This is a genomic window from Chromobacterium rhizoryzae, assembly GCF_020544465.1.
GTDB lineage: Bacteria > Pseudomonadota > Gammaproteobacteria > Burkholderiales > Chromobacteriaceae > Chromobacterium.
This window is the reverse complement of record NZ_CP066126.1, coordinates 4,764,246-4,818,174: the sequence shown is the minus strand read 5'-3', so window position 1 is coordinate 4,818,174 and position 53,929 is coordinate 4,764,246. Positions and strand designations below refer to the sequence as shown.

The following is a 53,929-nucleotide window of genomic DNA, read 5'->3' as shown; positions in this document are numbered from 1 at the left end:
CGGCCTCGGCGTAGCGGCCGGCGCGTTCGATGGCGGCGTCTATGCCGTCCACCGCGCAGGCGTCGGTGCGGGCGATGATCAGCAGGTTCTCATCCTGGCGCGCGTCCGCCGCCGCCTGAAGCTTGCCGCACATTTCGGCGGCGCTGATCAGGCTCTGGCCGGCGAAATGGCCGCATTTCTTGGGCAGGACCTGGTCTTCCAGCTGGATGGCGTCGGCGCCGGCGCGTTCCAGCACGCGCACGGCGCGGCGCACGTTGAGCGCGTTGCCGAAGCCGGTGTCGGCGTCGACGATGATGGGGATGGACACCGCGTCGCGGATGGCGGCGGTCTGGTCCGCCACTTCCTTCAGGCCGACGAAGCCCAGGTCGGGCAGACCCAGCTGCATATTGGTCAGTCCGGCGCCGGTCAGATAGAGGGCGCCGAAGCCGAGGTCTTCGACGAGGCGCGCGCTGAGGGCGTTGTAGGCGCCGGGCACCAGCAGGCCGGAGCGGCTTGCTATCAGGCTGCGCAGGACGTGTTTGCTGTTTTGCGTCATGTTTGCGGTTCCAGAGGGGCTAGGGGATGGGTTTGATGGTAGCGGCCGCGCCAGTAGACCAGCGGCTGGCGCGCGGGGTCGTGATGGGTTTCCAGCACCTCGCCGATGAAGATCAGGTGGTCGCCTTCTTCGTAATGGCTTTTGCGGCGGCAGGCCAGCCAGGCGGCGGCGCCGTCGATCAGCGGCGCGCCGTGGCGCCGCAGCGTGAACTGGGCGCGCTTGCGCTCGTCGAGATCGGGGCCGGCGAACAGCCGGCACAGGTCCAGTTGTTGCCGGCTCAGCACCTGGATGCCGAAGCGATCGGCGGAGAGAAAGCTGGCGGCGGCGCGCGATTGCCGGCGCAGACACCACAGGATCAGCGGCGGCTCCAGGGACAGCGCGCTGAAGGCGTTGATGGTCAGCCCCAGCGGGCCGCGCTCGGGGTCCAGGACGGAGGCGACGGCGACGCCGGTGGCGAAGCTGCCCAGGGTTTGGCGCAGGGCCTGCTGGTCTTGGCCCATCGTCAGACGGCGATGGCGTAGCCGAAATCGATTTCGCTGGCGGCCTGGCCGCCGCGCATGCCCCAGTTGTCGGCGGCTTCTTCGCGCAGCAGGATCAGCACCGAGGCGGGCGCGATGTTCAGCAGCGCGGCCAGATCCGCGGCCAGCCTGGCGTAGAGCTTTTTCTTGGTTTCCGGCTTGCGGCCGGCGAAGACGGTGATTTCGATGTGCAGGTAGTCCGGATCGCCGCCCGGCGGCAGCAGGTCTTCCGGCGCGTAGCGCTGGTAGCGGGCTTGCAGCTCTTCGTCGCTGACGCCGAACACGGCGCGCAGCGCGTCGTAGACGCAGTGGACGATGGCTTGGCGCTGGGCCGGCGTGCGCGCGGCGGCGTCTTCGATTCTGACTATTGGCATAGGGGGCTCATTTCGATGGCGGTGGCGGCGGCGAAGGAGGCGGATTGCATTTCGGCGAGCCGGCTCAGCGTGCGGTGGGTGTCCGCCGACAGCGTGATTTCGCGCAACATGGTTTCGATCGGGCGTTCCGAGATCAGCAGCAGGCGCTGGCGGCGGTCGTAGAGCACGTCCACCAGCCAGATGAAGCGGCGCAGGCCGTCCGCCTTGTTCAGCTGCGCCTGGACGATGTCGGAGACGACCACGGTGTGCCAGCGTTCCGACATTTCCAGGTAATCCAGATGCGAGCGCGGGCCCAGGCAGAGGGTTTCGAAATCGAACCAGACGCAGTCCGGGCTATGCGCCCGCGCGGGCAGCGGCCGGCCGGACAGGGAGACGGCGGCGGCGGGGCCCACGGTCCGGCCCTGTTCTTGCAGCAGCCGGCGCAGGTGTTGTTCCGTGTCCGCGCCGCAGGGGTGCAGATAGTGTTCGCCGGCGGCGGCTTCGCGGTAGCGGTAGTCGCGCTCGCCGTCCAGGTGCAGCACTTGCATATGGCGCTGGATCAGCGCGATCACCCGCAGCGCGTAACGGTGCAGCTGCGGGTCCGGCAGCAGTTGTTCCGGCGCGTAGTTGGAGGTCAGGATCACCCGCACCCGCTCTTCCAGCAGCACGGTCAGAAAACGCTCCATCAGGATGGCGTCGGCGATGTCGTGCAGATGGAATTCGTCCAGGCAGAACAAGCGGCTTTGCGCGGCCACGCGCCGCGCCAGCGCCGGCAGGTAGTTGGCTTGCTCGCCGCCGGCCTGGGCCAGGCCGCGGTGCAGATCGCGCAGGAACTGGTGGTAATGGATGCGCTGCGCCGGCTCGGCGGACAAGGCGAACAGGCCGTCCATCAGCATGGTCTTGCCGCGGCCGGGCTCGCCCCATAGATAGGCGCCGGTTTGCGGCGCCGGCCGGCGCAGCGGCCAGGCGGGGCCGGGCCGCGCCTGGACGCGCAGCGCGTCCAGCGCGTCGGCGGCGCGGCGCTGGCCGGGGTCCAGCACGACGCCCTGATCGATGAAGCGCCGGCTCAGGGCGGAGGGTTCAGCCATGCGCCGGCTCCGCGGTTTCGGCGAAGCGCAGCAAGGCGTCCAGCAGCGCGCGCTCGCCGGCTTCGTCGCGGCGCAGCAGATGGTCCAGCGCCGCTTGCTGGTCTTCCGGTTTTTTATCCTGCGATAGCTTGAAGCGGCCTTCCTCGCGCAGCACATGGACGCGCAGGCCGAGGATGTGCGGCGCGTTGGCGATCACCCGGGGATCGGCGGCCTCGTACTGGAACGGCGCTTGCGGCGGCTGCAGCCGCTCGCAGGTGTCGCTCAGCGCGCGGCGGGCGGATTCCAGGTCGTCCAGCACTTCGATTTCGACGTCCATATGCACGGCGACGTAGTTCCAGGTGGGCAGCAGCCGGCTGCGGTAGGCTTCCGGCGGGATATAGCTTTGCGGGCCCATGAACACCAGATGCGCGGGAAAGCGGCCGCGGCCCTGGAATTGGGGATTGCGGCGGTCGACGTGGCCGAACAGGCTGCGGTCCGCGACGCGGAACAGCGGGATGTGGCTGGCGTGCAGCCGGCCCTGGTGTTCGCTGCTGATCAGCGCCAGCGGGTAGCGGGCGATCATCCGGTCTATCAGCTCGGGGCGGCTACAGCAGTATTCCTGGTAATGGAAGGCGCATGAACTCACTGGAGGGTGTCCTTTTGCGTAGGCGCTTCGGTCTGCGCGAGCCGGGCGCGCCGGCGGCGGTCGTGGGCGATGGCTGTTTCGGCCATCCACTTTAGCAGCGCGCGGCCGCGCAGCGGTCGCGAGTTGAAGGGCAAGAGGGTCGGGCCGGCGCCTATCAGCTGGCGCGCCAGGGTTCGGCCCAGCATGAAGGACAGCGCCAGGCCGCGGCCGTTGCAGCCGGTCCAGGCCAGGACGCCGTCGCCGACGCGGCGCAGGCTGGGCAGGCCGGACGGGGTGAGGCCGACCTGACCGGCCCATAGCCGCGGCGCGGCGTCGAGCTCCAGCCCGAAGACGGCGCGGACGCGCTGGCGCAAGGCGGCGGCGTATTGCTCCGCTTCGGCGTCGGCGCGCAGCGCGAACAAGCCGGTCAGCAATTGGCCTTCCGGCATTTTGCGGAAAAACCACATGTCGCGGCGGTTGTCGGAGAAGGGGATGTCGGCGGGCAGCACCCGCGCCTGTTGTTCCGGGCTCAGTTCGAACTGTCCGAGCGCCAGCGTCAGCGGCACGCTGTGGCGGGCGACTTCGGCGACGCCGTCGCGGCTGTAGGCGTTGCCCGCCATCAGCACGCGGCCGGCGCGCAGGCTGCCGCGCGGGGTGCGGATCACGTGCATGCCGTCGCGGCTTTTCAGTTCCACCAGCTTGGCCGGGCAGCGCTCCAGCAGCACCACGCCGCGCCGGCGGCAGCGTTCGGCCAGGCCGCGCGCCAGCGCCAGCGGGTCGATCTGGCCGCCGTCTTCGAACAGCAGGCCGCCGTGGTAGCCGGCGGCGGCGCTCAGCGCCCGGGCTTGTTCCGCGTCCAGCGCGCGGGCGCGCACGCCCAGCCTGCGCCAGGCCAGGGCGGCGGCCGACGCGGAGCCGGGGGCGGCGAACAACTGCATCCAGCCTTTGCGCACCGGGCTGGCTTCGGGCAACGCCAGCAGTTCGGCCGCGGCCTCGCTCAGGCCGGCCAGATAGCCGTCGGCCTGCGGCCCCAGCCAGGCGCGCAGTTCCGGCGGGCCGCAGCGCGCGGGCACCGGCACCACGAAGCCGGAGTTGCGGCCGGTGGCGCCGCCGCCGACGGCGTCGGCCTCCAGCACCACCACCGAGCAGCCGGCCTCGGCGGCGGCCAGCGCCGCCGACAGCCCGGTGAGGCCGGCGCCTATCACCGCCAGTTCGCAACTGACCGGCAGCGCGTCGGCCTTGGCCGCCAGCAGCCGCGGCGCGCGCGCCTGCCAGCCGCTGGCGGCGCTCAGCAAGGCCTCAAGCGCGGGCGCCGTCATGCCGCGATCCTTGTTCCAGTCGCGCCGTCAGCGATTGCACGATGGCCTGCGAGCGCAGCGCCAGCAGGCTGAAGGAGCCGGCGTCGCCCATGCCGTGGGAGGATTCGCACAGGCCGTTCAGGTAGAGCGGCGCGCCGCGGTCGGCCTCGCCCTGCAGGCGCACGCGGTAGTCCAGCGCGATGTCCACGGTGTCGCGCTCGGCGCACAGCTGCGGCGCCAGCGTTTCCAATACGCGCGGCCAGGGTTCGCGCTTGGGGCCGCGCCCCAGGTCCAGGAAGCCGGTGGCCAAGATCACCAGGTCCACGGTTTCGCTGACGACTTCTCCGCCCAGGAAGTGGCGCAGCCGCAGGGTGACGCCGTCGGCGCCGGGTTCGCAGGCCTCGGTGTCCATGCAGGTGAGCAGGGCCAGGCTGTCCTTGTCCTGCAGCCGGTTGGCGTATTGCTTGACGTAGAGCTGGTTGAGCACGTCGATGTCGGCGGCCGAATAATTGGTGAACACCAGTTCCTGGCGCAGTCGGGTCTTGTGTTCCGGGCTGGCGGCGAAGAAGGCGTCGACGAAGGCGGGGAAATACACCTCGTCGGAGAAGGGGCTGGTGTCTTTCTGACGGTAGCCGAAGTTGCGGGTGACGCCGACCACCCGCGTCAGCGCCGGCTCGGCGCTGGCGTGCAGCAGGATTTCCACTGCGCTCTGGCTGCCGCCTATCACCGCCACCCGGCCGCCGCCCTTGGCTTTCAATCGTTCCAGCGCCGGCAGGTAGTGGTTGAGGTGGACCACGCGCGGGTCCGGCGCGCGCTGGAACGGTTCCGGGATGTTGGGGGTGCGGCCCGGCGCCAGCACCACGCTGAGCGCCAGGTATTCGCGGCCGTCGGCGCAGAGCACGCGGTAATGGCTGAGCGCGCCGTCGCTGTCGCTGACCGGCAGGATGTCGATGACTTCGCGCTGGTATTCCACCAGGTGCTGGAAGCAGCCGGCGGCCCAGCTGACGTATTGCGCGTACTCCAGCCGCAGCGGGTAGTGCAGCGGCAGGTTCAGGTGCTCGTAGAGCCGGTTGTGCTCGTGCAGGAAGTTGGTGAAGGTGTAGCGGCTGCGCGGGTTGCGCGGGGTGACCAGGTCGCGCAGCGGGTGGTTCTGGATGTCCGAGCCTTCCAGCAGCATGCCGGGCTGCCAGGCGGCGGAGGGCCGCCGCTCGAGGAAGCGCACGGACAGCTGCGGCGCCAGTTCTTCCAGCGCGATGGCCAGCGCGATGTTGGCGGGGCCGAAGCCGATGCCGATGATGTCGTGTACGGTGTGCGTCATGCTGTCGCTCCAGGGTTCAGAATGCCATTGCGGCCGGGGCGTGCGCGGCGGCCGGGGCGGCGGGCCACAGGCTGGCCAGCGCGGTTTCAAAACGGCGGACGATGTCCTCCGCGTCGTCGGCGCTGATGATCAGCGGCGGCAGCAGCCGCATCACCGCGCCGTGGCGGCCGCCGCTCTCCAGGATCAGGCCGTGTTCCAGACAGGCGCGTTTCAGCGCCTTGGCCAGCAGGCCGTTGGCCGGCGGGTGGCCCAGCGCGTCCGGCGCGCCGTTGGGGTCTATCAGTTCCACGCCCAGCATCAGGCCGCGGCCGCGCACCTCGCCGATGCAGGAGAAGCGCGTTTGCAGCGCCTGCAAGCGCCGACGCAGCAGCTGGCCCACTTCCCGCACCTGCTCCAGCACGCCGGGCCGGCGCAGGTATTCCAGCGTGGCCGCGCCGCTGACCAGGGCGATCTGGTTGCCGCGGAAGGTGCCGGCGTGAGCGCCGGGCGCCCAGTGGTCGTATTTCTGGTGGTAGGCCACCAAGGCCAGCGGGTAGCCGCCGCCCACCGCCTTGGACAGGATGACGGCGTCCGGCACGATGCCGGCCCACTCATGGGCGAACATATCGCCGCTGCGGCCGAAGCCGGTCTGCACCTCGTCCATCACCAGCGGCACATCGTGGCGCGCGGTGATCTCGCGCAGGCCGCGCAGCCATTCCGCGCTGGCCGGAATGCAGCCGCCTTCGCCCTGGATGGGTTCCACCAGCAGCATGGCCGGCTTGCCTACGCCGCTTTCCGGGTCGGACAGCAGGTTTTCCAGATAGGCCAGCGACAGGCGCTCGGTGTCGGCGGCGTCGGCACCGAAGGGGCTGCGGTAGGCGTAGGGAAACGGCAGGAACTGGATTTCCGCCGGGTAGCCGCTGACCGCCTGTTTCGGCCCCAGATTGCCCATCATGCCCAGCGCGCCCATGGTCATGCCGTGGTAGGCGCCCTGGAAGGCCAGCACCGGGCGGCGGCCGGTGGCGGTCTTGAACAATTTGAGCGCGGCTTCCACCGCGTCGGAGCCGGACGGGCCGCAGAACTGCACCTTGGCGTGTTCGGCGAAGGCGGCCGGCAGGGCCTGGTATAGCTGTTCCACGAAGGCGAGCTTGGCCGGGGTGGCGATGTCCAGCGCCTGCTGCAGCTGGCCGGACTGCAGAAAATCGGCCACCCGCTGTTGGACGAAGGGGTGGTTGTGGCCCAGCGGCAGCGCGCCGGCGCAGGCCAGGCAGTCCAGGTATTCGCGGCCCTCGCTGTCGTAAACTCGGGCCAGTTCGCCGCGGCTGATTACGCGGTCTATGCCGCGCGCGTAGGTGCGGGCGTTGGATTCGCGCTCGGCCAGTTGCAGGCGGCGGGGTTCAAAGGCGTCCATCGTTTGCTCCCTGTCAGTTCAGCAAGGCCGCGGCGCGCGGCTCGGCGTGGTCCTGCGCGCCGGCGCGCTGACCCAGTTCCTTGATCCAGCGCCGGTATTCGATGCCCAAGCGGTCGCTGCGCACATGCATTTCCTGCTGGAGGTCCAGCGGCAGCCGCGCCGGGCGCTGCGATTCCACGATCAGCCGGTCCTGCTCGAACACCATGTCCTGGCGATAGAGGATTTTTTCCTCGCTCAAGTCGGCGCCGAAGTTGATGGCGACGATCAGCCAGATCACGCACTCGGCCTCGTCCACCGGGGTGGCGTTGAGGAAGGTGCAGAAGCGCTCGGTGTCGCCGGTCTTCTTGACGAAGTAGGCGGTGGTGGGGTTGAACACCGAGTAGGTGTAGCGCGCGGTGACCGGGATGCCGCGGTGGTCGCCGTAGGGCTGGAACACCGAGATTTCCGAGGTGCGCAGCCCGTGTTCGTCCTTGAACACCTGGTAGTCCGGCAAGGGTTCCGGCGCGTCCGGGTCGCCGTTGAGATTGGCGTGGACGAAGGGGAAGTGCGAGGCGTCGAGGAAGTTTTCCACCGAGCGCAAGGCGTTGCCCATATAGCGATAGGGGCCGGCGAAGACCTTGCGGAAGCTGTCGTCCTCCCATTCCGGGAACACCGGCAGTGGCCGTTGCGGCGCGTCCAGGCTGGCCCAGATCAGGCCGTAGCGTTCGGCCGCGTGGTGGCGGAAGATCAGCCGCGCCGACGAGGGCGTGGCCTGGTCCGGGTGGGCGGGCACCCGCGTGCATTGGCCGCCGGCGTCAAAGCGCCAGCCGTGGTACGGGCATTCGATCTCGCCCTTTTTGACGCAGCCCAGCGACAGCTTGGCGCCGCGGTGGCCGCAATAATCTTTCCAGGCGTGGATCTGGCCGGCGCCGTCGCGCCACAGCACCAGTTCCTCGCCCAGCAGCCGCACCGCCTTGGGGCGTTCTGCGCTGACTTCGTCGGCGCGCGCCACCACGTGCCATTGGTTCTTCAAGGCCTGGTAGTCCAGACCGGCGCGGTCCCATTTGCCTGCGTACAGCATGCTTGCCTCCTTTCCGGTCCGGTTCACGCGCGGTCGCGGCAAGCGCCGTCGAACTGCCAGCCCGGACGCGCCCAGCCGTCCGGCGTGTAGTCGGCCATGCAGTCGTCCACCAGCGCACGGCATTGCTCCAGCACGCCGCTGCTTTCACAGTGGCGCAGCATGTCCAGCCGCACCTGCTCGTTGTTGCCGGCGTAGTTGTGCTCGTACAGCTCGTGGCGGCCGCCGAACTCGCTGCCCAGCGCGTCCCACAGCAGCTTGATCAGCTTGAGCCGGTCCACCGCCTCTTGATCGGTGCCCTGGAAGTAGCAGCCGATCAGGTCCTTGAGTTCCGGATTGGCCAGGTCCAGCCAGCTGGACACCTGCATGATGGGCGAGCCGCCGAGTATGGTGTTGAACACAGGTTTGAGCTGGGACATCATCTGGGTGCCGAAATAGCGCACCGTGGCGGCGGCTTCCAGCCGCGGCACCACCGAGCCGTCGCGGCGCGGTTCCGGGTTGTGACACAGCGATTCGGTCAGCGACCACATCAGATTGCGCAGCGCCACGATGTCGGCCAGCCGGGCGCGCACGCCGCGGAAGCCGTCGCTGCCGTTGGATTCCAGCACCTTGGCCAGCAGGCCGCAGATGAAATCCATCTTCACCGCCAGCCGGGTGCCGGATTGCAGCGGATAGCGGTTGAGGAAGCCGGAGGCGGAATAGAAGCTGCGCGCGCGCTCGATGTCGCGGTAGATCAGCACGTTTTCCCAGGGCACGAACACGCCGTCGAAGATCAGCACCGAGTCGTTTTCGTCGAAGCGGCTGGACAGCGGGTTGTCGAAGGGGCTGAGCGCCGCGGCCTCGTAAGAGCGGCGGCAGATGATCTTGAGATTGGGCGCGTTCATCGGCAGGATGAAGCACAGCGCGAAGTCCTCCTCGCCGCCGGCCTGGTATTGGGCGGCGCTGTTCTGGGCGACGAAGGTGGCGTTGGAGATGGCCGCGCTGGTGGCCACCATCTTGGCGCCGCGCACGATGATGCCGGCGTCGGTTTCCCTCTCCACGTGCAGGTAAAGATCGCGCATCTCCGAGGCGGCGCGGGCGCGGCCCGCCGGCGGGTTCACCAGCACGTGGTTGAGGAACAGCACTTTGCGCGCGCTCTGGCGATACCAGTTCAGCGCGTTGTCGTGGAAGGGCGCGTACAGATGGGGGTCGGATTTCAGCGTGGCGGTGAAGCCGGCCTTGTAGTCCGGGGTGCGGCCCATGAAGCCGTAAGTCAGCCGCGACCAGTGGGCGATGGCGTCGCGGGCCTTGAGCAAGTCCTCACAGGAGCGGCTGGGCATGAAATAGCGGTGGGTGCGATAGCCTTCCGGATCGATGTCGGTCATCAGCTCCTGGCTGTCCGGATGGTGCAGCGCCTCGTACAGCCGCGACATCGAGTAAGCGCTGTTGCGGAAAGCCGGGTGCCGGCTGACGTCCGCCACTTTCTGGCCGTAGATGTAGACTTCGCGGCCATCGTTGAGACTGGCCAGGTACTCCTCCGGCGTCATCATTTCGTTCAATGCAGCATGATTCACTTGGCACTCCTCATCGTCATTTAAGAGCAGCAAACACATTCCCGGACTGCGGGCGACACGACGCCCTCCCGTCAGGGATGAGAGAATCGACGCCATGGGCGCGGCCGCGCGTGGTTGCGGCCGGCGGATGGCTACGGCGGGTATTGAGTAGTGGGGCCGCTCAGTGGCTGAAGTAACGGCCCAGCAGGACGATGCCGGAAAACAGGACGACGGTATTGATCACCCGGATGAATTGTTCGCGGGTCAGCCGCAGGGTGATGTGTCGGCCGGCGAACACCCCGCACAACATGGCCGGCGCCAGGATCAGCGCCAGCAGCAGCAGGGAGGCGTCCATATAAACGCCGGCCAGCGCGAACAGCACCACCCGGGTCAGGGTGCTCAGGCCGATCAGCGTGGTCTGGGTGATGCGCAGATGTTCTTTCTGCTCGATGCGGCCGGACAGATAAATGGCGTAGATGAAGCCGCCGCTGCCGAACAGCGCGCTGAACACGCCGCCCACCAGGCCGAAGGGCACCGCCGCGCGGGGCTGGAATTGCCGCTTGGGGCTGAGGCCGCTGAGCGAATACAGCGAGTAGGCCACCACGAACACGCCCAAGGCCAGCAGCAGCGCGTCAGGCCGGGTTTTCAGCAGGATGGCGGCGCCGATCAGGCTGCCGGCCACCATCAGCGGGATCAGCCGCTTCAGTTCGCCCAGGTCCGCCTTGCTGCCGTCGCGCAGGATGTTGCTGAAGGCGGCGAACATATCCATCAGCGCCAGCAGCGGCACGATCTTGGCCACCGGGATGAAAATGGCCAGCACCGGGCTGGCGACCAGGGCGGTGCCGAAACCGGCCACGCCGAAAATCACGTACGCAATGGTGACCGCCGCAAAGATGGCGCTCAGGTCCTGCCATGGCAAATCCAGCAACATAGGGGTTCTCCTGGCCTGCCGGCCACGCTTGGAATACTTTCCCGGGCGTTGGCCTGACGGCTCCTGCTATTTCTCCGACGGCTATTTTGTATGGGATCAGCCGTTCTCAAGTGTTTGCATCCTACTGATTTGTCATGATGTATGTCAAATGGGAAAGTTTGTCCTTGTAGTATTTGAATTGCATTTAATGATTAATATATTTGTAGAAAAAGTTTTACGCGCGACTACCGCGCCGGCCGGCGAGCCGGGCTCGCCGCGGCGGGACGAGTCCGCTATCATCCGCGGCAGATTGAAGGCGAGGAAGCCATATGAGCGATGAACTGCACATCACCGATCTGGTGGAGGGCACGGGCAAGGAGGTGGTCAAGGGCGCCTTGATCACCACGCAGTACACCGGCTGGCTGGAGGACGGTACCGAGTTCGATTCGTCCTACGCGAAGGGGCGGCCGTTCCAGTGCGTGATCGGCACCGGCCGCGTGATCAAGGGCTGGGATCAGGGCTTGATGGGCATGAAGGCGGGCGGCAAGCGCCGGCTGTACGTGCCGGCGCATCTGGCCTACGGCGAGCGCCAGATCGGCGCCCGCATCCAGCCCAATTCCAATCTCTTGTTCGAGATCGAGCTGCTGGAAGTGCTGACCCGCGACGATTGAGGCGGCGCGGCGGACAACAGACCGGCGCTGGGACCGGGTGTTGTTCGCCATTGCTCTTTAAGAGTCTGTTTTCAACGCCGTATCGCCGACGCGCAGCAGATCGTAAACAGCTTCTTAGTCCAGCAGCTTCCAGGCAATGCTCTCGCCGGCGCGCAGCGGCACCAGCGCGTCGCCGTCGTAGGGCAGCGTGTCCGGCACGGTCCACGCCTGCTTGGCCAGGGTCACGCGCTCCTCGTTGACCGGCAGGCGGTAGAAGGCCGGGCCGTTGAGGCTGGCGAAGGCTTCCAGCTGGTCCAGCGCGCCGGCGGCCTCGAAGGCCTCGGCGTACAGCTCGATGGCGGCGTTGGCGGTGTACATGCCGGCGCAGCCGCAGCTGCTCTCCTTGGCGTGGCGCGCGTGCGGCGCGCTGTCGGTGCCAAGGAAGAATTTGGCGGAGCCGCTGGTGGCGGCCTTGAGCAGCGCCTGGCGGTGCAGCTCGCGCTTGAGCACCGGCAGGCAGTAATGATGCGGGCGGATGCCGCCGACGAACAGCGCGTTGCGGTTCATCAGCAGGTGGTGGGCGGTGATGGTGGCGGCGACGTTGTCCGGCGCGGCGGCCACGTATTCGGCGGCGTCGCGGGTGGTGATGTGCTCGAACACCACGCGCAGCGCGGGCAGCTTGGCCAGCAGCGGTTGGAACACTTGCTCGATGAACACCGCTTCGCGGTCGAACACGTCGATGGCCGGATCGGTGACTTCGCCGTGCACCAGCAGCGGCAGCCCGGCCTCGGCCATGGCCTCCAGCGCCGGCATCGCCTTGTTGACGTCGGACACGCCGAAATCGGAATTGGTGGTGGCGCCGGCCGGGTAGAGCTTGACCGCGTGGACGAAACCGCTGGCCTTGGCCTTGCGGATTTCCGCCGGCGAGGTGTTGTCGGTCAGGTAGAGCGTCATCAGCGGCTCGAAGCGGCTGCCGGCCGGGCGCGCGGCCAGGATGCGCTCTCGGTAGGCGGCGGCGGCGTCCACGGTGGTCACCGGCGGCTTGAGATTGGGCATGATGATGGCGCGGCCCATCTGGCGACAGGTGTCGGGCAATACGGCGGCCAGCGCCGCGCCGTCGCGCACGTGCAGATGCCAGTCATCGGGGCGGATCAGGGTCAGGGTTTGCGTCATGGTCTTGCCTGCGGGTAGCGGTGAAAAAGGCGGCGGCCAAAAAGAACCTGTTTACATGCTGCTGCGCGGCGGCGATACGGCGTTGAAAGTCTCTTCAGAATGCTCATGTACGCTATGTGCATTCCGCTTCTTCAGCCGCTTTCGCCTGGTCTCGTCTTTGCTGGCGAGCGGGTAAACAGGCTCCGAGCCATCGAAATTATTTCCGTTTCAGCACCATGCGGAATTTGCCTTCCGCCGTGGTGTCCGAGGTCAACAGCGCATTGCCGGTCTGACGGCAGAAGGCTTCGAAGTCCTTGGGCGCGCCGGGATCGGTGGCGATCACCTCCAGCACCGCGCCGCTGTCCATTTCCGCCAGCGCCTTCTTGGCGCGCAGGATGGGCAGCGGGCAGTTGAGGCCGGAGAGGTCTATGGTCTTGTCGAAATTCATGGTCCGGCTTCCTCAGCCTTATCAGTTACAATGGAGGGAAGCCCGGCCGCTTGGAACCCGTTCAAGGCCGCATCGCCGACGCGAGGCGGACATCGAGCGGAATACAGGCCTGGTCGGAACTGTCCGCGGCTGCTCCCTAAACCCTAAGTTTACGCGAGTCGCCAAGCCATCCTCAAATCGGTCTTCATCATGTGCGTGATCGCTTTTGCCTACAAGACCCCCGGACTGGGCCAGCTGGTGTTGCTGGCCAACCGGGACGAATACTATGCGCGTCCGACTGAGCCGCTGGATTGGTGGCCGCAATATCAGAATACGCTGGGCGGCCGCGACGCCGAGTCCGGCGGCGGCTGGCTGATGGTGGACGGCCGCGGCCGCATCGCCGCGGTGACCAATATCCGCGACGGCCATCCGGTCAAGGCGGAGCGCTCGCGCGGCGAACTGGTGGAGCGCTTCGTCGCCGGCGACGAGGACCCGTTCGCCTTCGCGGACTGGCTGCGCGCCGAGCAAGGCCGCTATGCGCCGTTTAACCTGTTGTTCGGCTATACCTCGGACCTGTTTCATTTCCACAGCCGCGGCGGCCAGATCGCCCGGGTGACGCCGGGCATTCACACCTTGTCCAACGCCACGCTGGACACGCCGTGGTTCAAGAGCGAGCGGCTGGCGGAGTATTTGCGCGAGTTTCAGCGCGTGCCCACCGAGGATCAGGCTTTCATCGCCCTGTCCGACGGCACGCCGGCGCCGCCGGGACAGTTGCCGAACACCCGCATCGGTTCCGCGCTGGAGCGGGTGCTGTCGCCCATCTTCATCAAGGGCCGCGACTATGGCACCCGCGCGTCCATGCTGCTGACGGTGTCGGCGCGCGGCGATATGCAGTTTTCGGAATTGAGTTGGGGCCTGGCCGGCAGGGAAACCGGCCGCCGCCGTTTCACCTTGCGTCCGGGCCAGCCAAGCGCGGCCCCGGCGCGTTGACGAGGAGTAGTGATTTGAAGACCTTTGCCGCCATCATCGTGCTGGCCCTCTGCGCCGCGCAGCCGGCGCTGGCCGACAACAAGATCAAGAAGAATATAGATTTTGCGCCGGAGGTGCCGTGGCAGGAGGGCGATTACCAGTTGCCGCCGTATCCGGCGCAGCCGGACTGGATCGCGGTCAGCACCGACAATCTGCAGGTCAATCAGTATTTCGTCGACGCCAAGACCCTGAGCGCGGGCGAGGACGGCGTGGTGCGGATGATCGTGCGGGTGAAAAGCCCGGCCGGCGGCGAGAATCTGAGTTTCGAGGGTCTGTTGTGCAATGAGGGCAGCTACCGCGCTTACGCTTTTGGCAACAGCATCGATAAAAACTGGATCCGTTCCAACAAGGCGGTGTGGCGCAAGATAGAGCGCGACGACAAGCTGCGCCGTTCGCTGCGCGATCTGGCCTGCCCGGACAAGCGCGCGCCGCGCGACGCCGAGGAGGCGATCAAGCGCTTGCGCCAGGGCTGAGCTTTTTAGATCGGAGCGAACGGGTTCAATAGTTTGACGCCGGTGCCGGCAAAATCGCCGCTATTGCGGGTCACGATCGTCAGGTCGTGGATCAGCGCGATGGCGGCGATTTGCTTGTCGACGGCGTTCTGGGGATGAGGGGACATCAACTTGCCCCATACCTGGGCGCAATCGGCATCGAAGTTCAGAATGCGTTGGGAAAATTCCTGGGTGATGGTGTCCAGCCATTGTTCCAGCAGGCCGGCCTGCTTGAGGTCGCCGCGGTGCTTGAGATTCTCGATGCCGCGGCGAATTTCCCCCACGCTGATGGCGGACAGATAGAGGCTGTCCGTGTCCGCCGATCGCCAGAAGGCGAGCACGCCTGCATTGGCTTTGCCGCCTTTGCGAGCTTCGCTGACGATATTGGTGTCCACCAGATACACGGCCTATTCCCGGCTGCGTTCGAAGTCGGCGTCTTCGCCCACGTCGGGCATATTGGCCAGGACTTCGGCAAAGCTGCGGCGTTTGGGTTGAGCGAGCAAGGCGCTGCGCAGAATGCGGCGATGCTCGGCTTCGGCGCTGACGCCGTGGGCCGCCGCGCGACGTTTGAGCTCCGCGGCGACTTCATCGTCGATATTGCGCACGATCAGATTGGCCATGGTCTGCCTCCCCGTACTTGATAGCAATGATTGCATTATGCCCGGCTAGAGGGGGATTGCAAGGAGGGCGCGGCTTATTCGCCTTGTCTCGCTTTTGCTCGTGAGACTTTTAGAGCAAGGCCCGCGCCGGACTCCGGCGCGGGCCTTGTCGCGTCAGGCGCGCAGCGCGCGCCGTTTTTCCCGCCAGGCCGCGTGGCGTTGCGCCAGCGCGTCGAAGTACAGATAGAGCACCGGGGTGATGTAGAGCGTGACCACCTGGGAGAACACTAGGCCGCCCACCACCGCCAGGCCCAGCGGCTGGCGCAGCTCGGCGCCGGCGCCCAGACCCAGCGCGATGGGCAGCGCGCCCATCAGCGCCGCCAGCGTGGTCATCATGATGGGCCGGAAACGCAGCAGGCAGGCGGCGTGGATGGCCTGTTCCGGCGACATGCCCTGTTTGCGCTGCGCCTCCAGCGCGAAATCGATCATCATGATGGCGTTCTTTTTGACGATGCCGATCAGCATCAGGATGCCGATGCTGGCGATCACGGTCAGTTCCTGGCCGAACAGCATCAGCGTGCCCAGCGCGCCGATGGCGGCGGAGGGCAGGCCGGACAGAATTGTCAGCGGGTGGATATAGCTTTCGTACAGCACCCCCAGCAGCACGTAGATCACCGCCACCGCGATGCCCAGCAACAGGATCTGGCTGCCCTGGGTTTCCTCGAAGGCGGCGGCGTCGCCGCTATAGCTGGTGGCGATGGAGGGCGGCAGCGAGATGCGGTCCTTGAGCTGGCGCAGGTGTTGATCGGCCTGGCTCAGCGGGATGCCGGGCGCCAGGTTGAAGGACAGCGTCACCGCCTGCAACTGGCCCTGGTGGTTGACCGAGATCGGGCCGACGGTGCGCTCCACCGAGGCGATGCTGGACAGCGGCACCAGCTGGCCGTCGGCGGCGCGCACGCGTAGCCGCGAGAAGTCGAACTCGTTGACCTTGAACGGGTCGTCCGCCTGCAGGATGACCTGATAGTTGTCGCTGGCGGTGTAGATGGTGGAAATCTGCCGTTCGCCGAAGGCGCTGTACAGCGCGCTGCGTATGCTCTGGATGTCCACGCCCAGCAGATTGGCCTTGTCGCGGTCTATGTTCAGCTTGGCTTGCAGCCCCTTGAGCTGGGAATCGCTGGTGACGTCGCGGAAGATGGGATCGGCCTGCATCTGCTGCAAGAGCTTGTCGGACCAGGTGTTCAGGCTTTCCGCCTGAATGCCTTGCAAGGTGTACTGGTAGCGGCTCTTGCTCTGGCGTCCGCCCAGGCGCAGGTTCTGCGTCGGGTTCAGATAGACGCTGAGCCCCGGCACCGCGCGCAGGTCGCGGCGCAGGCTTTCCATGGTCGGGTCCAGCTTGGCGCGCTCGCCGCGCGGTTTGAGCTGGATGAACATGCGGCCGGTGTTGCCGCCGGACAGCGAGGAGGTGGCGAAGGCGACGTTGGGATTGGCCTGGGTGATGGCCGCGGCGCGTTGCTGCAGCTTGAGCATGGCCTCGTAGGAGATGTCCTGCGCCGCCTCGGTGCTGGCCATGATCTGGCCGGTGTCCTCGGTGGGGAAGAAGCCCTTGGGAATGCCGTTGAACATCAGCGCGGTCAGGACGAAGGTGGACAGCGCGCCGGCCAGGGTCAGGCGGCGATGATTGAGCGCCAGGTCCAGCGTGCGGCGATAGCCGGCCAGCACCGCGTCGAAGCCGTTTTCCAGCGCGGCGGCCAGCCGGCCGCGCCGGGCCTGGTGTCCGATCGAGTCGGCGCTGAGAAAGCGCGAGGACAGCAGCGGGATCAGGGTCAGCGACACCGCCGCCGACACCAGCACCGCCAGCGACACCACCACGGCGAACTCATGGAACAGCAGGCCGATCACGCCCTGCATGAAGAAGATGGGAATGAAGATGGCCACCAGCGACAAGGAGATCGACACGATGGTGAAGGCGATCTCGCGCGAGCCCCTCAGCGCCGCCTCCATTGGCGACAGTCCTTCCTCGATGTAGCGGACGATGTTTTCCAGCATCACGATGGCGTCGTCCACCACCAGGCCCACCGCCAGCGTGATGCCCAGCAGCGAGATATTGTCCAGGCTGTAGCCCAGCCAGTACATCAGGCCTATGGTGCCGATCAGCGAGATCGGCAGCGACAGCGCCGGGATCACCGTGGCCGCCATGCGCTGCAGGAACATGAAGATCACCATGATCACCAGCGCGATGGTGAGCAGCAGGGTCAGCTTGACGTCGTGGATGGCTTCGCGGATGGACTGCGAGCGGTCGTTCAGCAGGTTCAGCCGCACCGAGCCGGGCAACTGCGCCTGCAATTGCGGCAGTTCCTTGCGGATGGCGTCCACCACCGCCACGGTGTTGGCGTCGCTCTGCCGCATCACCGCCAGCACGATGGAGCGCTCGCTGTTGACCCAGCTGCCGCTTTTGAGGTTTTCCACGCTGTCTTCCACCGCGGCCACGTCGGACAGCCTCACCGGCAGGCCGTTGCGGCTGGCGATCACCAAGTTGGCGAACTGGGCGGCGTTTTGCAGCTGGCGGTTGGCTTCCACCGTCATCAGCTGCGATTTGCCCTCCAGCGTGCCCACCGGGGTGTTGACGTTGGCGGCGCGGATGCTGGCGGCCACGTCGTCCAGTGTCAGATTGCGCGAGGCCAGCTTGCCCGGGTCGGCCTTGATCCGCACCGCGTAGCGCTTCTGGCCGAAGATATTGACCTGGGCCACGCCCTTGAGGGTGGAGATATTGGGCGATATCCAGTTTTCGGCGTAGTCGTTGAGGTCGGACAGTGACATCGCCGGCGAATTGAGCGCTAGCAGCAGCACCGGCGAATCCGCCGGGTTGACCTTGCGGTAGGACGGCGTCGAGGTCATTTCCGTCGGCAGAGAACGCTGCGCGCGCAGCAGCGCCGCCTGCACGTCCACCGCCGCCAGATCGATATTGCGGTCGTTGTCGAACTCCAGCGTGATCGAGGTGCTGCCCAGGGTGCTGGACGAACTGATCACCGCGATGCCGGGAATGGTGGAAAACTGCTTTTCCAGCGGCGCGGCCACCGAGGAGGCCATGCTGTCCGGGCTGGCGCCGGGCAGGCTGGCGGAAACGTTGATGGTGGGGGTGTCGAAGCTGGGCAGCGCGGCGATGGGCAGTTTCTGATAGGCGATCAGACCGGCCACCACCAGGGACAGGCACAGCAGCACCGTCATCACCGGACGGCGGATGCAGAGCTCGGAGATTTGCATCACTGGCCTCCGCCGGCCGGGCCGGCCGCGGCCGCGCGCACCTTGTCGCCTGGGCGCAGGTTGAGGCCGCCGTTGGACACCACGGCCTCGCCTACGCTCAGCCCTTTGACGACGGCTTTTTCCTTATGGATGGCCAGCAGTTCCACCGGCACGCGCTTGACGCTGCCGTCGGCCTGCACCGCGTAGCTGAATTTGCCTTCCGGCCCGGTCAGCAGCGCCGCCACCGGAATGGTGGTGGCCTGCCGGTAGCGGCCAGCGTTAAGCGAGACGGTGACGAATTGGCCCGGCCACAGCTTGCCGTCCGGATTGGAAAACTCGGCTTTCAGCGTCAACGTGCCGTTGGCGCTGTCCACCGCGCTGTCGATGAAAACCAGTTTGCCGTCCACGCTGTCGCCGCTGTCCGGCAGCGTGGCGCGCACAAGCAGCTTGCCGGCGGCCTCGGCGGCGCGCACCGCGCCCAGTTCGCGCTCGGGCAGGGTGAAGGTGGCGTTGATCGGATGAATGCGGGTGATGGTCAGCATCGCCGCGGCCATGCCCGGCTGCACCAGGGTGCCCGGATAGACGCCGATCACGCCGATGCGTCCGCCGATGGAGGCGCGCAGCGTTTTGTAGTCCAGCGCCACGCGGGCCGCCTCCACCTGGGCGCGGTCCGCGGCCACGGTGGCGCTGAGCGCGTCGGCCTTGGACTGGTTGGCGTCCACCACGCTTTGCGAGACGAAGTTTTTCGCCAGCAGGTCGCGGCTGCGCGCCAGGTCGCGTTCGGCGTTTTTCAGCTGGGCCTGGTCGCTGAGCGTCTGCGCCTGAGCCTTTTTCAGCTGCGCGGTTTCCGCCGCCGCGTCCAGCGTGAACAGCAATTGGCCCGGGCTTACGCTCTGGCCTTCCTTGACGTGGACCTTGGCCACCACGCCGGACACCTGCGGCTTGACCTCCACCTTTTCAATGGCGGTGACATTGCCGGTGGCGCTCAGTTCCATCGGCAGATCCTCCGCCGCCACTTTGGCGATGCCAACGGCAATCGGCGGGCGCGCCGCGGTTTTGGACGCGGCGGCGCTCGTCCTGGAGCCATACCAGCCGGCCAGGCCGGCCGCAGCCAGAGCAAGCGCGGCAGCGCTTGCAACGACTCGTTTCTTCATCTTTTCTTCTCGCTCTTGGGGCGGGCGCCTAGCCCGCCGTGTGGATGCCAGGCGTCGTCCCATCGATACCTGCTGGCGCATGCCGGCGTCGCCGCTTGCCGCGGACATCCGTCCGGCGGCGGGCCGCGTTTCCAGGGCGTCCCTCCGCCGCTGGTCGCGCGGCCCGGAAAACCGGGCCGGATTCTGTCCGCATATTGGAATGATAGGGCCGAATAAGGCTTGCGGATCAGGAAGATGCGTTGGCGGCGCGGCCTGGGCTCATGAGCGTGGGGCCGGGGGGCGGGGCTGGCGCGCGGCATGCGTCGGATCGAGCTTACTCAAGCCCTTCCGTTTTCGCCAAGCGCAAAAGCGTTAATGATTTTGGGAAAAGCCGGCAAATTAAAAATAAGCTTTTTGTAATATTTGAACGGGGTAATTGTATAGGCTTATTTTCAATGTCATGAGCAATGCGTATGAGAGGCATTAATTTTTAGAATGAGAAACGAAATAATGGTGGAAAAACAATGTGAAATCAGCAAGCTGTGACAGCTAATGCGGGCAAGGATAGTCAATTTGCGACAAAAACGTTAAATCGCCCGCCGTCGCGCCGTGCTTAGCACTTGAAGTATTCAAAATCCTCAGCGCATAATGGCCGCCAACCACTCTGGATACAATCGAGTGAAGATTCTGATCGCCCCGCGATAGTCGACGGGAGCGGCAATACTTAGGAGAGTAGGCGAGATGGCTGATAAAAAATCGCTACAGACAATCACGGCCGCCGTGGCGCTGGCCCTGACTTCCGGCGCGGCCCTGGCCGCCATTGTGCCGCCGGGCACCAAGCTGGCCGCCAAGCAGGAACTGGTGCGCTCCAACGGCTCCGAACCGGAATCGCTGGATCCCATGGTGGTGGAGGGCGTGCCCGCCAACATCATCACCCACGACTTGTTCGAAGGCCTGACCGCCACCGACAACGAAGGCAGGCTGCAGCCCGGCGTGGCCGAGTCCTGGAAACAGACCGCGCCCACCACCTGGGTGTTCAAGCTGCGCAAGAACGCCAAATGGTCCGACGGCAGCGGCGTCACCGCCGACGACTTCGTCTACGGCATCCGCCGCCTGGTGGACCCCAAGCTGGCCGCTCCCTACGCCGGCACCTTCGGCATCTTCTTCCTGAACGGCGAGGCCATCGTGGCCGGCAAGAAGCCGGTGACCGCCATCGGCGTCAAGGCGCTGGACAAATACACCGTGCAAGTGGACACCGCCTTCCCGGTGTCCTACCTGCCGGAACTGATGTCCAACGCCCAGCTGGGCCCGGCGCCCAAGGCGGTGATCGACAAGTTCGGCAAGGACTGGGTCAAGCCGGGCAAGATGGTCAGCAACGGCCCCTTCGTGCTGAAAGACTGGCAAGTCAACAGCAAGGTGGTGATCGAGAAGAACGCGCAGTACTGGAACGCCAAGAGCGTGCAGCTGACCCGCGTCAGCTTCCTGCCCATCGAAGACCAGAACGCCGACCAGAAGCTGTACCAGTCCGGTCAGACCGACATGACTTACGAGATCCCGCCGGGCAGCTTCGACAAGCTCAAGAGCGCCATGCCCAAGGATCTGAAAACCTCCACCATCCTGGGTCTGCGCTATTACAGCCTGAACAACAAGGATCCGCTGCTGAAGGACGTGCGCGTGCGCAAGGCGCTGTCCATGGTGGTGGACCGCGACCTGATGGCTAAGAAAATCACCGGCGACGGCCAGCTGCCGTCCTATAGCGTGATGGTCAAAGGCGTGCACGGCGGCCTGCCGACCAGCTACGACTGGGCGCAATGGCCGATGGCCAAGCGCGTGGACGAGGCCAAGAAGCTGCTGGCCCAGGCCGGCGTCAAGCCGGGCACCACGCTCAAGCTGTCCTACAACACCAGCGACTACCACAAGAAGATGGCCATCTTTGTGGCCTCCGAGTGGAAGAGCAAGCTGGGCTTCAACACCTCCATGGAAAACATGGAGTTCAAGGTCTTCCTGAAGAAACGCCACGACGGCGACTACCAGGTGGCGCGCAACGGCTGGCTGGCCGACTATAACGACGCCACCACCTTCCTGGCGCTGGTCCAGTGCGGCAATACCCAGAACGACAACTTCAACTGCAACAAGAAAGCGGAAGAGTTGATCAAGCAGGGCAATGAAAGCACCGATCAAGCCAAGCGCACCCAATTGCTGACTCAGGCCACCAAGCTGGCGATGGACGACTACCCGATGATCCCGGTGCTGCAGTACACGCTGCCGCGCCTGGTGAAACCGTATGTGGGCGGCTACTCGCTGAAGAACCCGGTGGATCGCTACCGCAGCAAGGAACTCTACATCATCCAGCATTGATCGCCGGCCTCGCGCCGACGCCTGAACGCCTCCCGTCCCGCAGGGGACCGGAGGCGCGTGGGCGGACGCGCGTTCGGCCCTGATCTGGAAACGGGGGCAACCCCGGTGTGTTGAGCGGGCGGCCGTCGCTGACGGCGCCGCCCGCCCGTGACTGTCGGTGTCAATCGCCGTTGGTCCGTCCGCAGCCCGCGCATTGCGCCGGCGCGGCGGGCGCGGCGAGTCGGAGTAATTTGCAATGTGGTCCTACACCTTACGACGCGTGCTGTTGACGATCCCCACCGTGTTGGCCGTCATCACCGTCTGTTATCTGCTGCTGCACATGACCCCTGGCGGCCCCTTTGACGGGGAGCGCAAAGTTTCCGAGGCGGTATTGGCCAATCTGCAGGCCAAATACCATCTCGACCTGCCCCTGTGGCAGCAATACCTGTATTACCTGAAGAGCCTGCTGCAAGGCGATCTGGGCGCCTCCTTCCGTTATTCGGACTGGAGCGTCAACGATCTGGTGGCCAAGGCGCTGCCGGTGTCGGCGGCGATAGGCGGCAGCGCCATCCTGATTTCGCTGGTGATAGGCGTGGCGCTGGGCATCGTCGCCGCGTTGCGTCAGAACAGCGCGGTGGATTACCTGGTGATGCTGATCAGCAATATGGGCAGCGCTTTCCCGTCCTTCATCATCGGCCCGGTGCTGGTGCTGATCTTCGCCGTCACCCTGCAATGGCTGCCGTCCGGCGGCTGGAACGATTTCGATCCGCGCTTCATGATCCTGCCGGTGGCGCTGCTGACCTTCATCAACGTGGCCACCATCGGCCGGGTGATGCGCGGCAGCCTGATCGAGGTGCTGGGCAGCAACTTCATCCGCACCGCGCGCGCCAAGGGCCTGCCGATGCGCACCATCATCGTCCGCCACGCCTTGAAGCCGGCCTTGATGCCGGTGGTGACGCTGCTGGGGCCGCTGACCATCTCCTCCATCACCTCCGCCGTGGTCACCGAGTCCATCTTCTCCCTGCCCGGCCTGGGCAAGCTCATCGTCAACGGCGCGGCCAACCGCGACTACACGCTGGTGCTGGGCCTGGTGGTGCTGGTGACGGTGATTGCCGTGCTGCTCAATCTGCTGGTCGATCTGGCTTACGCCTTCCTCGATCCCAAGATTCGCTATTGACGCGCGTGACCGCGAAGGATTTCCCATGTTGAGAAGCAAACAGAAGCAAGCGGCGATCGCGCTGGAGACCCGTCTGGACGACGCCGCCGTAGAGGGACGCAGCCCGTGGCGCGACGCCCGCATCCGCTTTTTCCGCAACCGCGCGGCCGTGGTCAGCCTGATCATCCTGTCGTTGATCGTGCTGGCCTGTATTTTCGGGCCGATGTTCCTGCCCCATACCTATGACGACACCGACTGGGACGCCATCAGTCTGGCGCCCACCTGGCAGGGTATGCACTGGTTCGGCACCGACGACCTGGGCCGCGACCTGCTGGTGCGCACCCTGATCGGCGGCCGCATCTCGCTGATGGTGGGCGCGCTGGCCACCGTCGCCGCGGTGATCATCGGCGTGCTCTGGGGGGCCAGCGCCGGCTTCCTCGGCGGCAAGATAGACAATCTGATGATGCGCATCGTGGACATGATGTACGCGGTGCCCTATCTGCTGATCGCCATCCTGATGGTGACCCTGCTGGGCCGCGAGTTCTATCTGGTGGTGCTGACCATCACCATCCTGGGCTGGATGGACATGGCGCGCGTGGTGCGCGGCCAGACGCTGTCGATCAAGTCCAAGGAGTACGTGGAGGCCGCGCGCGCCATCGGCGTGTCCACCTCCACCATCATCGCCCGCCACATCGTGCCCAATCTGCTGGGCATCGTGGTGATCTACACTACGGTAACGGTGCCGGGCGTGATTCTGACCGAATCCGTGTTGTCCTTCCTGGGCCTGGGCGTGCAAGAGCCGATGACCAGCTGGGGGGTGTTGATCGGCGACGGCACCAAGACCATGGAAACCCAGCCATGGCAGCTGTTGTTCCCCGCCGGCATGTTGTCGCTGACCTTGTACTGCGCCAACTATATCGGCGACGGCCTGCGCGACGCGCTGGACCCGAAAGATCGATGAGCCCGAGGTAGAACCACTATGAGCATTTTGAAAGTCAGTAATCTCGGGGTCCAGTTCCAGACCAACGACGGCATGGTCAACGCCGTCAACGGCGTCAGCTTCGAACTGGACAAGGGGCAGACCCTGGGCATCGTCGGCGAGTCCGGCTCCGGCAAGAGCCAGACCGTGCTGTCCATCATGGGCCTGCTGGCCCGCAACGGCTCCACCAGCGGCGAAGTGCTGTTCCACGGCAAAGACCTGCTGAAGATGGGCGCGCCGGAACTGAACGCCATCCGCGGCGACCGCGTGTCCATGATCTTCCAGGATCCGATGACCTCGCTGAACCCCTACCTGACGGTGGAGCGGCAGATGACCGAGGTGCTGGAGCTGCACAAGGGCATGAGCCGGCGCGCGGCCAAGAAGCGCGCGATCGAGCTGTTGGAAGCGGTGCGCATTCCGGAAGCGGCGCGCCGCGTGGACATGTATCCGCATGAATTCTCCGGCGGCATGCGCCAGCGCGTGATGATCGCGATGGCGCTGCTGTGCGAACCGGAGGTCTTGATCGCCGACGAACCCACCACCGCGCTGGACGTGACGGTGCAGGCGCAGATCCTGACCCTGTTGAAAGACCTGCAGCGGGACTTCGGCACCTCCATCATCATGATCACCCACGACTTGGGCGTGGTGGCCGGCCTGTGCGAAAAAGTGATGGTGATGTACGGCGGCCGGGTGATGGAATACGGCGACGCCGACAGCATCTTCTACCACCCCAGCCATCCTTACACCATCGGCCTGCTGGGAGCGCTGCCGCGGCTGGACCACGACGGCAGCGAGCTGGTCAGCATTCCCGGCAATCCGCCCAATATGGCGCACATGCCCAAGGGCTGCCCGTTCTCCGAACGTTGCCAGCACAGCACCGAGCGCTGCGCCGACGAACTGCCGCTGCTGCAGGCCAGCAGCCACAATCCGCAGGTGATCCGCGCCTGTCACAAGCCGGCCGTCGAGCTGGCGCAAGCAGCCCAGGAGGTGGCCCATGTCTGAACAAGCCAAACAGGCCATTCTTTCGGTGCGCGACGTCAAAGTGCACTTCCAGGTCAAGGGCAACGACAGTTGGCCGTGGAGCCCCAAGAAAACCTTGAAAGCGGTGGACGGCGTCAGCTTTGACCTCTACGCCGGGGAAACCCTGGGCGTGGTGGGCGAATCCGGCTGCGGCAAGTCCACGCTCAGCCGGGCCATCCTGAATCTGATTCCCGCCACCGACGGCGAAATCGTCTGGATGGGCAAGGATTTGCGCAAGGGCAGCGACAAGGACTGGCTGGCGGTGCGCAAGGACATCCAGATGATCTTCCAGGATCCTCTGGCCTCGCTCAATCCGCGGATGACGGTGGCCCACATCATCGGCGAGCCGCTGCGCGTGCACAAGCCGGAGCTGGGTCCGGAGGAAGTGATGCGCCGGGTCAAGGCGATGATGGCCAAGGTGGGTCTGCGCGAGCAGATGATCAACCGCTATCCGCACGAGTTCTCCGGCGGCCAGTGCCAGCGCATCGGCATTGCCCGCGCGCTGATCCTGGAGCCCAAGCTCATCATCTGCGACGAGCCGGTGTCGGCGCTGGACGTGTCCATCCAGGCGCAGATCATCAACCTGCTCAAGGAGTTGCAGCGTGAGATGGGGCTGGCGCTGATCTTCATCGCCCACGATCTGGCCGTGGTCAAGCACATCTCCGACCGCATCCTGGTGATGTATCTGGGCCGCGAAATGGAGCTGGCGGAAAAGTCCGCCTTGTACGACGCGCCTTCGCACCCGTACACCCGCGCCTTGCTGTCGGCGATTCCCATCCCGGACCCGAAGCTGGAAAAGAACAAGGTGATCCAGATCCTGCAAGGCGACCTGCCCAGCCCGATCAATCCGCCGTCCGGCTGCGTGTTCCGCACCCGTTGCCCGCAGGCGGAGACGCGCTGCGCTCAGCAGGCCACGCCGCTGCGCCGCGTCAGCGAGCAGAGTCAGTCTTCCTGCCTGCTGGCCTGAGCCGGACCCTGTCCCGCGCCAAACCGCCCCTAGGGGCGGTTTTTTCATGTCCGGGCCCGGCCTTCGCTATAGTGGCGGAGTGGTATCAAGTAAAAATCCAAACATGAAAACCACGCTCAAAATCGCCACCGGCCTGTTGGCCGCGCTGGCCTTGGGGTACTCGGCGCTGTTGTGGGCCGATTCCGACGCTTTGTGGAATATCGTCAGCCGGCAATGCCTGCCCAATCAGCAGGCGAGCGGCCAGCCGGCGCCCTGCGCCGCGGTGGAGCCGGGCAGCGGCGAGGCCGGCGGCTACGCGGTGCTGAAAGACCGCAACGGCTGGCTGCAATACCTGCTGATTCCCACCGTCCGCGTCAGCGGCATCGAAAGCCCGGAGCTGCTGAGCGAGCGCGCGCCGGATTACTGGGGGGCGGCCTGGCGCGCGCGCGGCTTTCTGGAGCAGCGCTACGGCCGGCCGATTCCGCGCGAACTGCTGTCGTTGACCATCAATTCCCAGTACGGACGCACCCAGAATCAGTTGCACATCCACATCTCCTGCACCGACGCCACCGTGCGCCAGCAGCTGGAGGACCTGAAGGACAGCCTGAGCGAGGAGTGGCGCGAGCTGCCGGTGGAGCTGCAGGGCCACGCCTATTGGGCGCGCGCGGTGGCGGCCAAGGCCGATGGCGGCCCGGAGGTGGACCCGTTCAAGGCGCTGGCGGCCGGACAGCCGGAGGCCGGCCTGGACATGGGCCGCTACGGCCTGGCGCTGGTGGCGACGCGGCTGGCCGACGGCCGCGACGGTTTCATTCTGCTGAGCAGCCGCGCGAGTCTGATCGGCGCCAACCGCGCCTCGGTCGAGGAATTGCAAGATCATGCGTGTCCGGCGCTGCGGGGCGTGTCCGCCAATGGTTCGGATGCGTTGCGTCGCCGCGACAACCATTCGCAGCCCGCTTCGCCGCCGGTCTAGAGCGGTTCCGGAAAAACCTTTGCGTTGGCAAGGGCTTGCCGGCGATAAGGTCTGAGGGGGCGTGAATCGGCAATGGGTGGGAGTTATGCCAATCGCTTTTCAAGAGAAGGCAAAGCGGATAGCATCCGTCTGCTTTATTTGTAAATTGAATTTGTAAATTAAATGAGACTGACACAATGAAAAAATTCGCTCTGACCGTTCTGGCTGCTGCTTGCCTTTCCGCCCCGGTGCACGCTTTCGATCTGGGCTCCATGATCAGCGCCGGCTCCGACCTGGTGAAGTCCGCCACCCTCAGCGACGCCGACGTCAAAGCCATGGCCGCCGAATCCAGCGTTGTGATGGACAAGAAAAACAAGGTGGCTCCGGCCTCCAACGCCTATTCCAAGCGCCTGGCCAAGATGGTTAAGGGCCTGGACAGCGAAGACGGCACCAAGCTGAACTTCAAGGTTTATCTGACCAAGGAAGTCAACGCCTTCGCGATGGCCGACGGCACCGTACGCGTGTACAGCGGCCTGATGGACAAGATGAACGACGACGAAGTGCGCTTCGTCATCGGTCATGAAATCGGCCATGTGAAACTGGGCCACACCAAGAAAGCCATGCAACTGGCCTACGCCACTTCCGCGGCGCGCAAGGGCGCGGCCGGCAGCGGCAACAGCGTCGCCAGCAGCTTGTCCGAATCCGAGCTCGGCGGCTTCGCCGAAGCCGTGGTGAACGCGCAGTTCTCCCAGTCTCAGGAAAGCGACGCCGACGGCTACTCGGTGGGCTTCCTCAAGCGTCACAACTACAACGTTCAAGGCGGTCCGGCCGCGCTGCGCAAGCTGGCCGATCTGTACGGCAACGACAGCAGCCTGCTGTCCAGCCACCCGGCGCCGGGCGACCGCGCGGTGAAACTGGAAAAACAGATCCAGAGCATGTAAGCGGCATCCGCCCGCACATGAAAAAGCACCGCCTAGGCGGTGCTTTTTTCATGGCCGCGTCAGCCGCTGTTCAAAACGCGCCGCGCGTCGTGAGCCGTCGCACGGTGAGTGCGACTTGTTGCGTGTGCATCCTGCGCTTTCTCAGCCGCATATGGCCGGTAAAAATGGCTAAAAAAGACATTTTTTTAGATTGGGGCTATTATTGCCTTATCGTCATTATTTTCCCGGTGGGCTGCGATGATTACGGAATTGCCCAGCTTGGACGCCTTGCCGCGTCAAAACGCCTCTCAGGTCAAAAATAAATGGGGGGAGGTCGTGCGCCTGGTTCATCAACAGGGCAGCGTGGCTGTCACCAACCATTCGACCGTGGAGATGGTGTTGCTGGACGCCGCCACCTACCGGCGGCTGGAGGATGCCATTCAGGCGCTGAAGCAGCGCGAGCAAGCGGCGTTGGACGCGCTGAATCAGCGCTTCGATGCTCGGCTGGCCCAATTGCAACAAGCGGGCACGGCACAAAACGTCGATAGTCTGTTCAAGGCCCAGGGCAAGTTAGGCTCGCGGCCCAAGGCCGGCGACGCGTTTTGATCGCCGCCGCCGCGCGTCCCTTCATCCTAGCGCTTGCCGGCGTGAACGGCGCAGGCAAGAGCTCGGTGGGCGGCAGCCTGCTGGCCGAGCACGGCTTGTCCTGGTACAACCCGGACAGTTATGCGCGCGAACTGGTCAGACAACTGGGTTTGGACCTGGACAAGGCCAATGGGCAGGCGTGGGAATACGGCCGCTCCCGGCTGGAGGCCGCCATCCGCGAGGGCCGCAACTTTGCGTTCGAAACCACGCTGGGAGGCCGGACGATGGCGGACATGCTCGCCGCAGCGGCGGGCAGTCACAATGTCATGATGTTGTTTTGCGGCCTGGACTCGCTGGAACGACACATTGCGCGGGTAGGCTTGCGTGCCGCCCATGGGGGCCACGACATCCCGGAGCACAAGATTCACGAGCGCTGGGTCAGCTCGCGTCTTAATCTGATCCGCTTATTGCCGAGACTGGCCCGGCTGCAAGTATTCGACAATAGCGCTGAAGCGGCGCCGGGGCAGGAGATTCCTGACCCGGTGTTGGTGTTGGAAACCGTCAATGGCCGGATGGTGTCGCCAGGGGTGGACGATCTTGCCGCCTTGGCCGCCACTCCCGTCTGGGCCAGGCCCATCGTGCAAGCGGCCATCGAATTGCCGTTGTCTTGAGCTCTCTGCCCGGGTTTACGCCGCGTTAGCCGCGCTTGATCTTGGGCGGCTTGGCCAGCTGCTTCAGCGCTTGCGCCACCGCCACCAGGCCGAAGCTGGCGGTCACCGTCATCGCCGCGCCGAAGCCGGCGCAGGACAGGCCCTGCGGGCCGCGCGGCTCCGCGGCGTCGCAAGCCTGCTGCTCCGTGTCCGGATAGATCAGTTGTTCGGTGGAGAACACGCAGGGAACGTGCAGCTTCTTGCCGGCTTCGCGGCTGAACTGGTGATGACGGCGCAGGTTGTAGCGCAGCTTGGACAGCAGCGGGTCGTAAGTGACCTCGCCCAGGTCCGCGACCCGGATCAGCGTGGGATCGGTCTGGCCGCCGGCGCCGCCGGACACGATGAAGGGCTGGCGGCGGCGCGCGCACCAGGCCGCCATCGCGGTCTTGATGCGCAGGCTGTCTATGCAGTCGATGATGAAGTCGTAGTCCCGGCCCAGCAGCTGTTCCAGATTGTCTTCGGTGACGAAGTCTTCGATCTCGATCACCTCGCAGGCCGGATTGATCGCGCGCACGCGTTCGGCCAGCGCGCTGACCTTAGCCATGCCGTAATTGGGGTCCAGCGCCGGCAACTGGCGGTTGGTGTTGGACTCGGCCACATTGTCCAGGTCTATCAGGGTCAGCTTGCCGACGGCGCTGCGCGCCAGCGCTTCCACCGCCCAGGAGCCGACGCCGCCGACGCCGACCACGCAAACGTGGGCGGCCTGAAAGCGGGCCAGCGCCTCCGGCCCGTAGAGACGGGCGATGCCGCCGAAGCGGCGTTCCAGATCTGCGTTGTGGGTGTCCATGGCTGCAATCGTCAACAATCAAATCGGCGAAGGATACTGCAAGCCCCGCTTGCTGACCAGTGCGGCGGCCGTGGGCGCGAGGCTTGCCCGCGGTCAAAAAAACTACAGTTAAGTGGCTGATTGCTGGGAACCTTTCGCCGGCGGAGCTATCCTTCTCTTCAGGTCTGTCATGAAGGGCTTCCTGCTCTTCCTCTGGCTGGCCGGCCTTTGTCACAGCAAGGGAGATTCCCATGAAGCAGCAAAGATTCGATATTGATCTGGACAAGCATTACAACGCCACCGTCGTGGTCGCCTGCGAGGAATGCGGCCATGAAATCCGCCATCATCTCAAGTCCCTGCATCCCGACAGCGTGTTGCGCTGCCATTGCGGCGCCCATATGGCCATGAGCCCGCTGACCGTTCAACAGGCCGAGCGCCGCGTAAGCGAGATCAAGCAATCTTATCGAATCCATTAAGCCACTGCTGACAATCTGAGAGTATCCCCGCCGGCCGTTTCGGGCCGGACTCGCCGGGCATAACCCGGCCTCCCGCAGCAGCGACACGGCGACCGCAAGGTCGCCGTTTGTATTGGCCGGCAGGCTAAGCGGCCTATGATCCGCCTGTGGACAACTGCGCGTCGTAGTCGCGGAAACCGTCCTCCACCGCCGGCAGGATGTCGACGAATTCGAAATAGGGCTCGGTGAGGAGCGGGCTGTCGCGCAGCGCGTCGATCAGATAATAGAAATCCTTGATCGATTCGGTTTCGAACAGCGCGATATCGCTGCAACGGGCGGTGAAGGCCTCGGCGTCGAACCAGCGCATGCGCACCGCCGGATAGCGCGCGTAGATCGGCTTCAGGGTTTCCGCTTCGAACCGGCGGCGTTCCGGCCGGCTCAGGCGCAGCCAGTTGGGGTGGACGCGCAGCAGCGCGAAGAAGGCGTAGCTTTGGCTCATGGTTCCGCTTTCATTGAGGATGGGCGACGCTTTCAATGTATCCGCCCTTGTCAGCGGGTAAAACTCGTGTTTTGCTAAGCGTTTGCCGCCGTCTTTTTGCTGTCGGCCCCATGACCGCGGCGCAAGCCTTCCTCCCTTACGGACCGCCGCATGCCCATGATTCCGCAAGCCCGCAAACAGCCCAGCCAAGCCCGCTCCCGCCACGTGGTGGCCGCCATTCTGGAGGCGGCGGCTCGCATTCTGGAGCGCGACGGCTACGCCGGACTGAGCACCAACAAGGTGGCGGAGCTGGCCGGCGTCGGCATCGGCTCCTTGTACCAGTACTTCCCCAACAAGCAGGCGCTGGTGGCTGCCTTGCACCGCCGCCACGGCGAGGAAACCCTGGCCACGGTGCGGGAGGCCTTGCGGCTGAGCGCCGGCCAGCCGTGGCCTGCGCAGCTGGAGAGCCTGGTGTCCGCCTGCCTACGTCTGCATCTGGCCGCGCCCGGGCTGCATCGGGTATTGGAACGGGAGTGGCCGCAGTTCGACCCGCCGCCGGCGGACAATCCCTTGGACGCGGCGCTGCTGGACTGCGTGGCCGAGTGGCTGGCCGCCCGCGGCCTGCCCGCCGAGCGCGCGCCGCGCCTGCTGCGGATGGCGGACAGCCTGATTCACGGCTTGGCGTTGGAAGACGCGCCGGACGAGGCGGAACTGACGCGCTGCGTCGCGGCGGCTTTGGCCGCCTATCTGACCTTGCCGCGGCAAGACCCCGAGATTTCCCCTTAAGAGAAGGAGTTGACCATGCAATGGATTGATGTGCGCAGCGATACCGTGACCCAGCCGACGCCGGCGATGCGCGAGGCGATGTTCAACGCCGAGGTGGGCGACGACGTCTACGGCGACGATCCCACGGTGCAAGCGCTGGAACAGTTGGCCGCGGAGAAGCTGGGCAAGGAGGCGGCGCTGTTCGTGCCCACCGGCAATTTCGGCAACCAACTGGCCATCTTCACCCACTGCCAGCGCGGCGACGAGGTGATTCTGGAAGAGAGCTGCCACATCGTCTGGCACGAAACCGGCGGCGCGGCGGTGATAGGCGGCGTGCAACTGCGCGCCATCGCCGGCGTGGACGGGGTGATGGCGCCGGAGGCGATAGAGCAGCGCATCCGCGTCGGCGAGGACATCCACTGGCCGCGCACCGGCTTGATCTGTCTGGAAAACGCGCACTGCAACGGCCGCGTGATTCCCTTGGCGGCGATGGCCGCCAGCGCGGAAGTGGCGCGCCGCCACCAGGTGCCGGTGCATCTGGACGGCGCGCGCATCTTCAACGCCGCCGCCCATCTGGGCTGCGAGGCGCGCGAGATCGCCCAATACGCCGACACGGTGATGTTCTGTCTGTCCAAGGGCCTGGCCGCGCCGGTGGGCTCCATTCTGGCCGGCAGCGCCGATTTCATCGCCCGCGCGCGCCGCAACCGCAAGCTGCTGGGTGGCGGCATGCGCCAGGCCGGGGTGATCGCCGCGCCCGGCATCGTGGCGCTGAACGAGATGGTGGACCGGCTCAAGGACGACCACGCCAACGCCCGCTACCTGGCCGAGCGGCTGGCGGCGCTGCCCTGCGTCGAGGTGAGGCTGGAGGACGTGCACATCAATATGGTGTGGTTCCGTTTCACCGCCGACATCGACGTGGCCGAACTGATGGCCGCGCTGCGCCAGGCCGGGGTCAAGGCCAATCCGCCCGAAGGCGGCCTGATGCGCATCGTCACCCATTGGCAGGTGAGACGCGAGGACCTGGACCGGCTGGTGGAGACGCTGCAACGGGTGCTGTCCGACTGAACCGAGGCCCGGCGGCTATAAATAAGCAGCTGCGGCGTGGAAAAAGGAGGCGGAATGAAACAATGGCTGGGCGCCTGCTGCGCCGCGCTGGCCTGCGGCGGGGCCCCGGCGGGGGCTCTGGATGAAGTGCGCTTGTTCAGCAGCGGCGATCCGCCCTATGTGGAACTGGGGCCGGACGGCCGGATCAGCGGCGGGCTGGCGGTGGCGCCGGTCCTGGCGATCCTGGGCAAGCTCGGCCTGCCGCCGTCGCGGATTGAAACGGTGCCGTGGGCGCGCGCCTACGAGGAGGCCAAGACCCGGCCGGGCGCGGCGATTTTTCCCATCGCCAAGACCCGGGAGCGGCTTAAACATCTGGACTTCGCCGTCAAGCTGCTGGATTCCGACGTGTATTTTTATCAGCTGGCGTCGCGACGCGACATCCAGGCGCCGACGCTGGCGGCGGCCAAGCGCTACTCGGTGTGCGTGGTGCTGGGGGATTACCGGCAGGAGTACTTGAAGGAAGAAGGTTTTCCAAGATTGGACCCGACCTCGGACTCCAGCATCAACGTCAAAAAGCTGGTGTCCGGCCGCTGCGATCTGCTGCCCGCCACCGAGATAGGCATGCGCAGCAAGCTCAAGTCCCTGGGGCTGGACGCGTCGCTGGTGCGACGCGGCATGAAGCTGGCGCAGCTGGACAGCGCGCTGTACGCCGCCTTCAACCGCGGTACCGCGCCGGCGGTGATCGCCCGTTTCAAGGCCGCCGCGCGGAGCGCGGATTAGGTCTTGGCAGGCGGCAGCGGCAAGGCCGCCAAGGCCAGCGCGGCGTCTACGGCATGGCGCTGGGCTTGCGGCGCCAGCGTTTGCTCCCGGCCGTTGCCGCGCAGGATGGAGAGGCCTTCGATCAAGGCGACGATGAGCGCCGCGCGCTCCCTGACGACACTGTCGGGCGCGTCCGTCTGAGCCTCGCGGCGCAGCAGCGCGCAAACCCGGTCGGTATAGCCGGCGTAGAAGGTCTTGAGCGCCGCATCGGCGGCCTCGTTGCGGCTGGACAGCGCCCACAGCTCCCAGAGCAAGGCGCAGCCGCCGTGTTGAAGCTGGGTCGCCAGCACAAAGTCCAGCGCGCCGGCCAGGCTGGCGGGCGCGTCCAGCATCAGTTCATCCCAGTCTTCCAGGTAACGAACCATGACGCCTTCCATCACCGCGTCGATATTCTTGAAGTAGTACTGGACATGGCTGATGCCCACCCCGGCTTCCGCCGCGATGGCGCGCATGCGGAAGCCCTGCCCGCCGTCGCGGGTCAGCACCCGCATGGCCGCGCGCAGAATCGCTTCCCGTCTTTCCTCTCCTTTGGCCGACATCTTTCCTCCTTCGTGATCGTCCGGCATGGCTGAAGCGCCAGTTTAATTGTTCAAACGACCAAGTTCATGTTTTAATATTGGTCAATTGACCAAAACTGAGGTGGGGCATGACTTCTTCCCGCGTTGTTCTTGTCGGCGGCAGCGGCGTGGTGGGCGCGCAAGTGGCGTCCTTGCTGGCGCGGCGCAGGCCGGATCTCAAGCTCGTCATCGCCGGCCGTCGTCTAGACGCGGCCCAGGCGGTGGCGCAGCGATATGGCGCCGAGGCGATGGCGATGGACGTGGACGCGCCGGCGCTGCCGGACGCTCTCAAGGGCGCGCTCATCGTGGGCTTGGTCAACGATGCGCATGACCGGCTGTTGCGCCTGGCCCTGGCCCAAGGTCACGCCTACCTTGACGTGACCCGCTGGACGGAGCGGCTGAAGCAGGCCTTGCTGACGACGGCCGCTTACGGGCCTCCCCGCGCGCCGGTGGTCTTGTCATCGGCCTGGATGGCCGGCGTGGCCAGCCTTGTGGCGCGAGACGCGGCGAGGGCCGTCGCCGAGGTCGAGCGCGTCGGCATCGACATCCTGTTCGCGATGGCGGATCAGGCGGGGCCGAATTCGACCGCATACATGGACCGCCTATCCGAACCGTTCCACACCATGGAAGGGGGGAAGTGGGTCAAGCGCGGCGGTTTTCTCGATGGCCGCGTCGCGGACTTCGGCGCCGCCGGCCGTCACAGGGTTTACCGTTTCGATACCCCGGATCAAGCGAATCTGCCCGCCATCGTCGGCGCCGCGCAGGTGGATGCGCGCATCGGCTTCGACGACGGCAAAGCCACCGCCTTGCTGCATGTGCTGGTGCGCAGCGGCGTATGGCGGCTGCTGTCGCGGCCGATGTTCAACAGCGCGCGGCAGGCGCTGCTCTACAACCCCGGGCCGGGCGCGGCTCACCGCATCCGCATTGCCGTCGAGGGCAAGGACGCCGCCGGCAGGCCGTGCGGAAAAACCGTGCAACTGGCGGACCCTTTGGGACAAGCGCATCTGACGGCCTTGGGCGCCGTTTTGCAGATCGAGCATTTATTGGGGGCGGACGCGCCGCCCGCCGGCGTCTATCTGGGGGAAGCGTTGCTGGACCCCGAGCACGCCTGTCGCCAGCTGCGGGGGGAGGGGGTGGAGATCAGCGCGGTCTGAACTTCGGGCGCAGCGGGCATGGCGCATTTGGCGTTGGCGGCGCGGGGTGCTAACCTCGCGGCCATTGATCCGCAATTGTGATGACGCCGATGTCCGACTATAACGCCCTCGATCCCCACGCCTGGCTGGAAAACCTGGACGATCCCGCCGCCGCCGAATGGGTGGCCGAGCAGAACGCGCGCGCCCAGGCGCGGCTGGACGCCGACCCGCGTTTCGCCGGCCTCCGCGACGAAATCCTCGCCCACCTGCGCGATACCCGCCAGATCCCGTTCTGCGCCGAGCATGAGGGCTGGCTGTACAACTTCCACCAGGACGAAGCCCATCCGCGCGGCATTTACCGCCGCAGCACGCTGGCGGCCTACCGCGCCGCCGAGCAGGACTGGCAGACCGTGCTGGACATCGACGCGCTGGCCGACGAGGCCGGCGAGGACTGGTATCTGGACGGGGTGTCCCACTGCACGCTGGCGCCGCTGCAAGCCATGGTGCACCTGACCGCCGGCGGCGGCGACGCCGGCATCGCGCGCGAATACGACCTGGCCGCCGGCGCGTGGCGGCCGGACGGTTTCAGTTTTCCGGAAGGCAAGAGCCATGTGGCCTGGCGCGATCCGGACAGCGCCTGGGCCTGCCCCGGCTGGCCGGGCGCGCCGCTGACCCGTTCCGGCTATCCGCGCGAAGTGTGGCTGGTGGAGCGCGGCGAGGAAGGGCGGCATGCCTGGAGCCAGGTGTTCTCCGCCGGCGAAGACGCGATGATGGTGGCCGCCTGGCGTTTCCTCGACGCCGACGGCGCGACGCTGGACCTGATCGAGTGCTCGGACAGCTTCTACAGCAAGACCTACCATCTGATCGACGAAGCGCTGGAAACCCACGCGCTGCCCTTGCCGCCCAAGGCGGAGCTGGAGGCGTATCTGCACGGCGATCTGATCGTCAAGCTGGCCGAGGACTGGGACGCCGCCGGGACCCGCTATCCGGCCGGCGCCTTGCTGGCGGTGGCGCTGGAGCCGCTGCGGCAGGGACGGATAGACGCGCAATTGCTGGTGGCGCCGCAGCCTCGGCTGGCGGTGGAGTCGGTGGAGACTACGCGCGCCAGCGTGGTGGTCAATCTGCTGGACCAGGTCAAGAGCCGGCTGCTGGCCTTCGACAAGATCGACGGCGTCTGGCGCGAGCGCGCGCTGCCCACGCCCAGCGGCGGGGTGATCGAGTTCGCCGACCAGCCCTGGGACAGCGATATCCTGTGCTACAGCTTCAGCGATTTCCTGACCCCCACCGGCCTGTACCGGCTGGACGTGGCCAGCGGCCAGCAGGAATGCCTGCGTCGTCAGCCGGAGGCTTTCGATCCGGCCGACTTCGTCGCCGAGCAATGGCAGGCGCGCGCGCCGGACGGCGAAAGCATTCCCTATTTCGTGGTGCGCCGCCGCGACGCGCCGCTGGACGGCGCCACGCCCACCTTGCTGTACGGCTACGGCGGCTTCGAAGTGCCGATGATGCCTTACTACGTGGAGAACTTCGGCCCGCACTGGCTGCAACGCGGCGGCGCCTTCGCGCTGGCCTGCATCCGCGGCGGCGGCGAGTTCGGCCCCGGCTGGCACCAGGCGGCGCAGGGCGTGAACCGCCAAGTGGGCTTCGACGACTTCATCGCGGTGGCGGAAGACATGGTGGCGCGCGGCCTGACCGCGCCGGCCAAGCTGGGCATAGAGGGCGGCAGCAACGGCGGCCTGTTGGTGGGCGCCTGCATGACGCAGCGGCCGGAATTATTCGGCGCGGTGGTGTGTGAAGTGCCGCTGTTGGACATGCTGCGCTACACCGAGCTGCTGGCCGGCGCCAGCTGGATAGACGAATACGGCGATCCGGAGGATCCGGCGCAGCGGCCGGCGCTGGAGGCGTATTCGCCCTACCACCGGCTACGCGACGATCTGGCCTATCCGCTGGCCCTGTTCACCACCAGCGCCAAGGACGACCGCGTGCATCCGGCGCATGCGCGCAAGATGGTGGCGCGGATGCGGGAGCTGGGCCACGACGCGCTGCTATTGGAAACCGAGGCCGGCGGCCATAGCGGCAACGCCGGCCAGGAGCAGACCGCGCAGGAGTTGGCGCGGGTGCTGGTCTATCTGTATCAGCGGCTGATGGATTGAGCGGAGGCGGGCGCTGCTGCCGCCGCCAGCGCCGGCAATTCCTCCAGGAAGGCCGCGCGCGAGCGCACGCCGGCGGTGCCCGGCTCTTTCTTGTCGTCCTGGATCAGGCGCACGAAGACCAGCGAGCGTTCGCCCTTATTGGCCCAGCCCACGTACCAGCCGTAGGGATGTTCCTCGTCGAACTCGCCGTCCGCCTTGCGCGGATAAGCCATGCCGGTCTTGCCGTGCGCCTGCCAGCCGTCCGCCGCCGCGCTGGTTTCCACGATCTTCATCGTCAGTTCCTGCGCGCGTTTGGACACCGGCAGTTCAAGATTGACCAGCTTGCGCAGGAAGGCCAGTTGCTCCAGCGGCGACACCTGCAGCGAGGAGGCGATCCAGGCGCGTTCCAGTCCATTGTGCTTGCCCGGGTCGCCGCTGAAGTCGGCGTTGCCGTAGCCGAAGGCGTCGGCGTAGCGTCCTAGCTTCTCCTCGCCCAGCGACTGGGCGATCTGCTGCGAATACCACACCACCGAATACTTCAGCCAGCGCACCGGATCGGTGGGCTGTTTCCAGTTGTCGCCGCCCCAGTCCACATAGCCGTCCCGGTAGGGCAAGGCCGGCTGGTGTTCGCTCTTGAGGAAGCCGGAATCGAAGCCCATCACGCTGAGCGGAATCTTGAACGTGGAGGCCGGGGTGTAGCGTTGTTCGCAGCTGCCTTGTCGCAGCAGGATGTCGCCGCTCTTGGCGTCGGCCAGCAGCGTGCATAGCGTGGCGGCGTGGACGGGCAGACTGAATAGGCCGGCGCAGAGCAGCGCGGCGCCGGCGAGGCGTGGTGTGTTCATGATGTTTCCCTTGATGGATTCAGCGCGGCATCCCTTGGACCGCGCGGTCTGAAGTCAGATGGGGGGGCGGATTCCAAAGTTCCACGCGCGGGCCGCTCAGGAGGCCGCTTGCCGCTTCAGCCAATCGCTGGGCGGCAGCCCCAGCCTCTGGGCAAACACCCGGCTGAGCGCGGCGGGGCTGGCGTAGCCCACTTGCGCGGCGATGCGTTTGATCGGCTGGCCCTGGCGCAGCTGATGACGGACGACGGCCAGCCGCCAGTCGGTCAGATAATCCAGCGGGGCGAGGCCGACTTGTTGCCGGAAGCGGGCGGCGAAACGCGCGCGCGACATGCCGGCCTGTTCCGCCAGTAGTTCCACGGTCCAGCCGTGCTCCGGCCGCGCGTGGATGGCGTTGACGGCGCGCGCCAATTTGGGGTCGGACATGGCGGCGAAGATGCCGCTGTGGATCTGGCCGCCGTCTATCACCACGCGTATCGCCTGGATCAGGAAATACTCCATCAAACGATCCAGCGCCGCCTGGCGGGCGAAGCGTTCGGAGAAGGCCTCGTCGAACAGCAGCCGCAGCGTGGGCAGCAGGCTGGGCGTATCGTCCAGATACAGCACCAGGCATTCCGGCAGCGCCAGCGCCAGCGGCCCGCCGGTCTGGAAGCCCAGGTCCAGCTTGGCGCAGACCAAGTCGGCGCCGCGCTCGCCCTCCGGCAGCAGGATGTGGGCGCTGGGGCGGGGAAACAGCAAGGCGCAGGGGCGGTCGGTGTCCAGCACCAGGACGTCGCGCAAGGTGCAGCGCAGGCGGCCGCCCTTGAGCAGATGCAGATGACCGGCCATTGCGCCAGGGTCGAAGTCCGCCAGATGGCATAGATTGCCATGATGGAATACGCGCGCGGAGAAGGCGCTTTGCTGCAGCAAGGGCGTCAACAAGTCCATTTCGATACGATCTGCAAAGTTTTCGAGACGATAGGCTTCTGATTGTATTGCAAGATGACTTCTGTGCAGTCCCCATCGTCGTTCAACTCGAGAGTCAGGAGCCCATCATGCCCCGCATCCCCACCGTAGACCGCCATCAAGCCAGCCCGGAACAGAGCGCCACCCTGGACGCCGTCAAGGCTAAGCTGGGCAAGGTGCCCAATCTGTTCGCCACCTTCGCCCAGTCTCCGGCGGTGTTGAACGCTTATCTGGGCTTCTCCGAAGCCCTGGCCAAGGGCAAGCTCAGCGCGCGCCAGCGCGAAGTGATCGCCTTGGCCGCCGCTCAGGCCAACGCCTGCCAGTACTGCCTGTCCGCCCATACCCTGATGAGCAAGGGCGCGGGCCTGAGCGAGGCCGACATCCAGGCGGCGCGGGCCGGCCAGGCCGCCGACGCGCAGACCGCCGCGATCGCCAGGCTGACCGGGCAAATCGTCAGCCAGCGCGGCGTGTTGTCCGATCAGGACCTGGCCGCGGCGCGCGCCGCCGGCGTCGACGACGGCCTGCTGGTGGAGGTGATCGCCGCGGTGGCGCTGAACACGCTGACCAATTACGCCAATCTGATCGCCGGCACCGAGATCGATTTCCCGGTGGTGGACTTGTAGGCGGCGCTTGCCGTTGATTGAGCGCGGCCGAGGCTTGACCGGCGTACTGGGGTATGCCGGCGGCCTCGGCCGTTTTCGTGCGGGTTTTGTCCTGCTCAGCAATGCAGCCGGGCGTGGCGCTGACGCAGCGCCTGCGGCGCGAAGGTCGACGCCGCCGGTTCCGGCGCGCGGCAGCACTGTTCGGCGCAATCGCTGATGCGCTCCAACTGCCGCTGCAGCGCGGCGGCGTCGCAATCGGCCAGCGGCTGGCGGTTCCACAGCACCCAGTCCTGGCTGTGCTCGGATTGGCCGATCACCGGCTTGAGCGGATCGTCGCTGAACAGATTCTGCCGCAGCGGCGGCGCGTCCGTTTGCGCCTGTTGCGGCGACAGGCAGCAGAACATCAGCAACTGGCGCGCCGGCTGTTCGCTCAGGTGCACCGCGTGTTCGCCCACTTGCAAGGTGAACAGACTGTCGTCCATCCGTTCCGGCGGCTGCAGGGACAGAGACTGGCAAAGCTGGGCGACGGCGTGTTGGAAAGGCGTGGACATGGTTTTTCTTTTTTGGATGAGGGAAGGGAAGCCGGCCGCGCGCGGCGGCCGGCGGCATGGTGCTTACTGTCCGGCGTTCAGCTTGGCGCGCAGCTCCTGCATCAGCGCGGCTTGCGGGCTCGCCGGGGCGGATGGCTCATCCAGCCAGCCTTGCAGCAGCGCTCCGCCAATCGCGGGCATGGTCTTGGCCAGTTGGAGCTCGGTCATCTGCCACAGCGGCGCGGAAACCTCGATGGAGGTTTTGCTGAACGCGCTGCCGGTGCCGGCGTCGGCATGGCGATGGCTCAAGGCCAGGGTGCGCATCGCCGCGCTTCCGCACTGCTTGAGCGGCCCTTCCGGCAATTGCGACAACATCTCGCGGTGCAGGCGGGTGACGTCTGCGCCGCTGGCGTGCAGCGCGTGCAGGTCTTGATCGCTGGGCAGCGGCAATTGTTTCAGGGTGTCCTTGATTAGCGCGGCAATCTCGATGTGGCTGAGCGAGTCCGGCGCCATCTCTCCATTCGCCATCTGTTGTTTCACGTTCTGCAATTTCTCGTGCGATGCCGGCACGCGGAAGGCGCCGTCCATATTGCGCTTATCCGCCAGGCTGGCCTGGAACGTGTCGCACAGGCGGCAGAAATTGGCGGCGAACGACGCGGTGAGAGGAGACACGGGCGCTTGCGGCGCGCTGGCCGCAGCCGGCTTGGCCTGGCCCGTCAGCTTGCGCACCCAGTCCGGGATCGCGCCGAAGAAGCGGGCGACCCGGCCGCTCAGCGGCTGGAAGAAACGACGCACGTCGGACAGACATTCGCTCAAGACCGCATGGGCTTTGCTGCGGCTTTCGGCGCTGTCGTCTATGCGCACCGGCTTGCCCTTGAGGCTGCCGGTCTGGGCGACGGGGGTCTCCGGGGCCTGGGCAGGGGTGTGCGAGGGGCTGGCGTTGGGCCGGACGGAGGGAAAGCCGAGAGGCAATAGCATGGTGGCGCTCCAGTGGCGTTGAAATGGGCACTATTACACCGCGCCGTTGCGACAGCGGCTTTCAGGAAGCGCTCAGAACCTGTTTACGATCTGCTGCGCGTCGGCGGGATGGATAGAAATGGGCGTTGAGACCAAGCTCAAAATGCTCATGCACCACGTGCACATTCCGCTTTTTTGCCCGTTTTCGCCTTGTCTCGCTCTTGCTCGCGAGACTTTAGAACAGGCGTTCAGCCCGGTTGTTGGCCCGGCGCTTCCGCCGGCGGTTCGCCTATCAGGTAACGCGGTCCGTCGCCCAGGCTGGCCGCGCAGTCGCCGGGGTTGTACAGCGCGCACTGGCTCAGAGACAGGCAGCCGCAGCCTATGCAGTTGCCCAGCCGGTCGCGCAGCCGGGTCAGCTCGTCTATGCGCTGCTGCAAACGCGGCAGCCAGTCCGCGGACAAGGCCTCCCAGTCGCGCGGGGTCGGCGTGCGCTGGCTGGGCAGCGCGGCCAGCGAACCGCGGATGTCGTCCAGGCTGATGCCGACGATCTGGGCCGCGCGGATGAAGGCGACGCGGCGCAGCGCGTCGCGCGGGTAGCGGCGTTGGCCGCCGGCGGAGCGGGCGCTGTGCAGCAGGCCCTGGGTTTCGTAGTAGCGCAGGGCGCTGGCGGCGACGCCGGAACGGCTCGCCAGCTCGCCTATGCTGAGCCAGGGAGAGGGTTTGGCCATGGGGGCGACGGGCATGCGCGGACTCGCTTGACTTAAAGTTGACTTTAACTTTTATCGTAAGTGCATGGATTTTTCAAGGAGGACGCCATGAACGCGCCAAGCCGTCACACTGAACTGCATGCCTTGTTGGACGCCAACCATGAGTTTTCGCTGATGCACAGCGACACCACCAACCATTGCCCGATGGCGCTGACCGCGCTGGCGGAAATGGGAGCGGAGCCGCATCAGCTGCGGGCATTCTTCGACTTCTGGGAGAGCGAGCGCGCCGAGCCGGCGGAGCCGGTGGAATACGATATCGGCTGGGGCCGCTGGGACGCGGCCTTGGGGCGGCTGGACGCCTTCCCGGCGCTGCTCCGGGTGATGGAGGAGCGGGTGGCGGTGCGCGGGGTGGAGGACACCGCGCGGCAAGTGTTGGCCAGCCTGCCGTTCTCGCCGGGCGGGGGCGCCTTCCATCCGCTGATCCGGCTGGCCTTCGCCCTGCGCGCCGGCCACGCCGGCGAAGCGGCGGCGGGGCTGGCCTATTATCTGAGCGGCTATCTGCGCCTGCCCGCCGGCCTGGACGCGCAAGCGCCGGCGGCTTCGGCGGAGGACGGGCTGGCGCGGCTGTCGCGGGCGCTGGCCGGCTGGAACAGCCCGGATTACTGGATACACGATCGCTTCGACGCAGTGCTGGCCGATCCGCGTTTTGCCGCCGCCTTGCCCGGCGCGCCGCAAACGGCGGACTGGCTGGACGCGCTGGCGCGGGCGGCGCTGCGGGTGTACTGGCAGACCGACAATTTCACCGCGCTGCACATGGTGACGGCGACGCTGGCGCTGCGCGACGTGCTGGAGCATCTGCCCGGCTTGCCGGCGGAGGATTGGTACCCGGCTTTGTGGCAGACCTTCTGCGTCGCCTATGTGTCCATCGGTGCGCCGGCGCTGGAGGCGGAGGAACTGCCGGACGCGCAGCCGGCCTGGCCCTTATTGCTGCAACGCGTGCTGAACGTGCGCAACGAGCATGTGATCAAGCTGGTGTACGCCTGCCATCGCGAGTTCCAGCGCAGCGGCGACGCCTTCTACCACGCGGCGGCGGCGCGGGCCTTGTGGGACGCGGTGTGAATCACCAGTCCTCCATCTCCTTGGGCACGCCGCCTGACATGATGGCGTCCTGCATCCATTGCTGCATCATGCCGGCAACGCCGATATTGCCCACCAGCGAGGTCATCAGCGCTGTGTGCAGCGGCGAGGCGGCGTCGATCTGTTCCAGCGTGCGCTGGATCATGTCGTTTTTCTGCTTCAAGGTGGTGAAGGCCAGTTCGCCGGTGGCCGGGTCTTTGAATTCGCCCAGCAACTTGCCGACGGCGTCGGCGTAGCGCTGTTTGTCTTCTTGCGAGTCGGACGCTGGCGGCGACAGCTGGCGCAGCGCCGCGAGGAAGGCCACCGCCAACGGGTCGGACTGGAAGTCCGGCCATTTGTGCGGCGGCGGCTCCACTGGCTTGGCGTCGTCGGTCGCCGGGGTTTCCGTCGGCGGCGCGGCGCCGTCGGCGTTTTGCGCCGCGGCCAGCAGCCGTTGCTGCAGCGGGACGATGTCGTCGCCGGCCGCGGCGGCGCGGCCGATGGAGGAAGGGGTCAGCGAGGGGATCATTCCGGGCTCCTGTCTGCGGCGGTCAAGGCCGCCAAGTCTTGTTCCAGTTGCGCGATCAAGCCGCGCAGCGCCTGCTCCGACAAACGGCGGCAGTCCTGAGGCAAGGGCTCCAGGCATTGCAGCAACTGGCGGCTGGCCGGCTCCACGTATTGTTCCGGCGAGAATTCCGCCGCCTGGTCCGCGCAGCGCATCATGAAGCGCGTGTCGGCGTGATAGTCGATCTGGATGGCGCCGGGCCAGTTTTCCGTCAGCAGCGTCATCAACTGCGGCTGCAGCGCGCGGGCGCGCTTGGGCAGCTGCAGATAGAGGGTGGCGTCCGGCTGATCCAGGCCGCGCAGCCATTCGTCCAGCAGCAGCAGCAGGGTGTCCGGATGGTCCACGGCGGCGCTCAGCATGGCGCGGGCCTCTTGCTCCAGCCGCTCCCGCCAGTTCCAGGCCATGGCCTGGCCGGCGGCCAGATGGGCGGCCGCGTGTTCCAGCGCGGCGAGCATGCCTTGCTGATAGCCGTCCTGGCAGGCTTGCCGGCGCAGGGCTTCGGCCTGGCGCTCGGCGTCGCGCAGCACGCGCTGCGCCTGTTGTCGCGCCTCGCGTTCCAGCTGATCGGCGCGTTCGGCTCGGCGCAGCTGGCCGCGGCGCACCAGCACGCCTTCAGCGGCGGTCGGAGGGCGGGATGTGGGGATGTCTCTGGGCATGTTGTAGGGCCAAGGTCAGAATCAGGGCGTCGGCGGGCGGCTGCGGCGGCGCGGCGTCGGCCTCCGGCGGGAACTGCAGCGGCAAGCGTTGCGCCAAGGGGCGCGGCAGACGCTCGCGCCAGGCCTGCAGGCGGCCGTAGCCGGTCAGCAGCAGCGCGCCGTGGCTGAGCGCCGGCCGCTGCGCGGCGGCGGCGTCCGGCGGCAGCGCCACGGCGGCGAAGTCCTGCGCCCAGTCCGGCAGCCGCAGCAGGCCCGCCTGCCAGCCCAGGCCGGCGCGCAGCGCGTGGCAACCCAGCAAATAGGCGGTTTGCGGCAAGCGCCGCCAGTGGCGCAGCCATTGCCGCGCCAGCGGGTCCAACTGGGCGTCGGCGCAGTCGCTGTCCAGCCGATAGGCGGAGATCAGCAGCTCATTGGCCGCCGCGCGCGCGGCGGCGGAGGCGGTCAGCGCCGGCGGCAGAACCAAGCGCCGCGGGTGCAGATAGGCCAGCGGGTCGTACAGCAGCGCTTGCAGCGCCGGCGAGCGGGCCGCGGGCCGGCTACTCATGTCCGGCCTGCGGCTCGGCGGCCGGCGGCTCGGCGACGGGTTTGGGCGCGCGGCGCTGCCACAGCCAGGCCGCCGCCGCGCCCAGGAGGGCGATCAGCGCCACGCCGGCCATCAGCCAGCTCAGGCCGGAGCCGCGCTCTTCCGCCGGCGCGGTGGGCGCCTGCTGCTGCGCCTCGCTGCGCCGCGACAGCACCACCGAGATATTGTCGTAATCGATGTCGGCGAAACTGTTCTTCAGGAAACGCTTGATATCGTTGACCATTTGCTCTGGGTCCACGTCGCGGTCGTACACCGCCAGCGCGGACAGGTGGATGGGTTTGGCGGCGCGGCCGCCTTCGCCGGAGTCCAGGTCGTAGCTGACGTGCACGCGCGCGGACAGCACGCCGTCCATGGTTTGCAGCGACTGCTCCAGCCGCTGCTCGATGGCGGAGTACAGCCGCGCCTTTTCCGCGCGCGGAGAGGACACCAGCGAATCCGCCGGGAACATCTGCGCCACTTCCACCCGTGGCCGCGACGGCAGGTTGTAGGCCTTCAGCCAGTCCACGGCGGCGGCGAAGTCCGGCTGCGCCACGGCGATGCTGAAGCCGGTCTTGCCGCGGTCGGTCTTGTCGGCCTCGATATTGTGGCGCTGCAAGACGGCGATCACTTCATTGGCCTGCTGCTGATCCAGGCCTTTGAGCAAGTCCTTCTGCTGGCAGCCGGTCAGCAGCAAGGCCAGCAATACGGCTTTGAAACCATGGCGGATCATGAGCGCAGCAGGCTTTCTACCGCGCCCACGGTCTTGCGGGTGAGGGTGCTGATCATGGACACCTCCAGGTTGTAATTGGAGGTGCGCTGCTGCAGCTCCATCAGCACGGCCGGATTGCTCAACAGGCCCGGCTGTTCCAGCCGTTGCAGAATGGCGTCCTTCTCCATGCCTACGCCGACGGCGTTTTGCGAGAAGGCCTGGATCAGGCGATCGTCCAGCGACACGAGATTGTGCTCGGAGCGGGTGATGTCGCTGACCTGGGCGGTCAGCGAATCCAGAGAGAGGGCGGCGATGGGGGTCATGGGCGGACTCCTGAAGCGCCGGCGCGTGGCCGGCGTCGGGGTTTAGCGGAAGTTCTGGATGATGGCCGCGTCGATGTCCTTGAACACTTTGACGGTGTTGGACTGCGCATTGCGGTACAGGTTGTACTCGGACAGCTTGCTTTGGTAGTCGGCCAGCAACTGGGGGTTGGACGGGTTGCCGTTCAGCTTATCCAGCGCCGTGGTCAGCTCGCCCTGGAGCTTGCTGGTGCCGGTGTCGAACTCCTTGGACATGTCGCTGAGGGTCCAGTCCGGATTGGTGATATCGATTGCCATGGTGGTTTGCCTTTGGGTTTACAGAGGTTTGGGGAAGTACCAGTGGCCGGTCGCCATCTTGACGTAACCCTGGTTGCCGTACTTGAAGGACTTGCCCTTGAGCCAGTCGTCCTTCAATTCAATGGCGAATTGCACGTAGCGGCCGCCCCACTGGCGGTAGTAGTCGTCGACGAAGCGGCGCGCGCGCAATAGTTCGCCGTCGTCCAGCGCGCCCTGGATCACGAAGGTGACGCCGTTGGGCTGCTCGCTGCGGGTGAAGGGCAGCGCCTGGCGCGACAGGCCGGTTTCGGCCTGGCTCGCGGCAGCGGCGTCGTCCACCGGCACGATGTCCACCGCGTCGGCGTAGGGCATCTGCTCGGCCAGCCGCTGCGACAGCGCTTGGCTGGCCGGCCCGCCCAGCGCGGCGCGCTGTTGGCTGACCCACAGCTGCGGCCGGCGAGGGTTGTCCAGCTGCAAGCGGTAATAGGGCAGGTGGGGGTAGTTATCCGCCAGCCAGCGGCCCATGCGTTCGTTTTCCTGCTGAGGGCTGAGCACCTGCGCCGGGCGGTTGTAGTCGCCGCGCGCCAGCACTTGCCGCGCCCAGGCGCTGTCGCGCTCATTGGCGGCGGAGACGTAGAACACGCCGTCGCGGCCGGGCAGCACCTGGAAGCGCTGGCTGTCGCGTCCCAGCAGCGCGTTCAATTCCGAGGCCTGGCGTTGCGGGGTGTTCCACAGCCAGTAGCCGCCGCCGGCCAGCAATAGCGCGGCGATCACCGCCAGCGCCACCGCGGCGGCGGCGTGGCGGCGCGCCGGTTTTTGTTCCGGCGGCGGCGCGTCCTGGCCGTGGCCCAGCACTTCCGGCGACCAGGACAGGTGCTCCGGCCGCAAGGCCAGTTCCAGCGCGCCGATGCGCAGCGGGCGGTTGAATTCGGCCGGACGCTCGTCCACGCCGGCGTCGCGCAGTTCGCGCAGCGTCACCCGGTCGGGTTCGGCGCGGTCGATCAGCACTTCGAAATTGACCCCGCCTTGCTCCAGAGGAATGAACAGGGCGTCTGCCGGCAATTCCGGCAATTGGCCGGCCTCGGTCAGGGCGGCGGCGGGGCCGACCAGGAACAGGGTCTTGCCTGGCTGCAGCAGGAATTCGCAGCCGCGCAGCGGGCTGTTGAGCAGGCGGACCACGATGGGCGCCGGCGCGGAGAGAGTGATGTCTTCAGCTGCCATGGTGTCTGTCGGTGAGTGCGCAAGGTTCTGCGATGTTGGCATCCACTTTACGGACATGCGGGGACGGATTCCTGATGGAAAACCGATGAAATCTCGGGAGGGGAATCAGATTCGGGGAGGAGGGAAAAAGCATGGCGGCGTGCCGCGGAAGCGGCGGCCGCCATGTAAAGGGGGATCGGGAGAGTTGCGGAATTACCGCAGCTGAGCGCCGGCGGCCCGCGCCGCCATTTTTTGCTGTCGCTCTTTCAATTCGTTGATGAGCTCCGCTCCCGCCGGCGAGGCGGCGGAGGGCTTGGAACCCGGCTCCTTGCGCAGTTTCTGGCTTTGTTCGTCACGCAGTTGCTGGATATCGGCCACGCTGGCCGCCGCGACCTTGTTCCAGGCGCGCGCCGGGCCGGCCGCCGGGGCCGCCGCGTTGACGGGCGGCGGCGGCGGTGGGGGAGGCGGAGGCGGCGGCGGTGGAATCTGACCGGGCTGCGTCGGCTGCGGCGCGGCGGCCAGGACCGGGGCTGCTGGCGGGGCTGCCGCGGCCGGCGCGGCTTGTACGACGGCGGCCGGCGCTTGAGGCGCCTTGGCCGGGGCGCGCTTGCCGGCGGTGTCCGCCAGTTTCTGCTCGAAATCCTTGAGCGCCTCGGGCGTCATGCGTTGGCGCAGCAATGCCATCGGGTCGCGTTTGGGCGTCGGCGCGGCGTCGGCGCGGGCCGGGCCGACGTCCGCCAGGGGCGCGGGCTGCTGCAGTTTGGCCATGGGTCGAGCCGACGTTTCCGCGCGGGCCTGGGGCGCGGCTTGCTGGAAAGCTTGCCGCAGCAGGCCTATCGAGCGGCCGGGCTGCGCCGTGCGCGGCGCGGGCTGGGGCGCGGCGCCCTGGCTGACGCCGCGCAACTGGGCGGTCCAGGCCGAGGAGGGACTGGGCTTGGGGGCGGTGGGCGGCGGCGTCGCGGACAGCGCGCGCGGGGCGGGAGAAAGCGAGCGAATCATGAGAGCTCCTTGCTTGGGGGTGGGGCGGCTTGGCGCAGCTTCTGGTAGCGCCGCCACACTTGCTCGGCGTAACGCATGCGCAAGGCGCGGCGGCTGGGCGCGGTGCCGGCGTTGTAAGCGCCCACCGCTTCCCAGGAATAACCGTAACGTTTCATCATCTCGGCCAGGATGGAGGCGCCGACGACCACGGACAGACAGGCGTCGCCCATCAGCTGCGGTTCGGTGACGCCCAGCTGGCGCAGCCGCGGCAGATGGGTGCTGTTGATCTGCATCAGGCCCAGGTCCCGGCTGCCGTCGCGGTTGCGGCCCACCGCGTCCGGCTTGAGCCCGGACTCCTGCTGGGCGATGGCGTAGAGCAAGTCCGGCGCGATATTGAACATGCGGCCGGCGCGATCCCAGCAGTCCGCCCGCGCCGCGCCGGCGCACAAGAAGAGGGCGGACAACAGACAGACGCGGATCACGCGGCCTCCGGCTGGCAGGGCTGAGCGTGTTCCGCCAGCTCGCTCAGTCGCGGATCGTGGCGCCAGGCCTTGATCCACAGATAGCCTTCAGCCTGCAATTGGCGCCAATGCTGGACCGCGGCCTCCGGGCCCTGCGCGGCCAGGATCAGCGGCAGCAGGCTGGAGCGCACCTGGCGGCTGTCCACCTTGGCGAGGAAGGCGCGCAACGCCGGCAGCGCCGCGTCGCCGCGACGGCAGTAGTCCACGTAGCTGTGATTGAGGGCGAGCAGGCCGGCTTCCTCGCCGGAGTCGCGCACCGCCTGCACCAGTTCGTCGGCTTGCGCGTGCTGGCCTTGCAGCCCCAGCAGCAGCGCCAGCACGCTTTGCAGCACCGGGTGGTTCTGGCCGTATTGGCAGAGCTGGCGCTTGCCCAGCGACACCGCGTCGTCGATGCGGTGTTCGTAATAGGTCAGCCACAGCTTCAGAATGCTGGCGGAGATGCGCGAGGGGTCGCGTTCCAGGCAGGCGTCCAGCGCCTGCTGCGCCTGGGCCAGCTTGCCGGACAGGAATAAATGCCAGGCGTGGTAGTAATGGATGTCGACGGCATCCGGCGCCAGCAGCCGCGCCTGTTCGAACAGCGCCTCGGCCACCGCCTGCTCCGAGCGCATGCTGCTGAGCAAGGCCAGCAGTCCCAGCGCCTGCGGGTTGGCCGCGTCCAGTTCCACCGCCTTGTTCACCGCCTGTTGCGCCTGGATCAGCGCCTGGGCCTGATCGAACAGGCCCAGCTGGGCCAGGGTCAGATAGCACTCGGCCAGGCTGCAGTAAGGCAGCGCGTGGCTGGGGCCGGCGTTGACGCACTGGCGCAGCAGCATCAGCGCGCGACGCAGGCTGGACGGGGTGTGCTGCTGCAGTTCGTGGCGGCCGTTCAGATAGGTGATGGCCATGTCCAGCGAGCCCAGCTCGTTGTTCTGGCCCTGGTTCCAGCGCAGGCCGGGAATGCGTTGCGGCAACAGGCTGGCCAGCCGGGTTTGCAGCGCGGTGATCGGCTGTTCCGGGCTCAGCTCTATGCTTTCATGGTGGATCAGCTGATGGCCGGCGGCGCGCACCAATTCCACCCGCAGCTTCCAGACGCCGCCTTGCTGCAGGGTCTGGCCGGCCAGGTAGTAGTCCGGGCGCAGCTGATCGATCATCGCCACGATGTCGGTGACGTCGCGGCAGTTCTGGGTGATGGTGGCCGGCAGCACGATCAGGCCGAACGGCGAGTAGCGCGACAGGCATTGCACCAGAGCGTTGTGCAGGCTGACCGCGTCCAGCTGCGGATGGGTGCGGAAGGGCAGCACAGCCACCGAGCATTGCGCCGCCAGCGGCGTGGGTTTGGACACCATGGCCACCGGGCGGCTGAAGCGATAGCCCTTGCCGTACACCGTGTCGATATAACGGCAATCCTTGGTTTCCAGCAGGATGCGCCGCAGCGCGTAGATACAGCGGGTCAGCGACTCTTCGTTGACTTCGCCGTCCGGCCAGACTCGGTCCAGCAGCGCGTCCTTGCTGACCAGCTCTCCCGCCGCTTCCAGCAGGGTGGTCAGCACAGCTAGTTCCTTGGGCGGAATGCTGATCTGCTGCTCGCGGTGCAGCAGCATGCCGTCGAAGTGAAGGACGAAGTCGCCAAAAACAAATTGCCTGTTCATGAAGCCATCTTTATGTAACGCCATCTTCTAGTTCCTCTTGCGCGCACGGCGCAATAGCGCATGGCGGACCATGCGGATCGAGTCGACCAATGCTGCGACTTGTGTGCTATTCCCCGTAGCATCGCGGCATGTCGGCGTGTTTTTTGTTCGGTGGATCTGTTGGGTGATTTGCGCTGGTTCTTGGGGCCGGCTGCGGATTCGCATCGCGCGGCGTGTGTCCGCCGCTTCCCGCCCGCTGTCGCCTGGAATTGCCAGTGTCGTCAACTGGCGCTCAAAGCCTTTATCCGGTCATAAAAACAGAGAGAGTGGATGGTACTTTTGCCGCCGAGGGCCAGCTTGCAAAAAATGTTCAGCGAATGACATGGTCTTGTTTGTCCTGTTGTTATGTCATCGGGTTGTTAGGGAGGTTTTTGATTTCCTTCGCATAAATTGATGTATGTAGGAATACTACGTGAGGGAGTGCTTGCTACAAATGGGAAAACTCTCAAAAACGAGGGGGGGCGGCTCGGACGAGGCCGCGGCCGATTTATGCAAGTTCGGTTGCCGGCGTTGGGGTAGTTTGACGCTGTCGCCGAGCATGCGCCGGCGGCCCCTCATCACCGTTGTTCTGGCCTCGCCGCCAAATCAGGAGCGTTTGAAATGTCTTTTAATGTTTCGTCGAAGCCGACCGCCAATTCCCCCCGTTTGGCGACGCTGTCCGAGCCGCAGCCAGGCGCGCCGTCCGCGCCGGCGCAGAGCCCGTTCGCGGCCGCGCTGCGCGGCGGCGGCATGACGGCGCAAGCGCCGGCTGTCGAACAGAAGCCGGCGTCCAAGCAGGCCGACGCCTGGCAGGCCGTGATAGCCGAGCTGGCTCGGGACTGCGCTAAATATTGCGATTTGGCGGCCCAGGGCGTGAAAGACGGGACAGTCAGTCCCGAGGCGCGCGGGCAATTGCAGGGGCTGCTGCTGGGCTGGACGGAGATGGGGCGGGAATTGCAAGCGGAAAGGCCGTCGCCCTTGGCGTTGGCCGCGAACTTGAAAGCCGGCAACGGCGAAAACTAGGCAGTCGCTCCGGGCCCGGCCCGGCGTTTGAGCCGCGATGCGGCGCGAGGAGGCATCCATGTTGGACACAGTTGCAAGCGGGGCGGGTACGGTGCGGTTGCAGGGCTTCCGCCGCTTATCGGAATCTTCGGCGCCGCGGCCGGCGCAGGGCCTGGCCGCCGCCTTGAGCGGCGCGCGCGGCGCGGCGGAACGCCGCGTGGAAGACGCGCCGCCGGCGCGCGGCAGCCAGGTGGTCCTCAGCGACGACAAGCTGCGCTTGCGGCGCGAAGACCTGGGCCAGACCCTGCTGGCGATGAAACGCGAAGCGTATCGCCAGGCGGAGCCGGAACGCTCGCGCTGGCCGCGCTGGGTGCAGGCGCTGAACATCCTGCCGCGCAGCCACGCGGTGGCGCCCAAGACGGTGGCCATCGTGGAAAGCTTGCGGCAGAAATTGGCGGCCGGCGACGCGCAGACGCCGCTGGACATTAAAGAATGCGCGCGGCTGTCGTTGGACATGGAAGCGCTGGCGCGCGCGGCGAGGCCGGGCAGCCCGCTGGCGGAACTGGGCCAGCGGCTGGCCCTGTTGGGCCAGGCGGCCTGGGCGCAGTTGGCGCGGACGGAGGCGGAAGCGCAACTGCTGCCGCAATTCCAGCGCTTTGATCAGCCGGGCGCCAGCCAGGAGCGCAATGTCGGCGCTTCGGTTGGGGTCGGCCTGGGACTGGGCGAGGCCGGCGCCGGCGCCAAGGCCACCTTCAGCGTGGGCCTGGCCTGGAGCCGCGGCATGGACAACGACGACGAAGGCTTCGTGTTCCAGAACCAGGGCAAGGCGGTGTCCGCGCGCGCCGGAATTCAGGGCGGCGTCGGCGTCGCCTCCTTGTCCGGCGCGGTGGAGGGGCGCCGCCAACGCACCGTGGCGACCGAATACGCCAGCGCCACCGCCTTCGTCAAACTGAAGGCGGACCAACTAGCTCACGGCTCGCGCCGAGACACCCTGGGCGTCAGCGCCCGCACCGCGGTGGGCGCCTTGATCCGCTTGTTCCGTCCCGGCCACGGCAATGAGTTGCGTCAGTACCAGCAATTGCAACAGCAGGCGGCGGATCAGCAGCAGCGGCTGGGCGTATTGCTGGGCTGGCTGGGCCAGCGCGACAGCGCCGCGTCCCTGCCCGGCGCGCAGACGCCCTATCTGCCGCCCAGCACGGTGGACAGCGTCAAGGGCAGCGCCTCGGCGCGCGCCGAAGCCGCGGGCGTCGGCGTCGGCGTTGGCGCGGCGGTGGAGCGCATCGACATCCAGGCCGACGCGCTGACCCCGATCTGGCAAGGCCTGCGCCAGGAGCAGGGCGCGGCGCGCAACGCGACGATCGCGCAACAGCGGCTGGCCGGCATCGAACAAAAAGCCGCCGCGCTGATGGGCGCGGACGCGCGCAATCATCCGCTGAGCTGGCTCAGCGGCGCGCAGAGCATGGCGGCGCTGCGCGAACAGACGCCGGAGCGGCTGCGCGACGCCGCGGACGGCCTGCGCGCCGAATTCGAACATTTCTGCGCCGTCGCCCAGCAATTGGACGCCGGCATCGGCAAGCGTCAGGGCGGCGCGGCGGTGGAACGATCCATCCAGGCCGCCTGGCGCGCGGGAAGCCGCGAGGAAACGCTGGCCAATATGGCGCTGGCCCACGCCGCGCTGACCCTGAGCGCGGCGGGCAAGGGCGACGAGGCCTTGTTGCAGAGCCTGGACGAGCTGGCGCCTCGGCTGTACGCGCCGCCCGTCCGTCACGACGCGGCGGCGCTGGCCAAGCGAACCAGCTTCCATGACGTGCTGCGCCTGCAGATCCGCGACCGCAGCGTCGCGCTGGATCTGGGCGGCGCGCTGGGGCCGCTGGGCCTGAAAGCGGAAGCCTCGCTGACCGAACGCACCCGGGTGCATCACAATCCGGTGCGAGCCGGGGATTACAAGGACGTGAGGATCAGCCTGTCCGGCAATCTGAGCGGCTCTTGGCCGCTGGACGCCTTGCGCGACGCGCTGAGCGCGCAGCTGGCGCCGCACGGCCTGGCCGCCGAAGTGCCGGCGGCGCTGGCCGGCCTGCAAAGTTCCGCGGGGCTGCAAGGCGGCGGCGCGCTGACCCTGCTGCTGCGCTTTTACCGGCCGCAATACCAGACCCAGGCCGATTTCCCGGCCGAAGCCGCCGGCTTCCGGCTGCAACTGAGCCGGGTCAGCGCCAGCGGCAACCTTGGCCTGTCCGCCTCCGGCGGCGTGCCGCTGCAGCCGGGCGTATCCCTGGAGCTGGGCCTTAACGCCGGCGCCTCCGCCACCGCGGTGCTGGGCGAGCGCTGGGGCGACAACAGCCTGAGCGCGCCGCTGATGCATTATCTGCACCTGAAGGCGGTGGACGAGAGCGAGCGTTGGCCCGCGATGAGAGAGGCGCAGCGCCCGGCGCTGGAAGCCTTGTGCCGCAAGCTGGCCGAGCCGGGCTCGGCGGTGCGGCGGGAGGCCGATTACTACCTGCGGCGCCAGGGCGCGGACGGCGCGGATTTCTTCGCCGCGATGGAAGCTTACGCTGTCGGCGGCTCCAGGCCCGCCGGGGACGCAGCGCTGAAGGAAGTGGACGCGATGATGGAGCGCCAGCTTCCCTTATGGCAGGCGGACAAGCAGAGTTTCGCCGGTTGGGAAGAACTGCCGCTGGCGCGCTAGCGGCGGTGGATTCTAGCGGCGGTGGATTAAAGATGAAGAGGAT

The 53,929-nt window shown here is 66.7% G+C and carries 59 protein-coding genes (1 of these 59 running past the window's edge); 24 read left to right on the top strand and 35 right to left on the bottom strand.

Features of this window, described 5'->3' with window-relative positions; genetic code table 11:
• The 11 genes from JC616_RS22035 to JC616_RS21985 form a co-directional block, all read right to left on the bottom strand.
• Positions 1–535, bottom strand: the 5' portion of a protein-coding gene (locus JC616_RS22035; protein ID WP_227105470.1) for an isocitrate lyase/PEP mutase family protein. Its footprint begins 347 nt before the window's first position; only the first 535 of its 882 coding nucleotides appear in the window; it begins with the start codon at positions 533–535; its stop codon lies beyond the left edge, outside the window.
• Entirely contained in the window at positions 532–1,035 is a 504-nt protein-coding gene (locus JC616_RS22030; protein ID WP_107800886.1) for a flavin reductase family protein, read from the bottom strand. Before JC616_RS22030 ends, JC616_RS22035 begins: the two co-directional genes overlap by 4 nt.
• A gap of 2 nt (positions 1,036–1,037) precedes the next feature.
• Positions 1,038–1,427, bottom strand: coding sequence for a tautomerase family protein (locus tag JC616_RS22025; protein ID WP_107800885.1), 390 nt, complete (start codon positions 1,425–1,427; stop codon positions 1,038–1,040).
• Positions 1,418–2,494, bottom strand: coding sequence for a cell division protein ZapE (gene zapE, locus JC616_RS22020; protein WP_227105468.1), 1,077 nt, complete (start codon positions 2,492–2,494; stop codon positions 1,418–1,420). Before zapE ends, JC616_RS22025 begins: the two co-directional genes overlap by 10 nt.
• A complete protein-coding gene (locus tag JC616_RS22015; protein WP_227105466.1) occupies positions 2,487–3,119 on the bottom strand; it encodes an FMN-binding negative transcriptional regulator in 633 nt (210 codons plus the stop codon). Before JC616_RS22015 ends, zapE begins: the two co-directional genes overlap by 8 nt.
• Complete coding sequence (locus tag JC616_RS22010) at positions 3,116–4,417, bottom strand: NAD(P)/FAD-dependent oxidoreductase (RefSeq protein WP_227105464.1); 1,302 nt, start codon at positions 4,415–4,417, stop codon at positions 3,116–3,118. Before JC616_RS22010 ends, JC616_RS22015 begins: the two co-directional genes overlap by 4 nt.
• Positions 4,398–5,714 carry a lysine N(6)-hydroxylase/L-ornithine N(5)-oxygenase family protein gene (locus tag JC616_RS22005; protein WP_227105462.1) on the bottom strand — a complete coding sequence of 439 codons (1,317 nt, stop codon included), beginning with the start codon at positions 5,712–5,714 and terminating at the stop codon, positions 4,398–4,400. Before JC616_RS22005 ends, JC616_RS22010 begins: the two co-directional genes overlap by 20 nt.
• Positions 5,715–5,730: 16 nt before the next feature.
• On the bottom strand, positions 5,731–7,104 hold the full coding sequence (locus tag JC616_RS22000) for a diaminobutyrate--2-oxoglutarate transaminase family protein (protein ID WP_227105460.1): 1,374 nt from the start codon (positions 7,102–7,104) through the stop codon (positions 5,731–5,733).
• A gap of 13 nt (positions 7,105–7,117) precedes the next feature.
• The gene (locus JC616_RS21995) at positions 7,118–8,164 is read right to left on the bottom strand and encodes an aromatic ring-hydroxylating dioxygenase subunit alpha (RefSeq protein WP_227105458.1); all 1,047 of its coding nucleotides are present in this window, start codon (positions 8,162–8,164) and stop codon (positions 7,118–7,120) included.
• Between the two features lie 23 nt (positions 8,165–8,187).
• Entirely contained in the window at positions 8,188–9,714 is a 1,527-nt protein-coding gene (locus JC616_RS21990; protein ID WP_199225936.1) for a 4-hydroxyphenylacetate 3-hydroxylase family protein, read from the bottom strand.
• A 160-nt stretch (positions 9,715–9,874) separates the two neighbouring features.
• Positions 9,875–10,624: a sulfite exporter TauE/SafE family protein gene (locus JC616_RS21985; protein WP_048413068.1), complete on the bottom strand. Its 750-nt coding sequence runs from the start codon at positions 10,622–10,624 to the stop codon at positions 9,875–9,877.
• Between the two features lie 308 nt (positions 10,625–10,932).
• Between JC616_RS21985 and JC616_RS21980 the strand changes: the two genes are divergently transcribed.
• On the top strand, positions 10,933–11,274 hold the full coding sequence (locus tag JC616_RS21980; protein ID WP_107800876.1) for an FKBP-type peptidyl-prolyl cis-trans isomerase: 342 nt from the start codon (positions 10,933–10,935) through the stop codon (positions 11,272–11,274).
• 114 nt (positions 11,275–11,388) lie between these two features.
• Here JC616_RS21980 and pyrC read toward each other — a convergent pair whose 3' ends face one another.
• A complete protein-coding gene (gene pyrC / locus JC616_RS21975) occupies positions 11,389–12,426 on the bottom strand; it encodes a dihydroorotase (protein ID WP_227105456.1) in 1,038 nt (345 codons plus the stop codon).
• Here pyrC and JC616_RS21970 point away from each other — a divergent pair.
• Positions 12,425–12,601, top strand: coding sequence for a hypothetical protein (locus JC616_RS21970; protein WP_227105454.1), 177 nt, complete (start codon positions 12,425–12,427; stop codon positions 12,599–12,601). The two genes, pyrC and JC616_RS21970, sit on opposite strands and share 2 nt — an antisense overlap.
• A gap of 21 nt (positions 12,602–12,622) precedes the next feature.
• Here the strand turns inward: JC616_RS21970 and JC616_RS21965 are convergent, their stop codons facing one another.
• Positions 12,623–12,853: a sulfurtransferase TusA family protein gene (locus tag JC616_RS21965; protein WP_043589636.1), complete on the bottom strand. Its 231-nt coding sequence runs from the start codon at positions 12,851–12,853 to the stop codon at positions 12,623–12,625.
• Between the two features lie 189 nt (positions 12,854–13,042).
• Here JC616_RS21965 and JC616_RS21960 point away from each other — a divergent pair, with 189 nt between their 5' ends.
• Together JC616_RS21960 and JC616_RS21955 are read left to right on the top strand one after the other, a co-directional pair.
• The gene (locus JC616_RS21960; RefSeq protein WP_107800874.1) at positions 13,043–13,822 is read left to right on the top strand and encodes an NRDE family protein; all 780 of its coding nucleotides are present in this window, start codon (positions 13,043–13,045) and stop codon (positions 13,820–13,822) included.
• A gap of 14 nt (positions 13,823–13,836) precedes the next feature.
• Positions 13,837–14,334 carry a CNP1-like family protein gene (locus JC616_RS21955; RefSeq protein ID WP_227105452.1) on the top strand — a complete coding sequence of 166 codons (498 nt, stop codon included), beginning with the start codon at positions 13,837–13,839 and terminating at the stop codon, positions 14,332–14,334.
• 5 nt (positions 14,335–14,339) lie between these two features.
• Here the strand turns inward: JC616_RS21955 and JC616_RS21950 are convergent, their stop codons facing one another.
• The 4 genes from JC616_RS21950 to JC616_RS21935 all read right to left on the bottom strand — a co-directional run bounded on the left by JC616_RS21950 (position 14,340) and on the right by JC616_RS21935 (position 19,345).
• Positions 14,340–14,756, bottom strand: a complete 417-nt coding sequence (locus JC616_RS21950; RefSeq protein WP_227105451.1) for a type II toxin-antitoxin system VapC family toxin — start codon at positions 14,754–14,756, stop codon at positions 14,340–14,342.
• Positions 14,757–14,759: 3 nt separating this feature from the next.
• Complete coding sequence (locus JC616_RS21945; protein ID WP_019103136.1) at positions 14,760–14,972, bottom strand: FitA-like ribbon-helix-helix domain-containing protein; 213 nt, start codon at positions 14,970–14,972, stop codon at positions 14,760–14,762.
• Between the two features lie 153 nt (positions 14,973–15,125).
• Positions 15,126–18,212, bottom strand: a complete 3,087-nt coding sequence (locus tag JC616_RS21940) for an efflux RND transporter permease subunit (protein ID WP_227105449.1) — start codon at positions 18,210–18,212, stop codon at positions 15,126–15,128.
• Positions 18,212–19,345 (bottom strand): efflux RND transporter periplasmic adaptor subunit, encoded by a 1,134-nt coding sequence (locus JC616_RS21935; protein ID WP_227105447.1) that lies wholly within the window; start codon positions 19,343–19,345, stop codon positions 18,212–18,214. The genes JC616_RS21940 and JC616_RS21935 overlap by 1 nt, the downstream gene beginning before the upstream one ends.
• Positions 19,346–20,065: 720 nt before the next feature.
• Between JC616_RS21935 and JC616_RS21930 the strand changes: the two genes are divergently transcribed.
• The 10 genes from JC616_RS21930 to JC616_RS21885 all read left to right on the top strand — a co-directional run bounded on the left by JC616_RS21930 (position 20,066) and on the right by JC616_RS21885 (position 28,887).
• Positions 20,066–21,682, top strand: a complete 1,617-nt coding sequence (locus JC616_RS21930; RefSeq protein WP_107800870.1) for a peptide ABC transporter substrate-binding protein — start codon at positions 20,066–20,068, stop codon at positions 21,680–21,682.
• A 235-nt stretch (positions 21,683–21,917) separates the two neighbouring features.
• A complete protein-coding gene (gene oppB / locus JC616_RS21925; protein WP_227105445.1) occupies positions 21,918–22,838 on the top strand; it encodes an oligopeptide ABC transporter permease OppB in 921 nt (306 codons plus the stop codon).
• 25 nt (positions 22,839–22,863) lie between these two features.
• Positions 22,864–23,778, top strand: coding sequence for an ABC transporter permease subunit (locus tag JC616_RS21920; RefSeq protein ID WP_039755096.1), 915 nt, complete (start codon positions 22,864–22,866; stop codon positions 23,776–23,778).
• A gap of 18 nt (positions 23,779–23,796) precedes the next feature.
• Entirely contained in the window at positions 23,797–24,798 is a 1,002-nt protein-coding gene (locus JC616_RS21915) for an ABC transporter ATP-binding protein (protein ID WP_107800868.1), read from the top strand.
• Entirely contained in the window at positions 24,791–25,783 is a 993-nt protein-coding gene (oppF, locus tag JC616_RS21910; protein ID WP_107800867.1) for a murein tripeptide/oligopeptide ABC transporter ATP binding protein OppF, read from the top strand. The genes JC616_RS21915 and oppF overlap by 8 nt, the downstream gene beginning before the upstream one ends.
• 103 nt (positions 25,784–25,886) lie before the next feature.
• Complete coding sequence (locus JC616_RS21905) at positions 25,887–26,732, top strand: CDP-diacylglycerol diphosphatase (RefSeq protein ID WP_227105443.1); 846 nt, start codon at positions 25,887–25,889, stop codon at positions 26,730–26,732.
• 176 nt (positions 26,733–26,908) lie between these two features.
• Positions 26,909–27,652 (top strand): M48 family metallopeptidase, encoded by a 744-nt coding sequence (locus JC616_RS21900; protein WP_107800865.1) that lies wholly within the window; start codon positions 26,909–26,911, stop codon positions 27,650–27,652.
• A gap of 17 nt (positions 27,653–27,669) precedes the next feature.
• The gene (locus tag JC616_RS21895; protein WP_227105441.1) at positions 27,670–27,954 is read left to right on the top strand and encodes a hypothetical protein; all 285 of its coding nucleotides are present in this window, start codon (positions 27,670–27,672) and stop codon (positions 27,952–27,954) included.
• On the top strand, positions 27,911–28,237 hold the full coding sequence (locus JC616_RS21890; RefSeq protein WP_199225935.1) for a type II toxin-antitoxin system prevent-host-death family antitoxin: 327 nt from the start codon (positions 27,911–27,913) through the stop codon (positions 28,235–28,237). Before JC616_RS21895 ends, JC616_RS21890 begins: the two co-directional genes overlap by 44 nt.
• Complete coding sequence (locus JC616_RS21885; protein ID WP_227105440.1) at positions 28,234–28,887, top strand: hypothetical protein; 654 nt, start codon at positions 28,234–28,236, stop codon at positions 28,885–28,887. The genes JC616_RS21890 and JC616_RS21885 overlap by 4 nt, the downstream gene beginning before the upstream one ends.
• A 25-nt stretch (positions 28,888–28,912) precedes the next feature.
• Here the strand turns inward: JC616_RS21885 and tcdA are convergent, their stop codons facing one another.
• Positions 28,913–29,713, bottom strand: coding sequence for a tRNA cyclic N6-threonylcarbamoyladenosine(37) synthase TcdA (tcdA, locus tag JC616_RS21880; RefSeq protein WP_227105439.1), 801 nt, complete (start codon positions 29,711–29,713; stop codon positions 28,913–28,915).
• Between the two features lie 230 nt (positions 29,714–29,943).
• Here tcdA and JC616_RS21875 point away from each other — a divergent pair, with 230 nt between their 5' ends.
• Complete coding sequence (locus JC616_RS21875; protein WP_107800862.1) at positions 29,944–30,168, top strand: hypothetical protein; 225 nt, start codon at positions 29,944–29,946, stop codon at positions 30,166–30,168.
• Positions 30,169–30,301: 133 nt separating this feature from the next.
• Here JC616_RS21875 and JC616_RS21870 read toward each other — a convergent pair whose 3' ends face one another.
• A complete protein-coding gene (locus JC616_RS21870; RefSeq protein WP_107800861.1) occupies positions 30,302–30,646 on the bottom strand; it encodes a darcynin family protein in 345 nt (114 codons plus the stop codon).
• A gap of 150 nt (positions 30,647–30,796) precedes the next feature.
• Here JC616_RS21870 and JC616_RS21865 point away from each other — a divergent pair, with 150 nt between their 5' ends.
• Genes JC616_RS21865 through JC616_RS21855 form a run of 3 tightly spaced genes read left to right on the top strand, consistent with a single transcriptional unit; the run spans position 30,797 to position 33,214 of the window.
• Positions 30,797–31,411, top strand: coding sequence for a TetR/AcrR family transcriptional regulator (locus tag JC616_RS21865; RefSeq protein WP_227105438.1), 615 nt, complete (start codon positions 30,797–30,799; stop codon positions 31,409–31,411).
• A 15-nt stretch (positions 31,412–31,426) separates the two neighbouring features.
• The gene (gene ltaE / locus JC616_RS21860; protein ID WP_227105437.1) at positions 31,427–32,455 is read left to right on the top strand and encodes a low-specificity L-threonine aldolase; all 1,029 of its coding nucleotides are present in this window, start codon (positions 31,427–31,429) and stop codon (positions 32,453–32,455) included.
• Positions 32,456–32,509: 54 nt separating this feature from the next.
• The gene (locus JC616_RS21855; protein ID WP_227105436.1) at positions 32,510–33,214 is read left to right on the top strand and encodes a substrate-binding periplasmic protein; all 705 of its coding nucleotides are present in this window, start codon (positions 32,510–32,512) and stop codon (positions 33,212–33,214) included.
• Here the strand turns inward: JC616_RS21855 and JC616_RS21850 are convergent.
• Entirely contained in the window at positions 33,211–33,792 is a 582-nt protein-coding gene (locus JC616_RS21850; RefSeq protein ID WP_227105435.1) for a TetR/AcrR family transcriptional regulator, read from the bottom strand. The genes JC616_RS21855 and JC616_RS21850 overlap by 4 nt on opposite strands.
• A gap of 107 nt (positions 33,793–33,899) precedes the next feature.
• Here JC616_RS21850 and JC616_RS21845 point away from each other — a divergent pair, with 107 nt between their 5' ends.
• Both JC616_RS21845 and JC616_RS21840 read left to right on the top strand, forming a co-directional pair.
• Positions 33,900–34,964, top strand: coding sequence for a saccharopine dehydrogenase NADP-binding domain-containing protein (locus JC616_RS21845; RefSeq protein WP_227105434.1), 1,065 nt, complete (start codon positions 33,900–33,902; stop codon positions 34,962–34,964).
• Positions 34,965–35,053: 89 nt separating this feature from the next.
• On the top strand, positions 35,054–37,093 hold the full coding sequence (locus tag JC616_RS21840; RefSeq protein ID WP_227105432.1) for a prolyl oligopeptidase family serine peptidase: 2,040 nt from the start codon (positions 35,054–35,056) through the stop codon (positions 37,091–37,093).
• On the opposite strand, the gene blaOXA is transcribed toward JC616_RS21840, so the two are convergent.
• Positions 37,075–37,914, bottom strand: a complete 840-nt coding sequence (gene blaOXA / locus JC616_RS21835) for a class D beta-lactamase (RefSeq protein WP_227105430.1) — start codon at positions 37,912–37,914, stop codon at positions 37,075–37,077. The genes JC616_RS21840 and blaOXA overlap by 19 nt on opposite strands.
• A gap of 96 nt (positions 37,915–38,010) precedes the next feature.
• Positions 38,011–38,838 (bottom strand): helix-turn-helix domain-containing protein, encoded by an 828-nt coding sequence (locus JC616_RS21830; protein WP_227105428.1) that lies wholly within the window; start codon positions 38,836–38,838, stop codon positions 38,011–38,013.
• 107 nt (positions 38,839–38,945) lie between these two features.
• Between JC616_RS21830 and JC616_RS21825 the strand changes: the two genes are divergently transcribed.
• Positions 38,946–39,479 (top strand): carboxymuconolactone decarboxylase family protein, encoded by a 534-nt coding sequence (locus JC616_RS21825; protein WP_227105426.1) that lies wholly within the window; start codon positions 38,946–38,948, stop codon positions 39,477–39,479.
• Positions 39,480–39,574: 95 nt separating this feature from the next.
• Here JC616_RS21825 and JC616_RS21820 read toward each other — a convergent pair whose 3' ends face one another.
• The 3 genes from JC616_RS21820 to soxR form a co-directional block, all read right to left on the bottom strand.
• Entirely contained in the window at positions 39,575–40,009 is a 435-nt protein-coding gene (locus JC616_RS21820; protein WP_227105424.1) for a CesT family type III secretion system chaperone, read from the bottom strand.
• A 63-nt stretch (positions 40,010–40,072) separates the two neighbouring features.
• On the bottom strand, positions 40,073–40,966 hold the full coding sequence (locus JC616_RS21815; protein ID WP_227105422.1) for a hypothetical protein: 894 nt from the start codon (positions 40,964–40,966) through the stop codon (positions 40,073–40,075).
• 227 nt (positions 40,967–41,193) lie between these two features.
• Positions 41,194–41,688, bottom strand: coding sequence for a redox-sensitive transcriptional activator SoxR (gene soxR / locus JC616_RS21810; protein WP_227105420.1), 495 nt, complete (start codon positions 41,686–41,688; stop codon positions 41,194–41,196).
• Between the two features lie 72 nt (positions 41,689–41,760).
• Between soxR and JC616_RS21805 the strand changes: the two genes are divergently transcribed.
• The gene (locus JC616_RS21805) at positions 41,761–42,771 is read left to right on the top strand and encodes a questin oxidase family protein (protein ID WP_227105418.1); all 1,011 of its coding nucleotides are present in this window, start codon (positions 41,761–41,763) and stop codon (positions 42,769–42,771) included.
• 1 nt (position 42,772) lies between these two features.
• Here JC616_RS21805 and JC616_RS21800 read toward each other — a convergent pair whose 3' ends face one another.
• From JC616_RS21800 to JC616_RS21755, 10 genes are all read right to left on the bottom strand, one after another.
• Positions 42,773–43,297, bottom strand: coding sequence for a hypothetical protein (locus JC616_RS21800; RefSeq protein ID WP_227105417.1), 525 nt, complete (start codon positions 43,295–43,297; stop codon positions 42,773–42,775).
• Positions 43,294–43,989, bottom strand: coding sequence for a hypothetical protein (locus JC616_RS21795; protein ID WP_227105414.1), 696 nt, complete (start codon positions 43,987–43,989; stop codon positions 43,294–43,296). The genes JC616_RS21800 and JC616_RS21795 overlap by 4 nt, the downstream gene beginning before the upstream one ends.
• Complete coding sequence (locus JC616_RS21790) at positions 43,946–44,533, bottom strand: type III secretion apparatus protein OrgA/MxiK (protein WP_107800846.1); 588 nt, start codon at positions 44,531–44,533, stop codon at positions 43,946–43,948. The genes JC616_RS21795 and JC616_RS21790 overlap by 44 nt, the downstream gene beginning before the upstream one ends.
• On the bottom strand, positions 44,526–45,281 hold the full coding sequence (locus JC616_RS21785) for an EscJ/YscJ/HrcJ family type III secretion inner membrane ring protein (RefSeq protein WP_107800845.1): 756 nt from the start codon (positions 45,279–45,281) through the stop codon (positions 44,526–44,528). The genes JC616_RS21790 and JC616_RS21785 overlap by 8 nt, the downstream gene beginning before the upstream one ends.
• Positions 45,278–45,583: a type III secretion system inner rod subunit SctI gene (gene sctI, locus JC616_RS21780; protein WP_166454395.1), complete on the bottom strand. Its 306-nt coding sequence runs from the start codon at positions 45,581–45,583 to the stop codon at positions 45,278–45,280. Before sctI ends, JC616_RS21785 begins: the two co-directional genes overlap by 4 nt.
• A 42-nt stretch (positions 45,584–45,625) precedes the next feature.
• Positions 45,626–45,877, bottom strand: coding sequence for a type III secretion system needle complex protein (locus JC616_RS21775; RefSeq protein WP_166454394.1), 252 nt, complete (start codon positions 45,875–45,877; stop codon positions 45,626–45,628).
• 18 nt (positions 45,878–45,895) lie between these two features.
• Positions 45,896–47,077: a PrgH/EprH family type III secretion inner membrane ring protein gene (locus tag JC616_RS21770; protein ID WP_107800843.1), complete on the bottom strand. Its 1,182-nt coding sequence runs from the start codon at positions 47,075–47,077 to the stop codon at positions 45,896–45,898.
• 192 nt (positions 47,078–47,269) lie between these two features.
• Positions 47,270–48,055 (bottom strand): hypothetical protein, encoded by a 786-nt coding sequence (locus JC616_RS21765; protein WP_227105412.1) that lies wholly within the window; start codon positions 48,053–48,055, stop codon positions 47,270–47,272.
• Positions 48,052–48,516, bottom strand: a complete 465-nt coding sequence (iagB, locus tag JC616_RS21760) for a type III secretion system invasion protein IagB (protein WP_304502823.1) — start codon at positions 48,514–48,516, stop codon at positions 48,052–48,054. The genes JC616_RS21765 and iagB overlap by 4 nt, the downstream gene beginning before the upstream one ends.
• A complete protein-coding gene (locus tag JC616_RS21755) occupies positions 48,513–50,207 on the bottom strand; it encodes a HilA/EilA family virulence transcriptional regulator (RefSeq protein WP_227105410.1) in 1,695 nt (564 codons plus the stop codon). The genes iagB and JC616_RS21755 overlap by 4 nt, the downstream gene beginning before the upstream one ends.
• A 615-nt stretch (positions 50,208–50,822) precedes the next feature.
• On the opposite strand from JC616_RS21755, the gene JC616_RS21750 reads away from it, so the two are divergent.
• Both JC616_RS21750 and JC616_RS21745 read left to right on the top strand, forming a co-directional pair.
• Positions 50,823–51,224 carry a hypothetical protein gene (locus JC616_RS21750; RefSeq protein ID WP_227105408.1) on the top strand — a complete coding sequence of 134 codons (402 nt, stop codon included), beginning with the start codon at positions 50,823–50,825 and terminating at the stop codon, positions 51,222–51,224.
• Positions 51,225–51,282: 58 nt separating this feature from the next.
• Positions 51,283–53,886 carry a hypothetical protein gene (locus tag JC616_RS21745; protein WP_227105406.1) on the top strand — a complete coding sequence of 868 codons (2,604 nt, stop codon included), beginning with the start codon at positions 51,283–51,285 and terminating at the stop codon, positions 53,884–53,886.
• Positions 53,887–53,929: the final 43 nt, after the last annotated feature.

Excerpts from the sequence above, each read along its gene's own strand:
- JC616_RS22030 (WP_107800886.1), bottom strand. The coding sequence starts at position 1,035 with ATGGGCCAAGACCAGCAGGCCCTGCGCCAAACCCTGGGCAGCTTCGCC.
- JC616_RS22025 (WP_107800885.1), bottom strand. The coding sequence starts at position 1,427 with ATGCCAATAGTCAGAATCGAAGACGCCGCCGCGCGCACGCCGGCCCAG.
- zapE (WP_227105468.1), bottom strand. The coding sequence starts at position 2,494 with ATGGCTGAACCCTCCGCCCTGAGCCGGCGCTTCATCGATCAGGGCGTC.
- JC616_RS22010 (WP_227105464.1), bottom strand. The coding sequence starts at position 4,417 with ATGACGGCGCCCGCGCTTGAGGCCTTGCTGAGCGCCGCCAGCGGCTGG.
- JC616_RS22005 (WP_227105462.1), bottom strand. The coding sequence starts at position 5,714 with ATGACGCACACCGTACACGACATCATCGGCATCGGCTTCGGCCCCGCC.
- JC616_RS22000 (WP_227105460.1), bottom strand. The coding sequence starts at position 7,104 with ATGGACGCCTTTGAACCCCGCCGCCTGCAACTGGCCGAGCGCGAATCC.
- JC616_RS21995 (WP_227105458.1), bottom strand. The coding sequence starts at position 8,164 with ATGCTGTACGCAGGCAAATGGGACCGCGCCGGTCTGGACTACCAGGCC.
- JC616_RS21985 (WP_048413068.1), bottom strand. The coding sequence starts at position 10,624 with ATGTTGCTGGATTTGCCATGGCAGGACCTGAGCGCCATCTTTGCGGCG.
- JC616_RS21980 (WP_107800876.1), top strand. The coding sequence starts at position 10,933 with ATGAGCGATGAACTGCACATCACCGATCTGGTGGAGGGCACGGGCAAG.
- JC616_RS21970 (WP_227105454.1), top strand. The coding sequence starts at position 12,425 with ATGGTCTTGCCTGCGGGTAGCGGTGAAAAAGGCGGCGGCCAAAAAGAA.
- pyrC (WP_227105456.1), bottom strand. The coding sequence starts at position 12,426 with ATGACGCAAACCCTGACCCTGATCCGCCCCGATGACTGGCATCTGCAC.
- JC616_RS21965 (WP_043589636.1), bottom strand. The coding sequence starts at position 12,853 with ATGAATTTCGACAAGACCATAGACCTCTCCGGCCTCAACTGCCCGCTG.
- JC616_RS21960 (WP_107800874.1), top strand. The coding sequence starts at position 13,043 with ATGTGCGTGATCGCTTTTGCCTACAAGACCCCCGGACTGGGCCAGCTG.
- JC616_RS21945 (WP_019103136.1), bottom strand. The coding sequence starts at position 14,972 with ATGGCCAATCTGATCGTGCGCAATATCGACGATGAAGTCGCCGCGGAG.
- JC616_RS21940 (WP_227105449.1), bottom strand. The coding sequence starts at position 18,212 with ATGCAAATCTCCGAGCTCTGCATCCGCCGTCCGGTGATGACGGTGCTG.
- JC616_RS21935 (WP_227105447.1), bottom strand. The coding sequence starts at position 19,345 with ATGAAGAAACGAGTCGTTGCAAGCGCTGCCGCGCTTGCTCTGGCTGCG.
- JC616_RS21930 (WP_107800870.1), top strand. The coding sequence starts at position 20,066 with ATGGCTGATAAAAAATCGCTACAGACAATCACGGCCGCCGTGGCGCTG.
- oppB (WP_227105445.1), top strand. The coding sequence starts at position 21,918 with ATGTGGTCCTACACCTTACGACGCGTGCTGTTGACGATCCCCACCGTG.
- JC616_RS21920 (WP_039755096.1), top strand. The coding sequence starts at position 22,864 with ATGTTGAGAAGCAAACAGAAGCAAGCGGCGATCGCGCTGGAGACCCGT.
- JC616_RS21915 (WP_107800868.1), top strand. The coding sequence starts at position 23,797 with ATGAGCATTTTGAAAGTCAGTAATCTCGGGGTCCAGTTCCAGACCAAC.
- oppF (WP_107800867.1), top strand. The coding sequence starts at position 24,791 with ATGTCTGAACAAGCCAAACAGGCCATTCTTTCGGTGCGCGACGTCAAA.
- JC616_RS21905 (WP_227105443.1), top strand. The coding sequence starts at position 25,887 with ATGAAAACCACGCTCAAAATCGCCACCGGCCTGTTGGCCGCGCTGGCC.
- JC616_RS21900 (WP_107800865.1), top strand. The coding sequence starts at position 26,909 with ATGAAAAAATTCGCTCTGACCGTTCTGGCTGCTGCTTGCCTTTCCGCC.
- JC616_RS21895 (WP_227105441.1), top strand. The coding sequence starts at position 27,670 with ATGAAAAAGCACCGCCTAGGCGGTGCTTTTTTCATGGCCGCGTCAGCC.
- tcdA (WP_227105439.1), bottom strand. The coding sequence starts at position 29,713 with ATGGACACCCACAACGCAGATCTGGAACGCCGCTTCGGCGGCATCGCC.
- JC616_RS21875 (WP_107800862.1), top strand. The coding sequence starts at position 29,944 with ATGAAGCAGCAAAGATTCGATATTGATCTGGACAAGCATTACAACGCC.
- JC616_RS21870 (WP_107800861.1), bottom strand. The coding sequence starts at position 30,646 with ATGAGCCAAAGCTACGCCTTCTTCGCGCTGCTGCGCGTCCACCCCAAC.
- JC616_RS21865 (WP_227105438.1), top strand. The coding sequence starts at position 30,797 with ATGCCCATGATTCCGCAAGCCCGCAAACAGCCCAGCCAAGCCCGCTCC.
- ltaE (WP_227105437.1), top strand. The coding sequence starts at position 31,427 with ATGCAATGGATTGATGTGCGCAGCGATACCGTGACCCAGCCGACGCCG.
- JC616_RS21855 (WP_227105436.1), top strand. The coding sequence starts at position 32,510 with ATGAAACAATGGCTGGGCGCCTGCTGCGCCGCGCTGGCCTGCGGCGGG.
- JC616_RS21850 (WP_227105435.1), bottom strand. The coding sequence starts at position 33,792 with ATGTCGGCCAAAGGAGAGGAAAGACGGGAAGCGATTCTGCGCGCGGCC.
- JC616_RS21845 (WP_227105434.1), top strand. The coding sequence starts at position 33,900 with ATGACTTCTTCCCGCGTTGTTCTTGTCGGCGGCAGCGGCGTGGTGGGC.
- JC616_RS21840 (WP_227105432.1), top strand. The coding sequence starts at position 35,054 with ATGTCCGACTATAACGCCCTCGATCCCCACGCCTGGCTGGAAAACCTG.
- blaOXA (WP_227105430.1), bottom strand. The coding sequence starts at position 37,914 with ATGAACACACCACGCCTCGCCGGCGCCGCGCTGCTCTGCGCCGGCCTA.
- JC616_RS21830 (WP_227105428.1), bottom strand. The coding sequence starts at position 38,838 with ATGGACTTGTTGACGCCCTTGCTGCAGCAAAGCGCCTTCTCCGCGCGC.
- JC616_RS21825 (WP_227105426.1), top strand. The coding sequence starts at position 38,946 with ATGCCCCGCATCCCCACCGTAGACCGCCATCAAGCCAGCCCGGAACAG.
- JC616_RS21820 (WP_227105424.1), bottom strand. The coding sequence starts at position 40,009 with ATGTCCACGCCTTTCCAACACGCCGTCGCCCAGCTTTGCCAGTCTCTG.
- JC616_RS21815 (WP_227105422.1), bottom strand. The coding sequence starts at position 40,966 with ATGCTATTGCCTCTCGGCTTTCCCTCCGTCCGGCCCAACGCCAGCCCC.
- soxR (WP_227105420.1), bottom strand. The coding sequence starts at position 41,688 with ATGCCCGTCGCCCCCATGGCCAAACCCTCTCCCTGGCTCAGCATAGGC.
- JC616_RS21805 (WP_227105418.1), top strand. The coding sequence starts at position 41,761 with ATGAACGCGCCAAGCCGTCACACTGAACTGCATGCCTTGTTGGACGCC.
- JC616_RS21800 (WP_227105417.1), bottom strand. The coding sequence starts at position 43,297 with ATGATCCCCTCGCTGACCCCTTCCTCCATCGGCCGCGCCGCCGCGGCC.
- JC616_RS21795 (WP_227105414.1), bottom strand. The coding sequence starts at position 43,989 with ATGCCCAGAGACATCCCCACATCCCGCCCTCCGACCGCCGCTGAAGGC.
- JC616_RS21790 (WP_107800846.1), bottom strand. The coding sequence starts at position 44,533 with ATGAGTAGCCGGCCCGCGGCCCGCTCGCCGGCGCTGCAAGCGCTGCTG.
- JC616_RS21785 (WP_107800845.1), bottom strand. The coding sequence starts at position 45,281 with ATGATCCGCCATGGTTTCAAAGCCGTATTGCTGGCCTTGCTGCTGACC.
- sctI (WP_166454395.1), bottom strand. The coding sequence starts at position 45,583 with ATGACCCCCATCGCCGCCCTCTCTCTGGATTCGCTGACCGCCCAGGTC.
- JC616_RS21775 (WP_166454394.1), bottom strand. The coding sequence starts at position 45,877 with ATGGCAATCGATATCACCAATCCGGACTGGACCCTCAGCGACATGTCC.
- JC616_RS21770 (WP_107800843.1), bottom strand. The coding sequence starts at position 47,077 with ATGGCAGCTGAAGACATCACTCTCTCCGCGCCGGCGCCCATCGTGGTC.
- JC616_RS21765 (WP_227105412.1), bottom strand. The coding sequence starts at position 48,055 with ATGATTCGCTCGCTTTCTCCCGCCCCGCGCGCGCTGTCCGCGACGCCG.
- JC616_RS21755 (WP_227105410.1), bottom strand. The coding sequence starts at position 50,207 with ATGGCGTTACATAAAGATGGCTTCATGAACAGGCAATTTGTTTTTGGC.
- JC616_RS21750 (WP_227105408.1), top strand. The coding sequence starts at position 50,823 with ATGTCTTTTAATGTTTCGTCGAAGCCGACCGCCAATTCCCCCCGTTTG.
- JC616_RS21745 (WP_227105406.1), top strand. The coding sequence starts at position 51,283 with ATGTTGGACACAGTTGCAAGCGGGGCGGGTACGGTGCGGTTGCAGGGC.